General features: G+C 51.6%; 35 protein-coding genes and 1 tRNA gene (1 of these 36 only partly in view). 23 read left to right on the forward strand and 13 right to left on the reverse strand.

Translation table 11 applies throughout. The features are described from left to right. A protein-coding gene (locus tag U0008_RS13270) for a Bcr/CflA family multidrug efflux MFS transporter (RefSeq protein ID WP_038502349.1) crosses the window boundary here: on the reverse strand, positions 1-1,141 show its 5' portion. 71 nt of this gene lie to the left of the window's left edge; the window shows 1,141 of its 1,212 coding nt (coding positions 1-1,141); its start codon is at positions 1,139-1,141; its stop codon lies beyond the left edge, outside the window. A 109-nt stretch (positions 1,142-1,250) separates the two neighbouring features. Next, entirely contained in the window at positions 1,251-1,973 is a 723-nt protein-coding gene (rsuA, locus tag U0008_RS13275) for a 16S rRNA pseudouridine(516) synthase RsuA (protein WP_025798102.1), read from the reverse strand. Between the two features lie 313 nt (positions 1,974-2,286). On the opposite strand from rsuA, the gene U0008_RS13280 reads away from it, so the two are divergent. The 3 genes from U0008_RS13280 (at position 2,287) to rplY (ending at position 4,740) form a co-directional block, all read left to right on the forward strand. Beyond that, positions 2,287-2,526: a YecH family metal-binding protein gene (locus tag U0008_RS13280; RefSeq protein WP_043493974.1), complete on the forward strand. Its 240-nt coding sequence runs from the start codon at positions 2,287-2,289 to the stop codon at positions 2,524-2,526. 22 nt (positions 2,527-2,548) lie between these two features. Next, positions 2,549-4,309: a DNA repair helicase RadD gene (locus U0008_RS13285; RefSeq protein WP_043493977.1), complete on the forward strand. Its 1,761-nt coding sequence runs from the start codon at positions 2,549-2,551 to the stop codon at positions 4,307-4,309. Positions 4,310-4,455: 146 nt separating this feature from the next. After that, positions 4,456-4,740, forward strand: a complete 285-nt coding sequence (gene rplY / locus U0008_RS13290; RefSeq protein ID WP_004089547.1) for a 50S ribosomal protein L25 — start codon at positions 4,456-4,458, stop codon at positions 4,738-4,740. 96 nt (positions 4,741-4,836) lie between these two features. Here the strand turns inward: rplY and yejK are convergent, their stop codons facing one another. Further along, the gene (gene yejK / locus U0008_RS13295) at positions 4,837-5,844 is read right to left on the reverse strand and encodes a nucleoid-associated protein YejK (RefSeq protein WP_025798095.1); all 1,008 of its coding nucleotides are present in this window, start codon (positions 5,842-5,844) and stop codon (positions 4,837-4,839) included. Between the two features lie 205 nt (positions 5,845-6,049). Here yejK and U0008_RS13300 point away from each other — a divergent pair, with 205 nt between their 5' ends. The 3 genes from U0008_RS13300 to U0008_RS13310 all read left to right on the forward strand — a co-directional run bounded on the left by U0008_RS13300 (position 6,050) and on the right by U0008_RS13310 (position 8,243). Further along, positions 6,050-6,277: a YejL family protein gene (locus tag U0008_RS13300; protein ID WP_025798093.1), complete on the forward strand. Its 228-nt coding sequence runs from the start codon at positions 6,050-6,052 to the stop codon at positions 6,275-6,277. 29 nt (positions 6,278-6,306) lie between these two features. Then, complete coding sequence (gene yejM / locus U0008_RS13305) at positions 6,307-8,091, forward strand: LPS biosynthesis-modulating metalloenzyme YejM (protein WP_043493980.1); 1,785 nt, start codon at positions 6,307-6,309, stop codon at positions 8,089-8,091. A 75-nt stretch (positions 8,092-8,166) separates the two neighbouring features. Then, a tRNA-Pro gene (locus U0008_RS13310) sits at positions 8,167-8,243 on the forward strand. Between the two features lie 56 nt (positions 8,244-8,299). Here U0008_RS13310 and U0008_RS13315 read toward each other — a convergent pair. Beyond that, complete coding sequence (locus tag U0008_RS13315; RefSeq protein WP_043493982.1) at positions 8,300-8,740, reverse strand: NUDIX hydrolase; 441 nt, start codon at positions 8,738-8,740, stop codon at positions 8,300-8,302. A 447-nt stretch (positions 8,741-9,187) separates the two neighbouring features. Between U0008_RS13315 and U0008_RS13320 the strand changes: the two genes are divergently transcribed. Next, positions 9,188-10,336 carry a GGDEF domain-containing protein gene (locus tag U0008_RS13320; protein ID WP_051874153.1) on the forward strand — a complete coding sequence of 383 codons (1,149 nt, stop codon included), beginning with the start codon at positions 9,188-9,190 and terminating at the stop codon, positions 10,334-10,336. A 51-nt stretch (positions 10,337-10,387) separates the two neighbouring features. On the opposite strand, the gene rhlE is transcribed toward U0008_RS13320, so the two are convergent. From rhlE to U0008_RS13345, 5 genes are all read right to left on the reverse strand, one after another. Next, entirely contained in the window at positions 10,388-11,803 is a 1,416-nt protein-coding gene (gene rhlE, locus U0008_RS13325) for an ATP-dependent RNA helicase RhlE (RefSeq protein ID WP_043493987.1), read from the reverse strand. A gap of 344 nt (positions 11,804-12,147) precedes the next feature. After that, the gene (locus tag U0008_RS13330) at positions 12,148-13,317 is read right to left on the reverse strand and encodes a beta-barrel domain-containing protein (RefSeq protein ID WP_040044644.1); all 1,170 of its coding nucleotides are present in this window, start codon (positions 13,315-13,317) and stop codon (positions 12,148-12,150) included. Positions 13,318-13,328: 11 nt separating this feature from the next. Then, entirely contained in the window at positions 13,329-15,473 is a 2,145-nt protein-coding gene (locus U0008_RS13335) for a type I secretion system permease/ATPase (protein ID WP_043493999.1), read from the reverse strand. 30 nt (positions 15,474-15,503) lie between these two features. Continuing rightward, positions 15,504-16,868, reverse strand: a complete 1,365-nt coding sequence (locus U0008_RS13340; RefSeq protein WP_025798054.1) for a TolC family outer membrane protein — start codon at positions 16,866-16,868, stop codon at positions 15,504-15,506. 436 nt (positions 16,869-17,304) lie between these two features. Continuing rightward, the gene (locus tag U0008_RS13345) at positions 17,305-29,508 is read right to left on the reverse strand and encodes an Ig-like domain-containing protein (protein ID WP_043494003.1); all 12,204 of its coding nucleotides are present in this window, start codon (positions 29,506-29,508) and stop codon (positions 17,305-17,307) included. 495 nt (positions 29,509-30,003) lie between these two features. Between U0008_RS13345 and U0008_RS13350 the strand changes: the two genes are divergently transcribed. From U0008_RS13350 to rcsB, 7 genes are all read left to right on the forward strand, one after another. Continuing rightward, positions 30,004-30,735, forward strand: a complete 732-nt coding sequence (locus tag U0008_RS13350; RefSeq protein ID WP_043494006.1) for a CerR family C-terminal domain-containing protein — start codon at positions 30,004-30,006, stop codon at positions 30,733-30,735. Beyond that, on the forward strand, positions 30,728-31,726 hold the full coding sequence (hlyD, locus tag U0008_RS13355) for a secretion protein HlyD (protein ID WP_025798050.1): 999 nt from the start codon (positions 30,728-30,730) through the stop codon (positions 31,724-31,726). The genes U0008_RS13350 and hlyD overlap by 8 nt, the downstream gene beginning before the upstream one ends. Positions 31,727-31,734: 8 nt before the next feature. After that, complete coding sequence (locus U0008_RS13360) at positions 31,735-33,474, forward strand: ATP-binding cassette domain-containing protein (protein ID WP_111329771.1); 1,740 nt, start codon at positions 31,735-31,737, stop codon at positions 33,472-33,474. Next, on the forward strand, positions 33,471-34,616 hold the full coding sequence (locus U0008_RS13365; protein ID WP_043494011.1) for an ABC transporter permease: 1,146 nt from the start codon (positions 33,471-33,473) through the stop codon (positions 34,614-34,616). The genes U0008_RS13360 and U0008_RS13365 overlap by 4 nt, the downstream gene beginning before the upstream one ends. A gap of 9 nt (positions 34,617-34,625) precedes the next feature. Beyond that, a complete protein-coding gene (locus U0008_RS13370) occupies positions 34,626-35,750 on the forward strand; it encodes an ABC transporter permease (RefSeq protein ID WP_043494014.1) in 1,125 nt (374 codons plus the stop codon). A 385-nt stretch (positions 35,751-36,135) separates the two neighbouring features. Further along, a complete protein-coding gene (rcsD, locus tag U0008_RS13375) occupies positions 36,136-38,841 on the forward strand; it encodes a phosphotransferase RcsD (protein ID WP_043495721.1) in 2,706 nt (901 codons plus the stop codon). Beyond that, the gene (rcsB, locus tag U0008_RS13380) at positions 38,834-39,484 is read left to right on the forward strand and encodes a response regulator transcription factor RcsB (protein ID WP_025798039.1); all 651 of its coding nucleotides are present in this window, start codon (positions 38,834-38,836) and stop codon (positions 39,482-39,484) included. Before rcsD ends, rcsB begins: the two co-directional genes overlap by 8 nt. Positions 39,485-39,608: 124 nt before the next feature. On the opposite strand, the gene rcsC is transcribed toward rcsB, so the two are convergent. Both rcsC and gyrA read right to left on the reverse strand, forming a co-directional pair. After that, positions 39,609-42,473 (reverse strand): two-component system sensor histidine kinase RcsC, encoded by a 2,865-nt coding sequence (gene rcsC, locus U0008_RS13385; RefSeq protein ID WP_111329774.1) that lies wholly within the window; start codon positions 42,471-42,473, stop codon positions 39,609-39,611. A gap of 133 nt (positions 42,474-42,606) precedes the next feature. Beyond that, positions 42,607-45,267 carry a DNA topoisomerase (ATP-hydrolyzing) subunit A gene (gyrA, locus tag U0008_RS13390; protein ID WP_043494023.1) on the reverse strand — a complete coding sequence of 887 codons (2,661 nt, stop codon included), beginning with the start codon at positions 45,265-45,267 and terminating at the stop codon, positions 42,607-42,609. Positions 45,268-45,555: 288 nt separating this feature from the next. On the opposite strand from gyrA, the gene ubiG reads away from it, so the two are divergent. From ubiG to U0008_RS13435, 9 genes are all read left to right on the forward strand, one after another. After that, the gene (gene ubiG / locus U0008_RS13395; protein WP_043494025.1) at positions 45,556-46,263 is read left to right on the forward strand and encodes a bifunctional 2-polyprenyl-6-hydroxyphenol methylase/3-demethylubiquinol 3-O-methyltransferase UbiG; all 708 of its coding nucleotides are present in this window, start codon (positions 45,556-45,558) and stop codon (positions 46,261-46,263) included. A 584-nt stretch (positions 46,264-46,847) separates the two neighbouring features. Next, a complete protein-coding gene (nrdA, locus tag U0008_RS13400; protein WP_043494031.1) occupies positions 46,848-49,133 on the forward strand; it encodes a class 1a ribonucleoside-diphosphate reductase subunit alpha in 2,286 nt (761 codons plus the stop codon). A gap of 67 nt (positions 49,134-49,200) precedes the next feature. Next, positions 49,201-50,331 carry a class Ia ribonucleoside-diphosphate reductase subunit beta gene (gene nrdB / locus U0008_RS13405; protein ID WP_025798031.1) on the forward strand — a complete coding sequence of 377 codons (1,131 nt, stop codon included), beginning with the start codon at positions 49,201-49,203 and terminating at the stop codon, positions 50,329-50,331. Between the two features lie 58 nt (positions 50,332-50,389). Beyond that, a complete protein-coding gene (gene yfaE, locus U0008_RS13410) occupies positions 50,390-50,677 on the forward strand; it encodes a class I ribonucleotide reductase maintenance protein YfaE (protein WP_046449928.1) in 288 nt (95 codons plus the stop codon). Between the two features lie 356 nt (positions 50,678-51,033). After that, a complete protein-coding gene (locus tag U0008_RS13415; protein WP_043494034.1) occupies positions 51,034-52,614 on the forward strand; it encodes an ABC transporter substrate-binding protein in 1,581 nt (526 codons plus the stop codon). A gap of 36 nt (positions 52,615-52,650) precedes the next feature. Then, a complete protein-coding gene (locus U0008_RS13420; RefSeq protein ID WP_043494036.1) occupies positions 52,651-53,694 on the forward strand; it encodes an ABC transporter permease in 1,044 nt (347 codons plus the stop codon). Then, on the forward strand, positions 53,694-54,518 hold the full coding sequence (locus U0008_RS13425; RefSeq protein WP_043494039.1) for an ABC transporter permease: 825 nt from the start codon (positions 53,694-53,696) through the stop codon (positions 54,516-54,518). The genes U0008_RS13420 and U0008_RS13425 overlap by 1 nt, the downstream gene beginning before the upstream one ends. Next, entirely contained in the window at positions 54,511-55,362 is an 852-nt protein-coding gene (locus U0008_RS13430) for an ABC transporter ATP-binding protein (RefSeq protein ID WP_043494040.1), read from the forward strand. The genes U0008_RS13425 and U0008_RS13430 overlap by 8 nt, the downstream gene beginning before the upstream one ends. Next, complete coding sequence (locus U0008_RS13435; RefSeq protein WP_043494043.1) at positions 55,349-56,065, forward strand: ABC transporter ATP-binding protein; 717 nt, start codon at positions 55,349-55,351, stop codon at positions 56,063-56,065. Before U0008_RS13430 ends, U0008_RS13435 begins: the two co-directional genes overlap by 14 nt. An 86-nt stretch (positions 56,066-56,151) precedes the next feature. On the opposite strand, the gene U0008_RS13440 is transcribed toward U0008_RS13435, so the two are convergent. Both U0008_RS13440 and U0008_RS13445 read right to left on the reverse strand, forming a co-directional pair. Next, the gene (locus tag U0008_RS13440) at positions 56,152-56,862 is read right to left on the reverse strand and encodes a Bax inhibitor-1/YccA family protein (RefSeq protein WP_025798019.1); all 711 of its coding nucleotides are present in this window, start codon (positions 56,860-56,862) and stop codon (positions 56,152-56,154) included. Between the two features lie 149 nt (positions 56,863-57,011). Next, on the reverse strand, positions 57,012-57,590 hold the full coding sequence (locus tag U0008_RS13445; protein WP_043494046.1) for a flavodoxin family protein: 579 nt from the start codon (positions 57,588-57,590) through the stop codon (positions 57,012-57,014). Positions 57,591-57,671: the final 81 nt, after the last annotated feature.

The following is a 57,671-nucleotide window of genomic DNA, read 5'->3' on the forward strand; positions in this document are numbered from 1 at the left end:
AGATACACAGGAACATGGAGCTTACCATCGGCCATTCGCTTCGTGCAGAAGCAAGCGCCAGTAGCGTTCCCACTACGGCACCGAGGCTAAAGCGCAGCGTTCCTGCCAGCGAGGATGCGGTTCCTGCCATATGCGGGAAATCGTCCAAGATCACCGCCATCGCGTTAGATGTGATCATGGCGATACAGCCAACATAGGCGGCGACGCCAATCACCAGCGACCAAAAACCTAAGTCCAGCATGGCGGTAATGACCAACCAGATGCCCATCACGAACTGCACCAGCAGACCAAAACGCAGCATGTTGATCGCGCCAAAACGACGCACGTTGCGGCTATTAATCAGCGTCATAATGAACAAGAAAACGATATTTAGCGCAAAGTAATAGCCGAAATGCTGCGGCGATACGCCGTTCAGATCGATATACACAAATGGCCCCGCGCTGAGGAACGAGAACATCCCTGCAAAAGAGAAGCCACTGGCTAACATGTAACACAGCACGCGTTTATGACGAAACAACGAGGCAAAATTCCCCAGCGTCGTGCGTAAGCGGAACTTTTGCCGTTTCTCTTTGGGTAGCGTTTCTTTGATGAAAATCGCCACCAGCACGGTACCCAACAGCGCCGCACCCGCCATCGCCCAGAAAATCGCATGCCAGCTAAACCAAATCAGCAGCGCCCCGCCCATAATCGGTGCAAGCAACGGCGCAATGGTCATCACCAGCACCACAAACGACATCATGCGCGCAAAATCATCCTTGGTGAACATGTCACGCATCAGCGCATTAATCACCACGCTGGCGGCCGCAGCGGCTAAACCGTGGATTAAACGCATCACAATCAGCTGATCGACCGACTGCGCCATCGCACACGCAGCACCCGCCAAGGCGAAGAACAACGTGCCATACATAATGACCGGTTTACGCCCAATGCTATCGGCCATGGGGCCGTAAAGCATTTGTCCAAATGCAAAGCCCAGCGTGTAGGCGCTGAGCGTCATCTGTACATCACCACTCGGCACACCAAATTGTTCGGCAATCACCGGCATACTCGGCAAATACATGTCGATAGCCAACGGCATCAACATTGATAACAAACCGAGGATCAGGATCAACCCAAGATGGGAACTACGGGGTGTCTGCACGCAGCATCTTCCTTTTTAATCAAAAAGTTATACCCAAAATAGTTGGCATTGTGTCACGGCGGCCAACGCGTGCCGCCAACACAGAAACAACGTTAAGTATGACGGGTAATTAATCTTTCGCTAACAGTTCAGCAGGCAAACCTACGCTGGCGATCTCTTCCTCGGTCAGAGGACGATATTCACCCGGTTCTAAATCTTCATCCAACACGATGTCGCCGATACGCTCACGGTGCAGTTCCACCACGCGGTTACCCACTGCGGCAAACATACGTTTTACCTGATGATAGCGGCCTTCGCTGATCGTCAAACGCACCACGTTGGCATCTAGCTGCTCAAGCGTGGCAGGCTTGGTGAGATCTTTTTCGCCGTGCAGCTGCACGCCCTGAGCAAACTGCTCGGCGGTATCATCTGCCAGCGGATGTTCCAGCGTCACTAAATAGGTTTTATCGCACTGGTGTTTTGGCGATGTAATACGGTGTGACCACTGGCCATCGTCGGTCAGCAGCACCAGACCCGTGGTGTCCAGATCCAGGCGCCCTGCCGCGTGCAGTTTCTCCGCTAACGGTTCTTCGATGAAGTAAAGGATCGTTGAATGATCGGGATCGTCAGTGGAGCACACATAGCCCTCAGGCTTATGCAGCATGAAATAACGCGGGCCGTGGATCTGTTCCAGCACCTGACCATCAAAGGCCACTTCTTGTTCTGGGGTGAGCTTATGCGCACCACTTTTTACAACTTCGCCGTCTACAGTGACGCGTTTAGCACGCAGTTCTCGGGCGATCAGCGCACGGCTGATACCTAACTGCTGAGATAAAAACTTGTCCAGTCGCATGGAACCTGCTTTGTATTTCTATAAGAATCGGAGGGTTTCATTGTGCGCACGCAGCATGGCTGTCTGAATAAAAGGACGGCCTGAATATGCGGGCATCGTTTGGAAACCAAAGAAGAACCGCGGATTATAGCGACTCTTCACCCTCACGCCTATCTTAAGCGTAGTTTAATTCAACCTATTCGGCGCAAAGCCCAAGCGAGTTTGTTTGCTTGGCGATAAGTTAGCCAGCAGCCTGAATTGCTAAACGACGCTACCCAGCGTCATGCGGTATAATGACGCCCTTCATCGAACATTAATCACAGGAATTACTCAGATGTCATCTATTCACGGCCACGAAGTTTTAAACATGATGATTGAGTCTGGCGAACAATTTTCAACCGAAAGTCTGGTTGCCAGCATCGAACAACGTTTTGGCGCCGATGCCCGTTTCCATACGTGCTCGCAGCAGGATTTAACGGCCGCTCAGTTGGTGGAATTCTTAGCATCTCGCGGCAAATTTATTCCTAGCGACAGTGGTTTCAATACCCACAGCAGCAAAATCTGCCAGCACTGATTATATTGTTGATGACATATTAATGGCCTTTACTCTTCGTCCTTATCAGCGTGAGGCGGTGGAAGCCACCATCGCGCATTTTAGAAAACACCAAGAACCTGCGGTTATTGTCTTGCCTACCGGGGCGGGAAAGAGCTTGGTGATTGCTGAGTTGGCGAAAATTGCGCGTGGCCGCGTTCTAGTGTTAGCCCACGTGAAAGAGCTGGTGGCGCAAAACCACAGTAAATATTGTGCCTATGGTTTAGAGGCCGATATTTTTTCAGCCGGTTTACAGCAAAAAGAGAGCAGCGGAAAAGTGGTGTTTGGCAGCGTGCAGTCTGTGGCGCGCAATCTTCCGCTGTTTGACGGCGAATTTTCGCTGCTGATCGTGGATGAATGCCACCGCATCAGCGACAGCGATGACAGCCAGTATCAGCAAATCCTTCAGCATTTACGTAATAATAATCCGAAGCTGCGCTTATTAGGGCTAACGGCAACCCCCTATCGTCTGGGCAAAGGCTGGATTTATCAGTATCACTATCACGGCATCACGCGTGGCGATAGCAACAGCCTATTTCGTGACTGTATTTACGAATTGCCGCTGCGCTATATGATTAAAAACAAATTTTTGGTCCCGCCGGAACGATTAGACATGCCGGTAGTGCAATACGATTTCAGCCGATTAGAACCGAGCAGCAATGGGCTATTTCGCGAAGTCGATCTCAACCGCGAATTAAAAGATCAACAGCGCATAACGCCGCATATCGTTAGCCAAATCATGGAATTTGCCGCCACGCGTAAAGGCGTGATGATTTTCGCCTCCACCGTTGAGCACGCGCGCGAAATCCACGGCTTGCTGCCGCCGGAACAGGCCGCGCTCGTCAGTGCCGAAACGCCGGGCGACGGACGTGACGCCATCATTAATGCGTTTAAGCGCCAAGAGCTGTTATATCTGGTGAACGTTGCCGTGCTCACCACCGGATTTGATGCGCCCCATGTCGATCTCATCGCCATTTTGCGGCCCACCGAATCCATCAGCCTGTATCAACAAATTGTTGGTCGCGGCCTGCGATTATCGCCGGGCAAAACGGATTGTTTGATCCTCGATTACGCAGGAAATCCACACGATCTATTTACCCCGGAAGTCGGGACCACCAAACCGCACAGCGACAGCCAACCGGTACAGGTATTTTGTCCAGGCTGTGGTTTTGCCAACACGTTCTGGGGTAAGACCACGGAAAATGGCGATATTATCGAGCACTATGGCCGCCGCTGTCAGGGCTGGCTAGAAGACGATGAAGGTGGACGCGAGCAGTGTGACTATCGTTTTCGCTTTAAAACCTGCCCGCACTGCGGCGCGGAAAATGACATTGCGGCGCGGCGCTGCCATCAATGCAATCAGGTGTTAGTCGATCCCGACGACATGCTGAAAGAAGCGTTGAAACTCAAAGACGCCTTGGTGCTACGCTGTGGCGGTATGCAGCTTCAGCATGGGGAAGATGACAAAGGCGAGTGGCTGTCAATCACCTACTACGACGAAGACGGTGCTGACGTGAGCGAACGTTTCCGCCTTAACACGCCCGCTCAGCGTACCGCATTTATGCAGCTATTCCTACGCCCGCACCTGCGCGCGCCCGGCATTGAGCTGGTCTGGAAAAAGGCGACAGACATCGTGGCGCAGCAAGATAAACTGCGTTATCCCGATTTTGTTGTCGCCCGAATGAAAGGCCGGTTTTGGCAGATCAGACAAAAAGTTTTCGATTATCAAGGGCGCTATCGCAAAGCCGATTCTCTCAGCGGTTAGGCGTTGCAACAATGAGCGGGCAGATATATTTGCCGTAAGCCCCGTATTTCGTTAGAATGCCGCCCGCTTTTACTATTAAAAGCAGAATCTCCTGCCTGTTGCTGGGTCGCCTGTAACAGGTCTAAATTTTATATAGAGATACAATTATGTTCACTATTGAAGCAACTGCACGTAAAGAGCAGGGTAAGGGTGCGAGCCGCCGCCTGCGTACTTCTGGTAAGTTCCCTGCTATCGTTTATGGCGGAAACCAAGAGCCAGTAGCCGTAGAAATCGATCACGACACTACTTGGAACATGCAAGAGAAAGAAGGCTTTTACGAACAAGTAATCGCTCTGATGATCGACGGCAAAGAAACCAAAGTTAAGGTTCAAGCTGTTCAGCGTCACCCGTTCAAACGTAAACTGACTCACGTTGACTTCGTTCGCGCTTAATCGCCGACTGAATCACGTTTGTTTGAATAAAACGTTTTGAAATAGAAAACGCCGCAATTGCGGCGTTTTTTTTTGTCTGTAATTCAGCGTGAAAGATTAATTTCCACCGCCGCTACGGCGCTGTAGCTGGTCACGCAAATTCGGCGGCGTGCCTTTAATGGTCAGCGTATCCGTCGCCGGATCCCAGAAAATACGTTCGCCCAGCAGCATCGCATCGAAATTGATGGTCAAACCACCGCCGCTGCCCGCCATTTTAGTGAGCTGACGCAGCGTGCTACGATCGGCTGGGAAGCTTTCTTCCAAATCATAGCCCTGCTCTGCGGTAAACTGCTGGAAATCTTTTTCGCCTACGGCCGGAATTTCTTTCGCTAACGCTTCCAGTTCAATTTCTTCGCCGGCCTGCAACTGTCCATTACAGTAGCTATATACCTGCTGACGATAGGCCTGACGCTCGTTCTTATCGAGCTGACCTTCAGCGCAATAATCATCAACCGCTTGCAACAGGCCACGGTTTTGCGCTTTGGCGTCCAAACCTTCGCTGGCTGCCAAGAAGTCCATAAAGAAGTCAGAAACTTTTCGCCCGACTCGACCTTTCAGGAAGGTTAAGTAACGGTGAGATTCAGGATTCGTTTCCCATTCGGTCAAATCGACACGCGCCACGATATCGGCACGCATAATGTCCAGATAGTGGGTGCTGCTGATATCCAACTCTTCATTAACACGCATGCTGCTACAGCTGTTAAGCACCGCAATCAGCAAATATTCTACCGCCAGATAGCGATATTGGCAGAACAGCACCACGCCACCGTCGGCAAACGGATATTTTGCCAGCTCGTCACGCAGACGGCCGGTTGCCGCACGGCTGAACGCCAGAAAATCTTCGTTGCCACGGCGATAGTTACGTAATGCCTCTGCTAACTCGCTCTCTTCGGAGAAGGTGCCATAGGCTTTACTTTTTGCGCTATACACACGGTGCAGCTCGGCCATCATCTCTTCTACTGCGGCATTTTTTGCCAGCAAAGAGTCACGCAGCACCACGTCTAGCTGTTGTTCGTCGCGTTTAACCAACTGATGCAACGCAATCTGTTCGAGATCCAGACTCATTTTCTTCTCCCCTTTCGCCTCGGACACATTTGATGGCGTATTCAAACACTGTTGATACCCGCTCGCAAGCAGCCATCGCATATTGATGAATTCAATGGTGAGAGCTAAGGTATAATCAATAACGCAACAAACGTATAAAAGAGCGGAAAATCACGCGTCTATACGGTAAGATATGGCACTTTGTCAGTCTGAGAAGCTTAATTCTATGCCACAATCATCCCGTTACAGTGACGAACACGTTGAACAACTGCTCAGTGAGCTGGCCAACGTACTGGAATCGCACCACACGCCAAACGATCTTTCTTTGATGGTTTTGGGCAATATGGTCACGAATCTAATTAACACCAGCATCGCACCCGCTCAGCGCCGTGCTATTGCGCGCTCTTTTGCTGAAGCTCTACAGGCTTCGATTCGGGAAGATAAAGCCCATTAATTTTTGCTCGGACGTATAGACATACTTTTATGGTGACAAACCGTCAGCGATACCGTGAAAAAGTTTCCCAGATGATCAGCTGGGGGCATTGGTTCGCTCTGTTTAATATTCTGCTCGGTCTGCTTTTGGGCAGCCGTTATCTGTTTGTCGCCGATTGGCCATCCTCATTGTTTGGTCGTGTCTATGCGATGATCAGCTGGTTAGGGCACTTTAGCTTTATTGGCTTTGCTGCCTATCTGCTGATCATTTTCCCGCTCACGTTTGTGGTGATGTCGCAGCGATTGCTGCGCTTTCTTTCTGCCGCGCTGGCGACCGCAGGGCTAACGCTACTGTTGGTTGACGCAGAAGTGTTCACCCGTTTCCACCTTCATCTTAATCCGGTGGTGTGGGAGTTGGTGGTTAACCCCGATCAAGGTGAGCTGGCGCGCGATTGGCAGCTCATGTTTATCTGCGTGCCGGTCATTTTTCTCGTCGAAATGCTGTTTGGTACTTGGAGCTGGCAGAAACTACGTAGCCTCAATCGGCAGAAATTTGGCAAGCCGTTAGCCGGTTTGTTTATTACCGCGTTTTTTGCATCTCATCTCATCTACATCTGGGCCGATGCTAATTTCTATCGCCCAATAACCATGCAACGCTCCAATCTTCCGCTCTCATATCCAATGACAGCGCGTCGTTTCTTGGAAAAGCATGGTCTATTGGATGCCCAAGAGTTCCAGAACAAGTTAACGCAAACGGGCAGCCCTGAAGCGGTATCCGTTGAATATCCGCTCAATAAGCTGAGCTTTGCCGATAAAGGTGCAGGCTACAACCTGCTGGTGATTGCGGTCGATGGTCTACGTGCTGACGATCTCAAGCAAGATTTACCGCAGCTTGCTGCCTTCGGTAACGATAATCTCGAATTCACCCAGCATTACAGCTCAGGGAATAATCTGGATAACGGGCTCTTTGGTCTGTTCTATGGCATCTCACCATCTTATCTCGAAGGTATTCTGGCGGGACGTAAGCCATCGGCGTTAATCAGCGCGCTCAGCCAGCAAAACTATCAGTTTGGCCTATTCTCCTCTGATGGTTTCAGCGCCCCACTCTATCGTCAGGCGCTACTGACTGATTTCTCGCTGCCTGCGCCAATTCGTCAAAGCGACGCGGCCACTACAAAACAGTGGCAACAGTGGCTATCAACCCAAACCACGCAGTCACCTTGGTTCTCATATGTGAATCTTAACGGCACGCGCAGCGCTCTGGCAGATGCCTCCCAGCACAAGCCTGAAGATTACATGGTGAGATATCAACGGGCAGCCGAAGGCGTAGATGGGCAGATCGCCGCCATACTTAATACGCTAAAACAGCGTGGTGAACTGGACAAAACCGTTGTGGTGATCACCGCAAGCCACGGCATTGAATTCAACGATAGCGGCAAAGGTGATTGGGGCTTCGGTACCAACTACAGCCGTTATCAGCTTCAGGTGCCATTGATTATTCACTGGCCAGGAACGCCTGCGCAAACCATCAACAAACTCACCAGCCATGAAGATGTGATGGCAACGCTGATGCAGCGCTTACTCCACGTTGACACCCGAGCCGTAGATTATACGCAGGGTGAAGATCTGTTCGCGCCAACGCGCAAACATAACTGGCTGGCGTTAGGTGATAGCAACGAGTTGGTGATCGTTACGCCGAAAGAAACCGTCATTCTCGATAAGAATGGCCGCTATCGTACCTATGACGCTGACAATGAAGAGATGAAGGGCGAAAAACCACAGCTCGCACTGTTGCTGCAGGTGCTGACGGATGTGAAGCGGTTCATTGCCAACTAAAATGGGCTAAAGCGCACACAATCACAACGCCATGCTCTTGAAAACCGTTGGTTTTTGAGTAGTATAAAGGCAGTTCGGCACGTAGCGCAGCCTGGTAGCGCACCGTCATGGGGTGTCGGGGGTCGGAGGTTCAAATCCTCTCGTGCCGACCAAATAATCCCAAGAAAACCAACCTATTATGGTTGGTTTTTTTATGTCTGAAATTAAATTAACACACCATGTCTAATCCAATACTCCCATAGCGACTGGCTTGCATATCGTTCAGGGCCATTCTCACAAACTCCTGAGTATTCTCCGGCAGGTTTTGTACGTCACTCCACATCAGCCCTGCGCACTTGTCGGGTTCTTGATTAACCGGAACGCCGTCAAAGCGCTCGGTTTCAAACCACAGATCGATATAAGTTCTTTCATCTGATTTGCGATGCAGTGTATACACCAGATTTAGCGCCGATGAGGGAATGACAATACCAATTTCTTCTTCGGCCTCTCGTATCGCGGCAGTCAGCGCTGACTCTCCCTCTTCTACATGCCCTGCGGGTAAAGACCATTTGCCATCGTCAAATCCCGTATTTTTGCGCTGAAGCAGTAAAATACGTTGCTGCTGGCGAACAATAATATACACCGCCAGATAAGGTTGAAACTTAGACATCACCAACTCCCTCTGCGCTAAAAGCGTTATGGTAACAGCCTCTCACTGAGCTATATACCAATAGCCCACCACTTTTTGGCATGTTAAATCAAGATTGCTAGCTGTGTCATAACGCAAGCACGCCACTTATGCTACGCTCCGCCCCTCAAAAATAACTAAGAGAGCTCCCATGCGCAAAATAACCATCGTCATGATCATCATGGCTGCCGCGGTATACGCATACAACTATATGTAACGTTGCTTTATGTAACGTAGCTTTGATGTAATGTGGTTTTGATTTGCTAATACGCTGGCGCTGCTTCCCTTGGCATCGCCCTTTACTCTCCCTTCCGCCTCTCGCCTTTTCATAATAAATCCCAGCGCTTTGCTCCTGATAGCCCATAATAAATTTCAATTGTTCTCTTAAATCTATTAGAGTTGCCGTCCCAAATTATTAGGCACATATCAATGATCGAGCTTACTGAAAAGAATGCGCAATCCCGAACGCTAACGCTGCATAACAGGCTAAAAGTCGCTGAGATCCGCGCCGTAAAAATGAATGTGAGCTGGTTGTTAAGCGTGCAAATCGCGTTTGTCTTATTTGTTTTTTGTCGCGAGTATTTTTACGTCAGTCATAACATTCCAGCGGCTCCCGTTATATCCACGGTGCTCAAACACGCGCTCATCGTGATCATGGCGATACTATGCGGTTACATGATCGTTTTACGTTTTACTCGCGTTTTGGAAAAACAGTTTAAGCCTGCCATGCTGGTCATCACGTTAAGCATTGGGGTGATATGGTGCTTTATTCTATCGCTGTTGTTCTACAGTGAATTTGGTCATCTTATTTTTGCGATTTCAACGCTGCTGATGCTGTCGTCATTGATTGCGCTCTATCCTTCATCGCACCACCTTTTTTTCGCCACTACGCCGATATGGGCCATCATCGTTGCACACGCGATGTTTTTTAGCGGCACCTTAAGCTTGGTTTATCTCGCAGGATATCTGGTCTTTGCCGTCTTGTTCGAAACCGGACGCCGACTATTACGCCGCTGGTTTGTGCTGGCGGTGATGCGTGAGCATCAAAATGTTCGGTTGGCCAATAAGCTCACGTTGATGTCGCAGCAAGATCCGCTTACGGCATTGGCTAATCGCCGCTATTTCGATCATGCATTACAGCGAGCTATTGAAGCCGCGACAAAAACGGCTCAACCCTTGTCTATTATCTTGATTGATGTCGATTACTTTAAAAAATATAACGACCGCTATGGCCATCAAGCGGGTGATTCATGCTTGACCCAATTAGCAAAATGCTTCCAACAGACCGTGCGTAACGCGCAGGATTTAGTGGGCCGCTATGGCGGTGAGGAGTTTATTATTTTACTGCCGGATCAGGATAAACACGCCGCAGAAAAGGTCGCTGAACGTCTTAAAATTTCCGTTTTCGCTTTAGCGCTACCTCACGATCAATCAGACGTTTCACCGTATGTTTCACTCAGCCAAGGCATAGCGCAGTGGCGCAACGGTATGGATGCAAAAACGCTGATCGAAAATGCCGACCGCGCGCTGTATCTGGCTAAACAGCAAGGACGCAATACCGCTCGTCTCGCACCATAAACAAAAAAGCCAACCCGAAGGTTGGCTTTTAGCACGCATTAAACGCAAGAATTACGCCGTGGTGGCTGGTTTCTTGTTGCCACGATACGGACGACGCTGCTGTGACGAAGGCGCATCACCACGGGCTTCAGGTTTACGACCTTCTCCCGCCGCACGGCGCTGGCCGCCGTTGTTGCTGCGTGGTTTCTCGCCTGAACGAGCACCATCGCGCGACTGACCATTACCTTGGCTGCGTCCCTGAGACTGACCGCGACCTTGGCCTTGCCCACGTCCCTGACCACGACCTTGGCTTTGACGGCCATTTTGAATCGGATCGGCTTTAATGCTTGGATCCGGCTCATAGCCTTCAATCGCAATGCGTGGGATCTCACGTTTCAGCAAACGTTCGATATCTCGCAGCAGCTTATGCTCATCCACACAGACTAAAGACAACGCCTCGCCGGTAGATTCGGCACGGCCAGTACGGCCAATACGGTGCACGTAATCTTCTGGCACGTTTGGCAGCTCAAAGTTAACTACATGCGGTAGCTGATCGATATCTAAACCACGCGCGGCAATATCCGTTGCCACAAGAACGCGAATCGAACCGGCTTTAAAATCAGCTAACGCACGAGTACGTGCGCCCTGGCTCTTGTTACCGTGGATCGCCGCGGCGGTAATACCATCTTTATTCAGCTGTTCAGCCAAATGGTTAGCCCCGTACTTAGTACGAGTGAAAACCAGAACCTGCTGCCAGTTATGAGTGCCAATCAGCTGAGCCAGTAGCTCGCGCTTGCGGCGCTTATCCACGAAATGTACCGACTGTTCAACCTGTTCAGACGCCGTGTTGCGACGCGCCACTTCAACGGAAGCAGGATTGGTCAGTAACTTATTAGCCAACTCTTTGATTTCATCAGAGAACGTCGCAGAGAACAGCAGGTTTTGGCGCTTGGCTGGCAGCTTAGCCAATACACGACGGATATCGTGAATAAAGCCCATGTCCAGCATACGGTCAGCTTCGTCCAGTACCAGAATTTCAACGTTGGATAAATCAACCGCACGTTGATGTTCCAAGTCCAGCAAACGACCCGGCGTTGCCACCAGAACGTCAACGCCACCGCGCAGCTTCATCATCTGCGGGTTAATGCTCACGCCGCCGAAAACTACCAGCGAACGGATATTTAAATATTTGCTGTAATCACGCACGTTCTCGCCGATCTGGGCAGCCAGTTCGCGCGTTGGCGTTAAGATAAGCGCACGCACAGGACGACGGCCTTTTACCGGCTGCGCATCCTTAGAAAGCAGCTGTAACAGCGGCAGCGTAAAGCCTGCGGTTTTGCCGGTACCGGTTTGGGCACTGGCCATCAGGTCACGGCGTTGTAAAACCACCGGGATCGCTTGAGATTGAATAGGCGTAGGCTCGCGATAGCCCTGTTCTTCAACAGCGCGCAACAATTCGGCACTCAGGCCGAGAGTATCAAAAGACATATTAGGGTAAAACTCCAAATCCACCTTGACCCGAAAGGTCGGGTGCAGTTTCCGGGTGGATTTATCAGACGCGGTAGATAGGTAATCACCACGAGGGATAGGCACAAACTGCGAGTGCAACATAATTGTGGTGGATTCTAACAGAAAATGTGATCGGCGTCTGATATGTTTTTATTATTGTGGTTTTTGTACTCGTATGCAGCAACCCCCTCCCAGCCTCCCCCTTCACAGGGGGAGGAGCCGATCGAGAATCTTTCAGCAGGCACCAAACGGTTCCCTCCCCTGACAAGGGGAGGGTTAGGGTGGGGTCTATCAACATAGCAACACAAGGGATCTTGCCAACCTCACCGCTCCCTCAGCGCCTCTTTCACCTTATTCAACGGCTTGATCAAATAGTCCAGCACGGTTTTCTGGCCGGTTTTAATCTCTACGCTGGCCACCATGCCGGGCAGGATCGGGAATTTTCGCCCTGCTTTATTTCTGAGCTCCGCGCTCTTGGTGCGCACGTACACGCGGTAATAATATTGATCGCGGCGAACTTCATCTTGCAACGTATCCGGCGACACAATTTCAACCGTGCCATCCAAATTGCCATAAATCGAAGAGTCATAGGCGGTAATTTTCACCGTTGCCGGAAGACCTGGGCGAATATAGGCGATATCACGCGGATTGATACGCGTTTCAATCAACAGCTGATCTTCCAGCGGCACGATTTCCATCAGCTTGCCGCCGGGTTGCAGCACGCCGCCAACGGTCATCACCTGAATATCTTTCACAATGCCGCGCACCGGTGAAATCATGGTAACGCGGTCGAGCTGATCTTCTTTCCCCGCCATCACTTCAAGCTGAGCGTCCAAATCCGCGTTATTTTTTACCTGCTCTTCGCGCGCTCTCAGCGCGTATTGGTTGCGCGCATCGTCAATTTTGCCCTGCAATTCGCTGGCCTGTCGCTGCAAACGGATAACCTCAACCTGACTCGCCGCGCCTTTCGCCACCAACGGCTGCGTCATTTTTAGCTCGGCGATCACCAAGCGGTACGACTCTTGTAGATTCGCCACGGTTTCATTGAGGTTGCGTCGGCGCGAGTCATAAAGCTGTCGCTCACGTGCGACCAACGCCGGTTCAGCTAACGTACTGGCGCTAAACTTGAGCGGCTCTCCGGTCAGTTCTGAACGTAATCGCTCCGACGATGCCCGCAGCGCACGCGCTCTGGCCGCCGCTTCGCCATAGTTAGACTGAAAGCGTTTCGGATCGAGCCGCGCCAAAATCTGCCCTTTTTTGACAATATCGCCTTCATGCACCAGTAGCGCCGAAACAATACCGCCGTCTAAGCTCTCAATCAGCTGGGCGCGGATCGAGGTGGTGACTTTACCCGTGCCCACCGTCACTTCATCCAGCGTGGCAAAATAAGACCAAACAAAAAAGAACGTCATTCCCGCCAACGTTAACCACACCACCGAGGAGTAAAAGCGCGACTGGCGTGCCATGTCTTCCTGCATTGTGAGCTCTGCCATACCGACTCCCCTTAGGCCACAACCGACGTCACGTTGTTATTACGCTGCGTTTGGCCGAGAATCTCATCTCGCGAACCATCAGCAACCACTTTTCCGCCGTCCATCACAATAATTCGGTCAACCAATGAAAGCAGCGCTGGACGGTGCGTCACCAAGATCAAGGTTCGCCCCGCCATCCAGCTCTGTAGCTGCCTTATCACATAGCTTTCGAGCTGTTCATCCATCGAGGCGGTCGGTTCGTCCAGCAGAACGACCTGTGGATTACGCACAATCATGCGGCTCAGCATCACCATTTGCCGCTGCCCACCGGACAAACCACGCCCGCCTTCGTTGATCATACGATCGAGGCTGGCGGCATCTTTTTGTACCATGCTCAATGCACCGCTGATCCGCAGCGCTTGAATCAATTCCTGATCCGTCGCATGCGGATGTCCAAGCATTAGGTTTTGCCGCAGGGTGCCAAAAAATAGCCGTGAATCCTGCGAAAGTAGCCCAATTTGGCGTCGCACATCGACCGGATCGATATGCGCCATATCCACGCCATCGATAATCAGCTTACCTTTGCTGGCTTCGGCTTGGCCTGACAACAGTTTCAGCAAGGTCGATTTGCCTGCGCCCACTTTGCCAATCAGCGCCACGCGTTCGCCCGGCTTAATCTCAAGTTCAGGGATATATAGCGCCTGTTCACCTTTTTCGATGTCGTAACTATATTGCACATTATCAAGCTGATAATGACCCGCCAGCGCCGGACAGTGCGCCATTTTATGCTCGGGATCGCGGTCGAGCGGTTTCTTCAACAAATCGTTTAAACCGGTCATCGCGCTCTTGGCATGTTGCCAGCGCGAAAACACCATGGTGAGCTGCATTAGAGGCGCAATCGTACGCGAAGACAGCAGACTACAGGCCACCATGGTGCCGGTAGTAATGTCGCCCGCTAAGACCAGATAGGTTCCCAACACCAACATGCCCGCATAGGTCACCTGCTGCACGGTCGATGCCCAGCCGCTCAAGCGCGCGCCCCAGACACGCTGCTTCATCCCGATAGCGGCGCTCACGTGATGCGTTTGCTCCCATTGACGCTGAAAATAGGGTTCAGCCTGTAGCGCTTTGATATCCTCAACACCTTCAATCGATTCCACCAATACCGCATTACGAATCGCACTTTCGCGCATCCCTTCTTTAGCCAGTTTCGCCAGCGGCCACTGGATCAGAATGCCAGGGATAACAATCAGCGGAATCGCTATCAGTGGGATCGCCACCAGCGGCCCCCCCACCATCGCCATAATCACCAAAAACAGCAGCACAAACGGCATGTCCATCGCCGCGCCCACCGTGGTGGAGGTCAGCAGCTCGCGCACCTGATCGATTTCACGCAGTTGAGAAATAAAAGAGCCGGTCGATTTTGGCCGCGCATCGTTTTTAATCGCCAGCGCGCGGGCAAAGAACATCGACGACACTTTTAGGTCAATATGCTTGCCCATCAAATCGGAGATATGCGTACGCGAGAGGCGGATGAAATACTCTAAAAATGCGGCAAACAAAACGCCGACAAACAGCACCCACAGCGTGGGATATGACTGCGCAGGGATCACGCGGTCATACACCTGCATGGAAAACAAGATCCCCGCCAGCGCCAACACGTTGCCCAGCACCGAGGCCATGGAGATCTCTGAAAGCTTGCGGCCTGCATGCTTAAAGTGATGCCAAAACCAATGCTGTTTATACGGCTGCACAAAATCATCGATGCGTGAATCATGCCCGCGCGCGGCGATGCCGAGCAGCACCACGTCTGGCTGAATGCGGCCAAGCAGAACCTCAAGTTCTTCTTCTCGCACCATATCGCCGCAGTCGCTTAGCCAATAGCTAACGTGCTTTTCAGCATCGAGGTTTTCCAAGATCAACACCGAACCATCTTCGAGCTGCGCCATCACCGGCATCACTTCGTTGCGCCAGCTCACGCTGTTTTTCGGTCGAATGGTAATCTGTAAACCCAGCAATGCGCCTATCCGCTCTAAGCGGCGCTGCAACGGGAGATTTTCAAACCAGCGCATCTGCTGACGCAGCGCCGGAATATCGCAGGGAAGTCCAAAGCGCCCTGCGGCGCGCACCATCGCTAAAATCCATTTATCGGCGCCTGAATGTTGCTCTGCTGCCATCACATACCTCTTCTGGATTTAACGCGCTTGTTATAATGCCGGCAGGGTGTCACCCGTGACCTTTGGCCGAGAAATATTCAGCATATCTAATAAGTTATCGACGGCACCCGCATAGCGAACCGCCGCATCCCAAACGTCATAGCGAGCCACTATCGCCGCGCTATCGGCCTGTAAGACGTCTTGCTCAACGCTGAGCAGATCGTTCAGACTACGTTTGCTGAGCTTGTATTCATCCTGATACACGCTGCGCGTATTTTCCGCCGAGCTAAACTGTTCTTCGCCCGCCTCTTGGCGCTGCTGTGCGCCAATCAAATCGGCATAGGCTACCGAGGCTTTTTGGTTAATATCCAGCTTGCTGGCTTCTACTTCCGCCAGCGCCGCTTGGCGATCGCCCTCTGCCGCATCCACCTTGGCACTGGTTGCACCGCCCTGATAGATTGGCGCTTGCACCACTAACTGCACCCGATCGTCCCAGTAAGAACTGTCGCTGTTTTCATAACGGGTTCGCCCGGCCTGCACAGAAATTGTCGGCCAATGCTGAGCCTCCGCCTGTCGCACGCGCTGCTCAGCGGCTAATTGCTTGGCCTGAGCGCTACGCACCGCGCTGTTCTGTTCATAAGGAAGATCTTTGATGGTGACCTTTTGATCGAGCAGGTCTTTGGGGAGGTCGGGAAGGTTTTCTGATACCACGCCGGTCAGCACCGTCAGGTTGGCCTGAGCGGAGCGTTCCTGTGCGCGATATTGTTCGTAGGTGGCGTTCATGCCCGCGATGCGGGTTTCCGCTTGTAAAACGTCAGACTGAGAGCTGAGCCCAGCGTCTGCGCGCAGTTTTGACATCTCTTTCACCGATTCCAGCGAGGCCAAATTGCGCTTTGCCGCCGCCATCAGTTCTTGATAGCGTTTTACCTGTAAATACGCCTGAACCGTTTGCTGACCCACGTTATTAAGCACCGTATAGAGCTGATAATCGTAGGCCGCGCCCAGATTGTGTTGCTCATCAATGCTGCCGCTGGTTTTACCAAAGTCATACAGCAGCTGGTTCAGCGTTACCCCCGTAGACGCATTGCTGTTGAGCGAACCGGAGGAGTCCGTTTGATGCGAACGCCCCGCCGCGCTTTGTAACGACACCTGAGGATACCAAGCGCTTTTTGCCACGGTAAGATTCGCTTCCCCGACGTGGATCTGAGCCGACGCCTGAGCAATTTGCGGATGACGGCCAAATGCTCGCAGGATCGCTTCTTTAATCGTAAGTTCATCTTGTGTCTGTTCAGAAGGCGCGGATTGCCACTGATAGTTGGTTGTGGTGGTTTTCGCCCACACCGGTAACACAGCAAAACAGCCCAAACCACAACACATCCAGACCGTTACCGGCCATTTTTTTATGCGCTTATTCATCGTGCCCCACCTTTACATCGTGATGATGGCTTATCGGTTTTATGTGTTAGAGCTCATCCTGCTCTGTGTTTAATTTTGCATTTACGGCTGACCGCTGTACTGACCCCCTCCCAGCCTCCCCCTTGACAGGGGGAGGAGCACACCGTGCTTCCCTCCAGTTGCTCAGCCTCCAATTAATGAGAAAGAGCGCACCGTGATACCATGACACCTCCGACCGGTTCCCTCCCCTGACAAGGGGGATTAAGGTGGGGTTATTGCTAAAATCTCCCCTGAGCTAGAGAGGAGCACACCTTGCTTCCCTCCAGTTGCTCAGCCTCCAATTAATGAGAAAGAGCGCACCGTGATACCATGACACCTCAGACCGGTTCCCTCCCCTGACAAGGGGAGGGTTAGGGGGGGGTTATTGCTCCCCTTCGCAGAGGGAAAGTGAATACGCCTACATCAAGTTCACATGCAGACCTTGTTGAATCAGCACGTCTCCCAACGTACTGCTGCCGGTTGAGGAGTTGTGGTAAACGTCGTAGGTCACGCCGTTGACTTCACGTTGTCCGCTGACATCCCAGATATCGCCCTGTCCATGCACCAGATTGACCCGATCGCCGATGCTGCCTTTGATCAGTAAGTCATCCTGAGGTTTATCCGTGACGTTCAGCGCTTCCTTAAGATCCAAGGTGATGGCGTTGTTACCCGCTTTGCCGAGGTCGAAAATCTCGATGTGCTCGACTTTCAGCCCCAGCGAAGTGAGATCCAGATTGAGGTTGCTGCCGTCCAGCACCAGCGTATCGGTGCCCGCACCACCGTCGATGTGAGTAAAACCAGCGTCGGTTACGTGAACCTTATCGCTCCCCGTACTGCCGGTGACGGAGGCACCGCTGTTATGCGTGCCATCGGCCAAATCGATAGTGACGCCGCCGATGGTGAAGGTGCCAGAAGTGGATGCCGTTGCCGAATCATCAAGACTGCTGGTCGACAGGCTTTGCGACAGGTGATCCTGAGAACCAGAGTGGCTGGCCGCAACATCATCAATGCTCATCGCCATCATCATTGCCGGTGCTGGCGCAGAAGTTGGCGTCACATCGATAATATGACCATCCAGACCGACGTTAACGATCACACCGTTGCCCGCAGAGTCATGTGCGCTAAGGTTCACCACTTTATTGAGCAAGAGAAGTTGCAGCAGGTTTAACGTTAAGCCCAGCGACGCAGACCAGTTGCCGTTACTGTCAACCGTGGTATCAGCCGCAAGCGTATCGTTCAGCAGCGAAACGTGAAGCGCGGCGCCGTTCTGCAAGTTTTTAGACGTACCGGTTATCACCAACAGTTTGCCGCCAAGCAGCAGATCGCCTAGTGAAGGCAGCGTCACTACGTTGAGCCCCAATAGCGGTTGACTTAGTTTGATCCCAACATCAACGCCGGTGCTGTTGGTATTGCCTACTACGTCGGTGACTTTGACACCGATATGTAGCGAACCATCGGTCAACGATTTCAGCTGAGTTGACGTTAAGTTGAGCGACCATGTTCCATTCGCATTCACCGTGGCCTGATAATCTACGGTGCCGACTGTCACCACCACTTTGGCACCCGGCAACGCGCTCGTTACCGTACCGGTAAGCAGTTGTGAAACGCCGGACTCAGCGATATTCAGAATGCCATCACCAAATATGCCGCTCGATATCCCCACGGTTGGCAAGTGGGTGATCACATTGAGTGAACCACCAGCGCTCGTCGTGTTACCAATTGGGTTAGTCAGCGATACGTTGACGCCCAAATTGCCGTCGCCTAGCAGGGACAAATCGGTTTTAGGAACGCTGATACTCCATGAGCCGTCATTACCTACGGTAGTGAGGTAAGACTTGCCGCCCAACGTCACGGTCAGCTGCGAGCCTTGCGCGTTGGTACTGGTACCGCTGATCACCTGCGCACTGACTAAATCGCCGATATTCAGGCCACCGTCGCCAAAAATGCTGCCAATAGTCAGCGTTGGTAACGCGTGCGTCACGACCGACAATATGCCGCTGGCACTCGCAGGGTTACCTGCCGCATCTTTCGCCGTTATGCCGACCGTCAGATTTCCGTCGAGTAACGCTTTGAGATCAAGCGGAGAAACGGACAGACTCCATGCCCCGCCGCTGCCCACTGGCACCGTGTAGATTTTCGACCCCAGCGTTAGCGTGAGAGAACCGCCTGCCAGATTAGAGGTGGTACCGCTAATCAGTTGTGACGTTAGCAAATCACCTACGCTCAGCACCCCATCGCCAAACAGGCTACCCAGCGTAATCGTCGGTAAGTTGTGCGTCAGCGTAGTCAGTATCGTCGGTAGCGAGCTGGTATTGCCCACCGCGTCAGTAACGCTCACGTTGATATTCAGCGGCCCATCGGCTAATCCACTCAGCAATCCAGCCTTCAGCGTGGCGCTCCACGTTCCGTTTGGATTGATGGTCGCCGTTAGCGGCGTACCGTTAACCGTGATATTCACCGTACCGGAAGTCAGGTTGGTTACTTTGCCGCTGATGACTTGATCCACCAGCGATTCTGCTTTATTGAGGAATCCGTCACCGCTCAACAGCGGATCGAGCGTGATAGTTGGCAGATTGGTCAGCCCCACCTTCACGCCAGCCGTGGTCGAAGACGTATTGCCGCTTGGCGTGGTCACGGTGACCGTTGCCGTGAGGCTGCCATCCGGCAACTGAGCGAGATTGGCTGGCGTTAACACAATGCTAAATGTGCCATTGGCTAACGTCACACCCGTAAAGGTTTTGCCACCGATCAGCACGTTGACCGTTGACCCCAACGGCGCTCCGGTCGCCGTACCGGTAATCAGTTGGTTAGTCGTCGCGTCTACCGCGTTCAGCAAACCATCGCCGAACAGGGAAATGCCGCTCAGGATTGGTGGTGTCAGGTCAAGTTTCAGCCCAACGGTTTGGTCAACTGGGTTACCGGCAACGTCGTTGCCTTTCACCTCAACCGTCACGTTGCCGCCGACGACACCTTCAAGAATGCCGAGGATTTGCGGCGTGACCACAATGCTCCACTTGCCGTTAGCACCCACGACCGCCGTCGCCACCTGAGATCCACCAATCAATACCTGTAGCGTTTGCCCCACCATACCGCTGGTAGAACCGCCAATCGACAGGCCGCCCGCTAGCGCCTCGGTTAATGACAGCACGCCGTCGCCAAACAGCGGGTCTAGCACCAACGTTGGCAGGTTATGAGTAATTACGCTCAGGTTGGTGTTGCTGGTCACCACGTTGCCCGCCGGATCGGTGGCGATAATCACCACTTTCACCGAGCCATCTTGCAAACCAGCCAAGACATTTTGCGGAATGGTGGCGCTCCACGTGCCGTTGGCGTTCACCGTCGCATGGAAAGTGCCAATCCCCAGCTGTACGTCAACCGTGGTACCCGCGACCATATTGCCGAGTGTTCCAGTGACCACATTATTCGCGGTGCTTTCCAATTGGTTCAGGAAGCCATCACCTATCGCAACCACGTTTTGAATCAGCGGCAGATCGGTCAGCGCCAAGTCCACATGTACCGGCGTATGCACGATATTGCCGTTTGGATCGGTGAGCACCAGATCGAAATCCAAGGTTTTCCCGAGCGCAGATGAAAGCCAGAAGCTTGGGTCAATATTGATGCTCCATTTACCGTTGTTACCCACGTCGGCGGTAAACAGTTGGCCCAGAATAGTGGCCGAAACTTTTGCACCGGTGTAATTCCCACTCACGGTGCCAGTCAGCACTTGCGTCAGCAGTGACTCCGCCAGATTCAGCACACCGTTGCCACCAATCAGCGTATTGAGCGTATCGCCGAATCCCTGATTCAGTGCCACGTTTAAACCGACGTTAACAGGAACGCTAACGTTGCCCGCGCTGTCGGTGCTGGTGACGGTAATCACCTGCGGGCCGTCGGTCAGGCCTTGTAAATCTACTTTAGGAACGTTTAACGACCATTGGCCCAAGTTGTCCGTCTGAACAGTGACGCCCGCTAGCGTTCCTACTTTAATCGTGACGCTGCTGTTCGGTTCTGCCGATCCGTTTAACAGTATGCCCAGACCAATATTGACGGAGTTAAGCAAGCCGCCAACGCTGATCGGGTTAATGCTGACTAACGGGATAGTGGTATCGACGAGAATCGGATGGTCAACTTCAACGCTGTTACCCGCTTTATCTGCCAGCTTCGCCACAATCGTTGAGCCGTTTTGCCCCAGCGCAGCCATATCGGAGACAGGAATAATCACCGACCATTTAGCACCGCCTGCGCCATCGCTCACTACGGCGGCGCTGTAATTTTTGCTGTTGAGCGTGATCAGTACGTTCTGGCCAATTTCCGTCACGCTCGCGGTACCGCTGAGCGTTTGCGGCACCGCCGCCTCAGAGGCATTCAGTATGTCATTGCCCGCAAAGGCGTTAACGGTCAGCGTTGGCGCGGTAAGATCGACGTTGATACCTAAATTTGTCGTCAGCTGCGGTACTCCCAAGGTCACCGCCGCCGTAACGGTGTGGCTACCCTCAGTGAATGTGCCGCTTGGAACATTCACCTGCCACGACCCGTCTAAGCCAATGACAACTGGGATTGTGAAAGGCGGTGCCCCGCTTACCGTCACCTGGAGCGTGCTCAACGGGCTTAGCCCCGAAGAATGACCGCTAACAATCACCGTGCCTGAAATGAGATCGCTGGTTCCTAGCAGGTTGTCCACGCTGATAGGGTCAATCGTCAGCACCGGCACCGCTGACAGTGGGTCAACGATGTAGGTGGTTGGCAGAGATGCGGCAGGGTTACCCGCCGCATCGGTGGCAGTAACGACCAGTGAACCATTCGGGATATCCACCAAATCAGTGATTTTCAGCGTATAGCTCCATGAGCCGTCGCCGTTTACCGTAGTCGTAAATGGTTTTCCACCAATGTTGATGGTGATATTTTGCCCTACCGATAGCCCCGTAGAGCTGCCGGTAATGGTCTGCGAGGCATGCAGATCGGCGTAATCGATCACGCCGTCGGTGATAAAGTTGGAATTCACCGTAATCGTCGGCTGGGTCAGCGCAATTAGCGCCTGTCCGGTCGAGCTGTTGGTGTTTAATCCTTCGTCAGTTACCGTGACCTTGATATCTTGCAGGCCGCTGCCCAGATTGGCCGTTGTTAACTGACCAGGAGACAAACTCAGCGTCCATGAATTTCCGCTTGGATCTATGGTGGCAGTAAAATCATGATTGTTGATAGTGACGGTGACGACGGAGCCAGCAACCGACGAATTATTCAATGTCAGCGAGCCATGCAGCGTTTGTGTACTTGCACTTTCACTAATGCTCAGTGCGCCGTCGACAAACGGTGTATCCAGCGTCACGCTTGGCGGCGTCAGATAAGCAACAAAGGATGGCGCTGGTGTTATCGTAGCCGAGTTACCTGCGGCATCTTGCGCGGTAAGCGTAATTTCATGCTCGCCGTTGCCGATACCCAGCAATGCTTTCGGTGGCAACGTTACCGTCCAGTTGCCGCTGCCGTCTACAACGCCGGTATAGGTCACGCCGTCGATATCAATACTCAACTTAACGACCTGATTCGGGCCGACAGAGCCCGTCTTCCCTGTCAGCGTCAGCGTGTCATTCGCCTCGCTGATATTCAAGAATCCATCGCTAAACAGCGGGTTAATAGTTGGAACAGGTAAATTCAAGCTGGCGGTAAAGCTACCATTCACCGAGCCAACGTTGCCTGCATGATCGGTCACCTCAACGTGAATAATCCCTGGACCATTGGTTACGGTGGCTAAAGCGTTTGGAAGAACCGACAGTGTCCACTGCCCATCAGTCGTCACCACAGCGTTCAGCGTTTGCGTTCCGATGGTGACTTTAACAATCTGCCCTGCGCCGGTAATACCGGTGCTCCCCGTCAATATTTGCGACGCTCCGGCTTCGGCAATGCTCAGCAGGCCATTACCAAACGGCAGGTTAATGGTTGGCAACGGCAAGACGTGAGTCAGAACCTCGGCGGTTTGCGTTGGTGATGTCACCACGTTACCCGCCGCGTCTTTCACCGTCACCGACAGTGACCAGATACCATCTGGTAGACCCTGTAGCGTTGGGGCATCGAGCGGCAGCGTCCAACTACCGTTAGGATTCACGGTCGCCGTGACCGGCGTACCGTTGATGTTGACGATAACGCTCACGCCCACGTTGGTGGCTAATCCAGACAAACCATGCAGGGTGGTAGCCGTTTGTGCATCCACAAAGTTCAGAATGCCGTCGCCAAACGGCGTATCCAAGGTTGGGATCGGCAGCGTGATTTTTGCCGTAAAGTTTGCCGAGCTGCTGGTTTCGGTATTGCCTGCGCGATCCGTGAGCGTCACGCTCAGGGTATGGCTGCTATCGCTCAGCGCGCTGAGCACGTTAGACGGCAGCTGCACCGTCCAATTACCGTTCGCGTCTACAGCCCCTACATATTTGGTGCCATCCAGCGTGATGTACACCGTTTGTCCCGCACCCAGCAGGCCTGAATTACCGGTCAGCGTTTGCCCCAGTAAGGCTTCAGCATTGTTCAGCACGTTGTCACCAAACAGCGGCAGCGTTAGCGTCGCGGTAGGTTCTAGGTGCGCCAAGACATCCAACTGCCCCGTTGCGCTGCCGATGTTGCCGTAGGTATCGGTCGCGGTAACGGTAATGGTTGCTTTACCGTCGGCTAAAACATCCAGAAGGTGCCCAGCCACCGGAATCGACCAATCGCCATTGGCTCCCACGCTGCCAATGATCTGCACGCCGCCGATGTTGACCGTGATTTTGGTACCTTGCAGCAAGTGCGTCGAGGTGCCGGTTAGCACCCCACCCGTCGCCGACTCGACAATGCTCAGAATACCATCAACAAACGGCGTATCTAACGTGAGAGTCGGCAGCAGATGAGTGCCAACATTCAGAGACAGATCTTTACTCGTGGTATTGCCTGCGCTATCGGTCGCCGTTACCGTGATGGTGTTGGTGCCATCCGGCAGCGCCTGAAGATCACCGGCTGAAACCGTCAGTTTCCAGATGCCGTTACCGTCAGCGGTTACCTGTACCGTTTTGTTGTTGATGGTGACGCTGACCGTTTGGCCCGCGTCTGTTTTACCGCTTAATATTTGTGAAACCAACGCTTCAGCGTAGTTCAGCACGTTATCAGTAACGAAGAGATCGATGCTCAGCAATGGAGGCTGTGTATCTACCTGCACATTGTGGGTATCGCTGGCCGGGTTTTTCGCTACGTCGCTCACGTTGGCAACGATGTTTTGTGAGCCCTGATCCAGTTTTTGCACGTCAGCAGCAGGAACCGTGACGCTCCACAGCCCATTGGCATCGACGCTGCCGATATAGGTTTTGCCGCCCAGCGTAACGGTAACCGTTTGTCCATTGGACACATGGGTGGTGGTGCCGGTAATTTGCAGGTCGCTTTGCGCTTCTTTGGCGTTAATCACGTTATCACCGGCCACGGTGTTCACGTGAATCGTCGGCAAATCGGCGGGCTGCGCGATAACGGTCACATTGTGGGAATCCGTCGCTGGGTTTCCGCTGGTATCACTCACCGACACGTTAATGCCATCAATGCCGTCTGGCAGTTGCTTAACATCAGCGGTTGGAATGTTGTAGCTCCAGCTACCGTCTGCGTTCACGCTGGTAGTGTAGGTTTTGCCGTTCAACGTAATCGTGACGATTTGGTTTGCTTCAACGTTCGTTGAGGTACCAGAAATCGTCAGCGGAGCGTTAATCTCCGAGGCGTTGATATAGTCATCGCCAGAGACCGTGCCAATGTGAATAGTTGGTTGGTTCGCCGCCGAGGCATCCAATTTAACCACTTGGTTAATGGTGCCGGTATTGCCTGCAACATCGGTGAGTGACGCGTTGAACACAATATTGCCATCGCTAACACCGTTAAGCGCGCCCGCAGGTAACGTAAGGTTCCAAGTCCCGTCTGGATTCACGTTGGCGGTGTAAGTCGCGCCGTTAACCACCACTTTGACAACCACGGACTGGCCGCTGTCGCTAACTGGCGCAGTGCCTGAAATGACAATCGGGCTATGCGCTTCCGCAGCGTTAATCACGTTGTCGCCGGTGATTGGATTAATAGTCAACACCGGTAGCGTTTTGTCGATCTGAGCGCTGCCGCTGATGTTATTGCTGTTGCCGACCGCATCGGTTGCCGTCACGGTAATCGGCTGCGGGCCATCCTTCAGGTTGGTGAAATCACCGCTTGGAATATTCACCGTCCAGTTGCCCTGTGCATCAACCGTCGCGGTATAGTTTTTGCCGCCAAAGTTGACCGTCACCTGCTGGCCTGCGCCCGCCACACCGGTGGTTCCGCTCAGTTGCTGGTTACTGCCCGCTTCTGCGGCATTCAGATAACCATCGCCAAACGGCGCATTGAGGGTTGGATGCGGAGCCGTGTGGGTAATAATTTCAAAGTTCTGGCTAGAGGAAACCGGATTCCCTGCGTTATCTAATCCAGATACCGTCAGCGTCGCAGTACCATCAGGAATCGCCTGAGCGGCATCCGCTGGCACGGTAACGCTCCACGTGCCACCCGTTTTAATCGTCGTGGTATAGGTGACCCCATTGAGGGTCACTTCTATCTTCCCACCAACCGGAATATTGACGGAGGTTCCGTTAACCACCAGCCCTGAAGCGACTTCAGCTGAGTTAACCAGGTTGTCACCGGTAAGCGGTGATACGGTTAAAGCGCTGGCGGTCGTGTTGACGGTGAAATCATGGCTAGCCTGCGCGCTGTTGCCGCTCAGATCGCTCACTTTAACGTCAAGTGTGTAGCTACCGTTGTTCAAGCCGCTTAGTGCGCCTGCCGGAATGTTCACCGACCAAGTGCCATCGGCCTTCACCGTGCCGGTATAGCTGCTACCGCCGATGGTGACCGTGACGACCTGTCCAGCTTCTACGTATAGGGCTTTACCGGTGACCGTCTGCGGATTCTGGCGTTCACCAGCATCCAGTACGTCATTGCCCGCAAAGACGTTAACGCTAAGCAGCGGCGCAAATTTTGGATCAGAATCAACCGAAATAGTTTCTTGCAGGCTCGCTCCGTTACCGGCTTTATCTGCCACGCTCACGCTAATGGTGGTATCACCATTGCTCAGCGCTTTCAAATCGGTTGCAGGAATCGAGGTGGTCCAGTTGCCGCTCGCGTCTACCGTCGCGGTATACGTTTTGCCATTCAGAATAATAGTTACTTTTTGACCCGCTTCGGCACCTACAGCGGTACCCGAAAGCGTTTGTGCCTGCGTGGCTTCCTGAATATTCAGGCGGTTATCACCAGCGAAATTATTAATCGTAATCACCGGCGCAACGGTATCGACTGATGCGGTGAGAGATCCCCCGACTTGGTTACCAGCAATATCGCCAGCGGTCACTTTGATGACCTGATTACCATTTTGCAGCGCCTGCACATCTGCCTGTGGCACCACGACTGACCAATTGCCATTAGCATCTACGCTGCCGGTATAGTTATGCCCATTTAACGTCAGGGTGATAGTTTGCCCTGCGCCGGTGATCCCCGTTTTACCGGTGATGGTTTGCGCGCTCTGCGCTTCGGTGGCGTTAAGCACGCCGTCGCCAAACGGCACGTTGATGGTTGGGTTCGGCAAGGTATGCGTGAGCACATTGAGATCGTGCGTCGCACTCACTGAGTTGCCTTCTTTGTCTGTTACGGTCGCCGTCACGGTAGCTACGCCGTCTTTCAGCGCTTTTAAATCAACGCTGCTCACCGACGTTTGCCAGTTACCATTAGCGTCAACCGTCGCTTGATAGCTTTTGCCGTTCAGCTTGACGGTAACAGAGCTGCCAGCGCTCACGTTAGTGGTGGTGCCGTGAATGTTGAGAGTGCCGTTGCTCTCAGCAACGCTGAGATAGTCATCACCGGCGATAATGGCAATCGCAATACTGCCGTGAGCAGTATCGGTATCAACGTTGAAACTGAATTTGCCGTTAACGGTTTGCCCCGCTAAGTCGGTAACGCTAACATTACCGTTGGCAATGCCATCGGGGAGTTTTTCCAGATCGGCGGAAGGGATCGTCAGGCTCCACGAACCATTGGATAGCACATGTGTGGTGTAGGTTTGCCCGTTGAGCGTCACCGTAATCGTGCTGCCGGTTTCAGCGTTAGTGGTAGTGCCTTTGAGTATTTGAGCGGTTTGGGCCTCGCTGTTATCCAGCGTGCCATCACCGGCAAAGGTGGAAACCGTGACCGTCGGCAGAAGATTTTTCACCACGAAGTTATGGCTGCTGGTGGTGCTATTACCCGCGCTGTCGGTCAGCGTGGCGGTAATGGTGTGATTACCGTTAGTCAGCGGAGCGAGATCGGCAACTGGAACACTGACGCTCCAACGACCATCGGCCCCCACGGTGGCACTGTAATGCTTGCCGTTAATCTGGACATCAACCAATTTTCCTTGTTCGGAAGCAGAGGCTGTGCCTGACACGGTTTGTGCCGTTTTTTGTTCGCTGGCATTGAGCACATCGTCACCGGCGAAAACGGCAATCGACAGCTGTGGCGCAAGGGTATCAACGTTAAAGTTACCGTTTATCTTGCCGTTGTTGCCTGCCACATCGGTGGCAGACACTTGATACGATAGCGAGCCCTGTGGGAAGCCGTGCAAATCGCTAACAGGAACGGACACTTGCCAATGCCCTTGAGCATCAACCACGGCGTTATAAACTTTGCCGCCAAGGGTGATGGTGACGGTTTGTGCCCCGTGAATCCCGGAAGTCCCACTCAGGGTCTGAACCTTGCCAGACTCCTGCAAGTTCAAAATACCGTCGGTAAATGGTGTATCAATGGTTGGCGCTGGCAAATCATGCGTTAACACATTAAGCGTGTGTTGGTTAGAAACCACATTACCCTGTGAATCCGTCACCGACGCGGTGATCTTAATCGAGCCGTCAGCCAGCAGAGCAAGATCGGCTGGCGGTACGCTGACCGTCCAGTGTCCTGCTATACCCACCGTTGCGCCATAGGTTTTGCCGTTGAGCAGCACCGTAACATGTGCTCCAGCGCTCACGCCCACGGTGGTGCCGTTAATCGCCAGCGGCTGTAGCGCCTCGTTGGCGCTTAAATAATCGTCGCTAGAAACAATAGAAATGGCGATGGATGAGTTGTCGCCCGCGGCTTTAAAGCTGTGGGTGCTATTCGCAGTCTGGTTTGCCAAATCGCTCACGCTGACGGTGAAGCTATGGTTGCCTACCGTTAGGGAACTTAAATCACTGGAAGGAATAGAAACTTTCCAAGAACCATCAGATTGAACGGTAGCGAGATAAGTTTTGCCACTGTCGAGTTTGATTGTGACCACACGACCTGCTTCAACGTTGAGCGTACTTCCGCTGAGCACTTGGGCAGTTTTTGCCTCCGCACCGCTCAGGGTGTCGTCACCGGCAAATTGCGCAACGCTAATGGCTGGCGTGGTAGTTTTTACATCAAACTGTTCGGTCTTGGTGCTGGTGTTGCCGTATTTATCGGTAATGGAGACCAATAGATTATTCTGCCCCTGCGGCAGATGCTGTAGATCGCCGCTGGTGACACCAATGCTCCACGTGCCATCGGCCCCGACTACAGCGGTATAGCTTTTCCCGTTAAGCGTCAGCGTGACTTTTTGACCGGCGTTATCCGCGCTGGTTTTTCCGCTCAAACTCTGAGTTAGCGAACTCTCTAGCTTGCTCAGAATATTGTCACCCGCAAAGGCATTGAGGGTTAAATCAGGCAGCACTGTTTTAACGTTGATCCCCAGTTGCGTCGTGGTGCTGTGGCCTGCGCTGTCGGTCAAGGTAGCGCTGATATTTAGGCTACCCTGCGGTAGCGCTTGTAAATCCGCGGTGGGAATATTGATGCTCCAACTGCCGTCTTTGCCCACGAGTCCGGTATAGGTTTTGCCACCCAGGGTAACCGTTACCGTGCGCCCCGCATTCGAGGCCGTTGTGCTGCCGCTGAGCACCTGGCTGGCTAAACTTTCGTTGTGATTAAGAATGTTATCGCCCGCAAAGGCATTCACTTTTAAGGTTGGATTGGTTGTTCCTCCATTGCCATTACCATTGCCGCCGTTGCCATTTCCATTGCCATTGCCATTGCCATTTCCATTGCCATTTCCACCATTTCCATTTCCTGAGCTGCTGTCTCCATGCCCTCCGCCTCCCCCACCTGCGGCCAGTGCAATACCGCCGCCGATAGCTAATGCCCCGAGAACTCCGCCAATCACGCCAGCAGAGATGCCATCATGCCCAACTAACGTCGTGATCCCGTCACCCAGCGTCTCATAAGTCGGGATCACTGTTTGCGCGGTAGAAGAACCTGCCATGTCTGCAAATGGGAAAATGGCATGGTGTGTCGTTTTGCCATCATCGAAAACTAACTCGCTGTGCTCATCGTGCTCATCAATAAAGAAAAAGCGCTGATAGCGCACGGTAGATCCATCTTTCATGTGGACAATCAAATCATTGCCCTGCCGCTCATAGCTAGCCACTAAGGAAGTGTCACCGTGGATTTTCACCACGCTGGACTCCGTTAACGTTATGACTCGATTTCCTTGAGCATACTGAGCAATTTCTTTCCCATTGGAACGAGTAACAATATCAACGCTTCCTGAACCCGCAGATGCGCCAGAAGATAAATTTGACTGTGCCATAACCACTCCTTTCAATCACTTTGCCGTGTATAAAGCGCGCCTAAATGCAGCGCAAACTTAGCCGCAGCTCGGCTGAGAAGCCGTGCTGTGAAATCATTGACCTGGTTAAAAAATTAAAAACAGCGAATCGAAACGTGTAGACACTTTCTAAATTAAAAATTCTTACTTAGAAATATATAAACAACGATTGATATTAAGGCAATCCGATATTTACATAAATTTAACTATAACTCACAAATTAGGCACAATTAAGCGATATGCCATTGGATGAATTTTTTATGACAAAAATTATTATCATTTAATACATATAGTTAAAAGAAAACATTCGGAGGGGGAAAGGAAATACTTAATGTTAATGATTAGTAAATTTATTCATTCACAAAATCCATCATTAGCCACACTAATCATAATTTCTAATTATTTATTATCGGTCTTTACAGCGATATCTTTAGCGCCTAAAGTTAATCAATCATATGATTAACTTTATAGCGTGAAATGAAACCATCAACAAAGCCATCAGATACGCCGATGACTTCTCGCGGCGAGCAAGCGAAGCAAGCACTGATCGACTCCGCTATTGCCTTGTTTGGTGAGCGAGGGTTGGAAGGTGCCACAACACGCGATATTGCCTTAAACGCGGGGCAAAACATTGCCGCGATTACCTACTACTTTCAGTCCAAAGAGGGGCTTTATCTCGCCGTAGCTCGTTGGATCAGCGACTTTATCACTCAGGCTTTCGCCCCTCTACAGCAAGAGTGTTCACTATTTCTTTTACAGAAAGACCCCAAACCTAATGCGTATTTAGCTTTCATTCATCGAGGGCTTGCTATCTTTTGCCACCTGATGACACAGCCAGAAACGCTGCACCTCAGCCAAATTATGTCACGTGAGCAGTTGGCCCCCACCGCTGCCTATCCACTGATACATCAGCAATGCATCGCGCCACTGCATCGGCTCATGACGCAGTTAGTCGCAGGTTACAGTGGCCTCCCTGCAGATAGCGCAGTGACAACGCTGCATACCCATGCATTGTTAGGCGAAGTGCTGGCTTTTCGTATGGCGCGTGAAACGATCCGCATTCAGGCTGGCTGGGAGTCAATCGGCCCCGAGCAGGCAGACCTGATTAATCAAGTTTTACAACAACATATTGATTTACTTCTGAACGGATTGCGTATGACTTATTCGTCAACGGCGCAATCGACTACGGATGGGATGAGTGATGAATAACAAAAAGCTCGTTGGAGTCGTTGCAGTTTTAGTCATTATCGCGCTGGTGATTGGCGGCATTTATTACTACCGCAGCCAAGAGGATCGGGATTTAACGCTGTACGGTAACGTGGATATTCGTACCGTTAACCTTGGTTTTCGCGTTAGCGGTCGTTTAGCCTCACTGGCCGTGGATGAAGGCGACACCGTCACCCCCGGTGCGCTATTAGGGAAACTCGATGATGCCCCATTCATTAACTCGCTTAATGAAGCCAAAGCTAACGTGGCCGCCGCGCAGGCTCAGCTCGATTTGCTGCTGGCGGGATACCGTACGGAAGAAATCGCTCAAGCTCGTGCAGCGGTGGCACAACAACAGGCGGCGTTCAGCTACGCCGACAGCTACTTAAAGCGTCAGCAAGGCTTATGGGCCAGCAAAGCCACTTCTGCCAATGATTTAGAAGACGCGAAAACAGCACGCAATCAAGCATTAGCCAATCTGCAAGCTGCCAAAGATAAGCTGTCTCAGTACGAGACGGGGAATCGCCCGCAGGAAATCGAACAGGCGCAGGCTACTTTAGCGCAGGCACAAGCGGCAGCCGATCAGGCTGAGCTAAATCTAAAAGACACCCAGCTTTTTGCACCTTCCACCGGCACCGTTCTCACCCGCGCCGTTGAACCTGGCACCATGCTGGCCTCCGGCAGCACCGTATTCAGCGTGTCACTCACCCGTCCGGTGTGGATCCGTGCCTATGTCAGCGAAGAAAACCTTAGCCGGGCGATACCCGGAACCGAGATTGAAATTTACACCGATGGCCGCCCAGATAAGCCTTATCACGGCAAAATTGGTTTTGTTTCACCCACCGCCGAGTTCACGCCGAAAAGCGTCGAAACGCCAGAATTACGCACCTCGCTGGTCTATCGCCTACGCGTCATTGTGACCGACGCCGATGACAGCTTGCGCCAAGGCATGCCTGTGACCTTACGTTTTAACGATAACGGTGCCAAACGCTAAGGGATGTGATGATGAGTGCGCAACATGAAATCGTGCTCGACGGCGTAGAAAAGCGTTTTGCGGGCATGGATCAACCGGCGGTCGCGAGTCTCTCCACGCGCATCGCCAGTGGCGCAGTGATGGGGCTGGTTGGCCCCGACGGCGCAGGAAAAACCACGCTGATCCGCATGTTGGCTGGCTTGTTAAAGCCCAGCGCGGGCACGGTGAGCGTGGTGGGTTTAGATCCGCTGACGCAAGACAGCGAATTACACGCCATTTTGGGCTATATGCCGCAAAAATTTGGCCTGTATGAAGACCTTACCGTTATCGAAAACCTGACCCTATACGCAGATTTACGCGGCGTTATCGGCGAAGAGCGGCGCAAAACCTTTGAGCGCCTGCTTAAGTTTACCGATTTAACCCGCTTTACCGAACGCTTGGCGGGCAAGCTGTCAGGCGGCATGAAGCAAAAATTAGGGTTAGCCTGTACGCTGGTCGGCGAGCCTAAGGTTTTATTGCTGGATGAGCCGGGCGTTGGCGTCGACCCGATTTCTCGACGCGAGCTGTGGCGTATGGTGCATGAACTGGCCGATGAAGGGATGCTAATCCTTTGGAGCACCTCCTATCTCGATGAGGCCGAACAGTGCCGCGAAGTTTTGCTCATGAACGAAGGTAAACTGCTCTATAGCGGTGCCCCGCAGCAGTTAACCCAACGCATGGCTGGGCGCACCATTTTGCTGCGCGCCAAAAATATCTCACATCGAAAACTACTCCAGCGCGCTATCTGCTTACCTTCTGTTAGCGACGGCGTGATCCAAGGCAAGTATCTGCGCCTTATTCTCAAAGATAACGCCGATCACCACGCGTTGTTACTTGATTTAGACCAGCCGGACGCCGAATTGCTGGAGGCTGAACCTCGCTTTGAAGATGCCTTTATCGATCTGTTAGGCGGCGGGCCGGATCACGAATCTGAGCTGGCAAAAATAATGCCGCAGGTGAAAGTTGATCCCAACGAAACCGTGATTGAAGCGCAGCAGCTTACCAAAAAATTTGGTGATTTTGCCGCTACCGATCACGTTGATTTTCAAGTTAAACGCGGCGAAATTTTTGGTTTACTGGGGCCAAACGGCGCGGGTAAATCCACCACCTTTAAAATGATGTGTGCCCTTCTCAAACCCACCAGCGGTAAAGCGCTGGTGTTGGGTATGGATCTGAAAACAGACTCCGGGCGTGCTCGCCAGCATCTTGGCTATATGGCGCAGAAATTCTCGCTCTATGGCAACCTCACGGTGGCGCAAAACCTGAAGTTTTTCTCCGGCGTTTACGGTCTGAAAGGGAAACAGCAGAAGGAAAAAATTGAGGGCATGGTTAACGCGTTTAACTTCACCCCCATTTTGAATCAAACGCCGGACTCTTTACCGCTCGGTTTTAAACAGCGGCTGGCGCTGGCCTGCTCGCTGATGCATGAACCAGACATCCTGTTTTTGGATGAACCAACGTCGGGCGTCGATCCCCTCACCCGTCGAGAATTTTGGCTGCATATCAACGGCATGGTGGATAAAGGTGTCACCGTGATGGTCACCACGCACTTTATGGATGAAGCGGAATACTGCGATCGTATCGGGTTGGTCTATCGTGGGAAAATCATTGCTGCAGGTTCACCCGATCAGCTAAAACACAGCGTCGCTAACGATGACAATCCAAATCCGACCATGGAGCAGGCGTTTATTGAGCTGGTTCAGGGCTACGACAAGGAGCAAACGGCATGAGTGAAAGCGCCAACAGTATTCACTTTTCGTGGCGGCGATTGCGCGCCCTGTGCCGCAAAGAAACGGCTCAGATCCTGCGCGATCCCAGCAGCGCGCTGATTGCGGTGGTGATCCCTCTGTTATTGCTGTTTATTTTTGGCTACGGCATCAATCTGGATTCCAGCAAACTGCACGTGGGTATTTTGATGGAGCAGCAGTCAGAAGACGCTCGCGATCTCACCAATACGTTTCTTGGCTCGCCGTATATTGCCGCTACGGTCAGCGATAACCGACAGGCGCTGATCCAGCAAATGCAGGCGGGTAAAATTCGTGGGCTTATCGTCATCCCGGTTGATTTCTCTGAACAACTGGCTCGTCTGCAGGGAAAATCTCCGATTCAGGTGATTACCGACGGCAGTGAGCCAAATACGGCAAACTTCGTCCAAGGCTACGCGGAAGGCATTTGGCAAATATGGTTACAGCAGCGCGCCGTTGATAAAGGGGGCGAATTCAAGCCGCTTATCGATGTGCAGCTACGCTATTGGTTTAACCCTGCCGCCATTAGCCAGCACTTTATTATTCCCGGAGCGATAACCATTATTATGACGGTTATCGGCGCCATCCTGACATCGCTGGTCATCGCCCGCGAGTGGGAACGGGGCACGATGGAGGCGCTGCTTTCTACTCAAGTAACGCGCACGGAATTACTGCTGTCAAAACTGCTGCCGTATTACGTATTGGGCCTGCTGGCTATGACGCTGTGCATGGTGGTTGCCGTTTTTGTGATGGGGGTGCCTTACCGAGGGTCACTACTGATTTTATTCGTGATGACGACGCTGTTTCTCGCCAGCACCCTCGGGATGGGACTGCTTATCTCTACGATCACCCGTAATCAGTTTAATGCGGCAATGGTGGCTCTTAACGCGGGATTCCTGCCTGCCGTTATGCTTTCAGGGTTCATCTTTGAAATTGACAGTATGCCAGCCATTGTTCAGGCCGTGACCTATGTGATCCCCGCCCGCTACTTTGTGAGCACCCTACAAACGCTATTCTTAGCCGGTAATATCGGCAGCGTGCTGATGGTTAACCTGCTGTTTTTAATTATTTCCGCCGTGGTCTTTATTGGACTTACCGCGTGGAAAACCAAGCGCCGACTGGATTGAGGATTTTTCATGTTCTATAGGCTGTGGACATTAATCATTAAAGAACTTCAATCGCTGCTGCGCGATCCCCAAACTCGCGCCATCTTGATCATGCCGGTCATTTTGCAAGTGGTGCTGTTTCCTTTTGCCGCAACGCTAGATGTCACCAACGCCAGCATCGCGATCTATAGCGAAGATACCGGCCAGTCGTCGATAGAGCTCACCCAGCGCTTCGCCAAGGCCGAAGCCTTTACCAACGTAATACTGCTGCACAGCCCGCAAGAGATTGCACCGACGATTGATAACCAAAAAGCGCTGCTGTTAATCCGTTTTCCTGCCAATTTCTCACGCGATATTTTGTCCGGCCATCAGGCGCCGTTACAGATAGTTTTGGATGGACGCAGCTCCAACAGCGCGCAAATCGCGGCAAACTATGTTCAGCAGATTGTCCGTGACTATCAACAAGAGCTTATCAGCGGACAGCCTGTATCCACTCACGATTTGGCCCAGAGAAACTCCGAGCTGGTTATTCGCAACTGGTACAACCCCAATCTGGATTACAAATGGTTTGTGGTGCCGTCGCTGATTGCCATGATCACCACCATCGGCGTGTTAATTGTAACGTCGCTGTCGGTGGCACGCGAACGTGAACAGGGAACGCTAGAACAGCTGTTAGTTTCACCGCTGAATACCTGGCAGATATTCGTTGGCAAAGCCATTCCCGCCCTGATTGTCGCCACGTTTCAGGCTACTGTAGTATTGCTGATCGGAATTTTTGCCTACCAAATTCCGTTTGCCGGTTCCCTTTTGCTGTTTTACTTCACCATGCTGATCTACGGGCTTTCGTTGGTCGGTTTTGGCCTACTGATTTCATCGCTATGCTCAACGCAGCAGCAGGCATTTATTGGCGTATTTGTGTTTATGATGCCCGCAATCTTGCTGTCCGGTTACGTATCGCCGGTGGAAAATATGCCGGTTTGGCTGCAAAACCTGACGTGGATAAATCCAGTTCGGCACTTCACCGATATCACCAAAGAGCTCTATTTGAAGGATGTGAGCTTCGATATTATCTGGCACAGCCTATGGCCGCTTCTGGTGATTACCTTAACCACCGGCAGCGCCGCCTACGCAATGTTCAGGCGCAAGATTGCGTAGCGAGCTAAATCCACCGCGAGCGTAGCCAACGCATAAGCAGCTTCAAGGATGAAAAGTATCCCCAAAATAATTGGAGCGGCTTGAAGGCGGCAAGTGAGCAAATCCCAATGAGCTTACTTTAGTAAGTGATTTGGGTGCGCGAGCGTAGCCAACGTATAAGCAGCTTCAAGTATGGAAAGTATCCCCAAAATAATTGGAGCGGCTTGAAGGCGGCAAGTGAGCAAATCCCAATGAGCTTACTTTAGTAAGTGATTTGGGTGCGCGAGCGTAGCCAACGCATAAGCAGCTTCAAGTATGAAGGGGATAAGGACTCTTGCTATACTGCGGCATACCATCTTTGCCGCAGGCGCAATGTCATCATCTTAGATAGGGTTAGATCAGCATCATGTTAAGTTCGAAGGAATCATCTAATAGTGCCGATGCCTCTCTTTCTGGGATCACGCGCAGCTATATGCTGTTTATTTTTCTGCTGGTTATGGCTAATTTGCTCTACGGCTATAACTATGTGAATGCCTACATTAACAGCAAGCAAACTATGCTAGCGACGGTTGCCGATCAGCTGCAAAAGCGTATCGAGACCTACCGTTTTGTGACCTATCAGGTGTATGACAACCTTTCGGCCTCTAATTCTGTCCAACTGCCCTCTCCGGTCAACGAGGTTCGGTTACGTCCTGATATCTATCTATTGGAAAAGAGCCGCCATAAAACCGACGCACTGATTTTTGGTCAGCATGATGCTAGCACCAGCGATTTAGCGCTGCGCATGTCAAACTATCTCGATATTTTATGGGGCGCAGAAACTGAAACCTATTCCATGTATTACCTGAACGGGCAGGATAATAGCCTGATTTTGGTCTCGACAATGCCGATGAAAGATCTGTCTGCGCGTTATAAAGAGGGATATTTGGGTAACGTGGTCGAGTCCCGTAAAACTGAAATGCTGCAACAGTCTAATTCACTAGATGAACGCGAAGGCTTCTCAGGGTTGCGCAAGTTCCGTTTCCTGAATTCTTACTATTTCACCTTGCGTACCACTTTTAATAACCCTGGGCATTTAGCTACCGTCGTGGCTTTTGATCTGCCTGTCGGCGATATTTTGCCGCGCGATTTGCCCGTTCAACGTTTCTTGATCACTGAAAATCCTGAATCACCATCAGAATTGATGTCGCGTGAAGAACTGCCAGAGGCTTTCTCTACGCTGAGATGGCCGTGGTTAACGATCAGCGCCCCGCTGTATAACACGCCGCTGAAGATTGATTTCAATATCCCGATGACAACGCTCACCGTGGATATGCTGAGGAATAATTTCTGGCTGGTGCTGATTAATTTATTGGTGCTCGTTCTGTCATTTACCGGTTTTTATTTCGTGCGTCACCAATATATTCGTCCGGGAAAACGCATGGCTGCGCAGCTCAGCGCCCAGCAGGAAATGAATCAGGAAATTATTACCCATTTACCAATTGGCCTGCTGATTTATCGTTTCGACACCGATACCGTGGTTGCCAGCAATAAAATTGCCGATCATCTGTTGCCGCACCTTAGCCTGAGCAAAATTGCTAGCATGGCTCAAGAACATCAGGGTCGAATTCAGGCAACGGTCAACAATGAAATGTATGAAATTCAGATGGTGCGCAGCCAGCAGAATATTAAATCTGCCCTGTTCCTAATGCGCGATCTGGATAAAGAAATGATGGTCAGCAAAAAGCTAAAACAGGCGCAGAGTGAATATGAGAAAAATCTGACCGCACGCAAAATCATGACCACCAATTTAAGCCGCGAGCTTAATGCGCCGATGAGTAATATTCAGCAATTAGTCGCTGACATTCAAAATAATAAAGATGATCCTCGTCTGCTAGATTTATTGTTGGGCGAAACACGTCATGCACAGGCTTTGATCGATGAAATTACGCTGCTCACCGAAATTGAAAATCGGGACTGGCGTCCGGTGACCGAAACATTCAACCTTAACAAACGTATTGATGAGCTGCTAAAACGCAGCTTGCCTGAACTGCGCCGCAAAGGGCTAACGCTTATCAATCACACCGATATCGATCCAGATAAAGAGTTTATCGGTGATATTCGTTCGCTAGAACAAGTGCTTTCCATGCTGCTGCACTATTCCATTATTACCACGGTGTATGGAAAAATTACTCTCAAAGTGACGCAGAAACCTGAGTCTCCTGACCACATTTGTTTTGAGCTCAGCGATACCGGCACCGGCGTATCCAATAAAGAGATCAATGGATTGCGCTATCCAAATCTCGGTGAGCCGCAAAGCGATCGCTTCGCCAGAGGCTCGGGAATGACTTACTATCTGTGCGCCCAGCTGTGCAAACGTATGAGCGGCAGATTGGATATTCAAAGCAAAGACGATATCGGAACGCGTTATAGCTTTAGCTGCATCATGCATCCGGTGGAACATCCAGAAGAAGAGTCGGAGAAGCTGCTGGACGGGATCACCGCCTATCTGCAAATCACCTCCGATGAAATTCGCAGCCTGATTATGCATAAGCTTGCCGCTTTTGGTGCCGCGTCCATCATTGCCGACGGCCGCGATGCCAACGAAGAATATGATATTACGCTGACCGATGCTCCAGAGAATGCAGAAGATTACACCCTGCTGCTGGTCTCTGATATTGACGGTTTTGAAGAATACGCGCCGCATCGCATTAAGGCTAACTTCAACCTCACCGAGCCGCTCATTGACGCCATTTTGCTGCTGATTGAGCAACAGATTGCGGTCACAGAATCGCCAATCGATGCGGAATATGCTGAAAATGCAGATCCTTCATCTGATGGCTCTCCTTTTAAATCAAAGGATTACTTTTCTCTGTTTATGGAAACAGTACCGGAAGATGTACAGAAACTGTATACTGAAGCCGAACAGAGTGATTTATCCCCGCTTTCTCTGACTGCACACCGACTTAAAGGTGTTTTTGCCATGCTTAATATCCCCACCGGCAAAACTCTATGTGAACAGTTAGAACTCGCCATTAAAGAAAGCGATGTAACAAATATAAAGATTTTGATCAGTCAGATTGATACTTTTGTCAGCCGACTGCTTCTACTAGGTAGCCAACAACATGAATAACCTAAATGTAATTATTGCTGATGACCATCCAATTGTCCTATTCGGTATTAGGAAGTCACTTGAACAAATCGAATGGGTTAACGTTGTCGGGGAATTTGAAGACTCAACGGCATTAATCAATAGCTTATCTAAGCTGGATGCGAATGTACTGATCACCGATCTTTCCATGCCGGGCGACAAATACGGCGATGGCATCACCTTGATTAAATATATCAAGCGCCATTATCCGCACCTGTCCATTATTGTTCTGACCATGAACAATAACCCTGCTATTTTAAGTGCGGTTCTGGAATTGGATATTGAAGGGATTGTTCTTAAGCAAGGCGCGCCGGCTGATTTACCGAAAGCGCTGGCTGCATTGCAGAAAGGTAAGAAATTTACCCCAGAAAGCGTGTCCAAACTGCTGGAAAAAATTAGCGCCAGCGGCTACGGTGACAAACGCTTATCACCAAAAGAAAGCGAAGTCCTGCGCTTATTCGCCGAAGGTTTCTTAGTAACAGAAATTGCTAAAAAGCTGAATCGCAGCATTAAAACCATCAGTAGCCAGAAGAAATCGGCCATGCTGAAACTGGGCGTTGATAACGACATTGCGCTGCTGAACTATCTTTCTTCCGTCAATATTATGTCGGTAGATAAAGACTAAGTTATTGCTGTATTACCCCCTCCCAGCCTCCCCCTTGTCAGGGGGAGGAGCATTCTGCACTCAACATCAACATTGAGCGCCGTACGGCTCCCTCCCCTGATAAGGGGAGGGTTGGGGTGGGGTATTAAACCCCTTTGTCTCTTCCCTTCCTCACTACCTCAGCAAAATGATGCAGCGATTTTTGTAACTCTTCCAGTGTCACCGGCTTCGACAAACAGCTGTCCATTCCAACCTGAATACAGCGCTCCCGCTCTTCCGCCAGCGCGTTAGCCGTCACGCCAATAATTGGCGCGGTGCGGCCCTGCTGACGCAGACGCGCAGTGAGCTGGTAACCATCCATGTTTGGCATGTTAACGTCAGTAAGCACGATGTCGGCTTGCTGTTTCGCTAATGCGCCTAACGCATCCAAACCATCGCTCGCGGTTGACACCGACTGATAGCCTAATGAAATCAGCTGATCGGCCAGTAAACGACGGTTGATCGGATGATCGTCGACGATAAGAATATGCACATCGCTGTAATCTTTGACTTCAATAGGGCCATTATCTTCAGAAAGATCGGGGAGTAATGCCGTGTCTTCTGGCACAAAGATGCGGCGTAGAATACTCAACAATTCTAGCGGTGCCGCCGTGCTGAGCACCCATGAGCCATCCTCTTTGCGTTTCGCATGGCCTAAATACTCTGCGGATAGGCGGATGTGGGTCTTAACCGGAGTACTCAGAGTAACGTCATGATCTGAAATCAAAATCCCCTGCTCATCGCAATGTTCGCTGGCGCTGCATAGACGAACATCCGCACCGGCCATGGTCAGGAGTTTCAGCAGATAAGCTTCCAAGCGCGCATTGTGGATCTCAAGCCAAACGGTTTTTTGTGCTAGTGCGGCAATTTCAGGCGCTGATTCCACTGCCTGATACATCGGAATACGTACGGTAAATATGCTGCCCATTCCCGGCTCCGATTCCACGGCAATGTCGCCATCCATCAGACTGACCAGTTTTTCACAGATGGCCAGCCCCAGACCGGTTCCTTGGAAATGGCGTTGCACGCCGGTGCCTACTTGGAAGAATGGATCGAACAGCTTCATCACATCGCGGAATGGGATACCCAAGCCTGTATCACGTACGCGGAACTCAAGATAGAAATCCTGTACCCGCACCTGAAGGATAATGCAGCCGGTATCGGTAAATTTGATCGCGTTGCTCAGCAAGTTCGACAGCACCTGCTGAATACGCATGATATCGCCAGAAACGGAATCTGGCACTTCTGGCTCAATAAAGCAGTACATCGCCAAGCGCTTGCGAACCACCAGCGGCAAGTAGTTGCCGATGATATGCGGGATCACCTTACGCGGCTCAAAGGTTCCCGGCTCTATTTTGAGCTGTTCGGATTCGATCTTGGAGAAATCAAGAATATCGCTGATGATTTTAAGCAACAGCCCCGAGGAGTTACTCATCGCCGCCAGCAGACGCTGGGTTTCTTCCGGCAGAGACTTAGTTTGCAGCAGGTCGAGATTACCAATGATGCCATACAACGGGGTTCTCAGCTCATGGCTGACCGTCGCCAAGAACATTGATTTCGACTGGCTGGCCTGCTCGGCGGCATTGGCGAGCTCTTGCAATGACTCTTCAATTTTAACGCGCGCACTCACGTCGATCATGACGCAAATCGCCACATCCTCATTGCGATAGCGGGAATGAACAAAGCTAATTTGTAGATTCTGATTCTGGCTGGTGATGACGTCGACCACGCTGCTGGGTTGCTCGCAGATAATGCGCGTAATCCGGTGGCGGTCTTCAGAGGTAAACAGGCTGATATAATTATGCGCCAGTTCATTACTCAGAATATTGCTACCGTCTTTAATTCGCAGAATACAAATGCCCACCGGCGCGGAGGCGACAATTTTACGGTTAAATTGCTCATGTTCCTCAAGACGAAACGCATTATTTTCTGCCGGAGAAAACATTTTTCGCTCAAATAACCACGTCAATACACACAGAATAAGCGCGCTGATTAAGTTTAGGATCACCGCATTAATCAGGAGTAAATTAAAACGTTCGAGCAATACGCTGGTCGGCAGTGAATAGACAATGCTTAATCCCGACGGGCTCAGTTTCTTTTTCAGCAACAGGGTGTCATAGCCGCTGTTATAGCCAAAATAGTTATCGTCGTTCGGAATACCTGAAAGGGCGGGTTGCTCACCGCCGTTTTCAGTGTAGGTCATTAATACGTCATTATTTTCATTCAGCAATGTGACGCCTACCGGCAGCGTAGAAGGATTAGTAAAATCCTCTAAGCGAATGTTTTGCTCGGTGCCTAGCAGTGCTTCCAGCTTGTTGGCGATGTAAACCGGCGTAATAACATAAAGCGCCCCCACGTCATTTTGAGTACCAGGGATCACCCAGAACAGCGTGTGTTCTTTCTCTTTATTATTGCTGTTTTGGAACATCAAAATCCGCTGATGCAGATTGCGGAACACATTGCTTTGGTCAAGTGGCGTATTACGAATGCCAAAATCAGCCAGACACAAGCTTTCACCACCGATAAAGAAGATTCGGTTTAAGTCATATGCGGCAACGAAATTCTCTTTCCAATAATTAATGAAATTACTCAGCGACTCTAACGAGTTCTGGTAATTATCGCTCAGTAGCTGGCAGTCTGACTCAGGAAAAATCGGCGTCAGCGGTGGGAGCGTATTCTTTCCACTGAATACGCCGTTGATCATATCTAGCCCAGTCACAGACCAGCTCAGTCGATTTTCCGCAATATAGCGGATATCCCGCATGATGCTTGAGGAGTGCTTGATCACCCCCTGCGCCTGATCAAAATTCAGGTTAAAGTCTTGGCGGATGTCCGACTCTTTCTCATGAAATTCATTGAGAATATAAAACGTGGTCAGCAAAGCGCCCAAGATCCACAGCATCAGCGCCAGCGATCGGAATAGATAGCGTGAAATTCGCAGCGTTGTTCGGAAAGAGGCTAGATATTTCAAAGGATTACCATAGCAGAAAACGGACTGTTAAACGAAAGGCCTACATTCAAGTATCACACTAGTCACTAGAGATAAAAAAAGCCAGTACAAACATCTGCACTGGCTTTTTATCGAGTCAACGAAACGCTAGTAATTAGGCGTTTTCGTCGCCCTCTTCATCATCAGACTCTGACGCATCATCAACGCTTTCAGCATCGTCAACGACATCAGCAACATCGCCGTCAACCGCCGCATTCTCTTCGCCATCGAGAACTTCATCATCCTCTTCTGGTTCAGCAACGCGCTGCAAGCCAACAACGTGTTCGTCTTCGGCGGTGCGGATCAGCGTAACACCTTGGGTGTTACGACCAACAACGCTCACCTCAGCAACGCGGGTACGTACCAACGTGCCAGCATCGGTGATCATCATAATCTGATCGCATTCGTCGACCTGAACAGCACCAACCACGTTACCATTACGCTCGCTGACCTTGATAGAGATAACCCCCTGAGTCGCACGGGACTTGGTCGGGTACTCTGCAACGCCGGTACGCTTACCGTAGCCATTTTCGGTCACGGTCAGAATATCGCCTTCGCCACGAGGAATGATCAGTGATACAACGCGGTCTTCACCGTTGAGGTTGATACCACGTACGCCCGTTGCGGTACGGCCCATAGAACGCACTTGGCTTTCTGGGAAACGCACCACTTTACCGGCCGCAGAGAACAGCATCACTTCGTTGCTGCCGTCGGTCAGATCAACACCAATCAGCTCATCGCCTTCGTTCAGATTCACGGCAATAATACCCGCGCTGCGAGGACGGCTGAAATCGGTCAGCGCCGTTTTCTTCACGGTACCGCTCGCGGTTGCCATGAAGACGTGACGACCTTCTTCGTATTCACGCACCGGAAGAATGGCGGTAATACGTTCGTTGGCTTCCAGCGGCAGCAGGTTGATGATCGGACGACCACGCGCACCACGGCTCGCTTCAGGCAACTGGTAGACCTTCATCCAGTACAAACGACCACGGCTTGAGAAGCACAGAATAGTGTCATGCGTATTGGCCACCAGCAGGCGGTCAATGAAGTCTTCTTCTTTAATACGGGCGGCTGACTTACCTTTACCACCGCGACGCTGTGCTTCGTAGTCGGTCAGAGGCTGGTATTTCACATAGCCCTGATGCGACAAGGTCACCACTACGTCTTCCTGCGAAATCAAATCTTCGATGTTGATATCCGCAGTATTTTCAGTAATTTCGGTACGACGCGCATCGCCAAACTGGTCACGGACCGCGATCAGCTCTTCGCGAATCACTTCCATCAGGCGATCTGGACTTTCCAGAATGAAGATCAGCGCAGCGATCTGCTCTAACAGATCTTTGTATTCGTCGAGCAGTTTTTCATGCTCAAGACCGGTCAGTTTCTGCAAACGCAGATCCAGAATGGCCTGAGCCTGCTGTTCAGTCAGATAGTAATGACCGTCACGAATACCGAATTCTGGCTCCAACCATTCAGGGCGCGCAGCGTTATCACCGGCACGTTCCAGCATCGCTGCAACGGTGCCCAGCTCCCAACCGCGTGCAACCAGCAGCGCTTTCGCTTCTGCAGGGTTTGGCGCACGGCGGATAAGCTCAATGATTGGGTCGATATTCGACAACGCAATCGCCAAACCTTCCAAGATGTGCGCACGATCGCGAGCTTTGCGCAGTTCAAAGATGGTACGACGCGTGACAACTTCGCGACGGTGGCGAACGAATGCCTGTAGGCAATCTTTCAGCGTCAGCAGTTTAGGCTGTCCCTGATGCAGCGCCACCATGTTGATACCAAACGTCACCTGCATTTGCGTCAGTGAGTACAGGTGGTTCAGAACCACTTCGCCCACGGCGTCACGTTTGATTTCAATAACAATACGCATACCGTCTTTATCAGACTCATCGCGCAGGGCGCTGATGCCTTCCAGACGTTTTTCTTTAACCAACTCGGCAATTTTCTCGATCAGGCGAGCTTTGTTCACCTGATAAGGAATTTCATGCACGATGATGGTTTCGCGGCCGGTTTTTTCGTCCGCTTCAACTTCGGCTTTGGCACGGATATACACCTTGCCGCGCCCAGTGCGATACGCTTCCTCAATACCACGGCGACCGTTGATGATCGCGGCAGTTGGGAAATCCGGGCCAGGGATATGCTGCATCAGGCCTTCAACCGTAATGTTTTCGTCATCAATATAGGCCAAGCAGCCATTGATCACTTCATTCAGGTTGTGTGGAGGAATATTGGTTGCCATACCTACGGCGATACCGGAAGAACCGTTCACCAGCAGGTTTGGAACTTTGGTTGGCAACACCGCTGGGATTTGCTCGGTGCCGTCATAGTTAGGCACGAAATCAACGGTCTCTTTTTCCAGATCCGCTAACAGTTCGTGAGCAATTTTGGACATACGGATTTCGGTATAACGCATTGCTGCGGCGGAGTCGCCATCAACAGAACCGAAGTTACCCTGTCCATCAACCAACATGTAACGCAGCGAGAACGGCTGAGCCATACGAACGATAGTATCGTATACCGCGCTATCACCATGTGGATGGTATTTACCGATAACGTCCCCGACGATACGGGCCGATTTTTTATATGCTTTATTCCAGTCATTGCCCAATACATTCATCGCGAACAGAACGCGACGGTGAACTGGCTTCAGTCCATCACGAACATCCGGCAGCGCACGCCCGACGATAACGGACATGGCGTAATCCAGATACGAGTTTTTCAACTCTTCTTCGATGTTGACCGGCGTAATCTCTCTGGCAAGGTCGCTCATGGAGCTGCTATCCCTCTACTGACTTCTGATGATTCATCTGCTGCCGCTACCCTAACAGACACCCTTGGGTATATTCATCGAATAGATCAAAGCGCATACACGATGACAAAGACCGCGAATTATATCATAAAGCCGGATTTAGTGCGAAACCCTGTGCGCTTTTCAATGCACGGCGGAATTAACCTCATTGAGCCAAGAATCTGTATAATCCACAGCAGTACTTTTCTCAAAAAATTATTTTCGGGTGAATGATTCACGCCACCAGAAATATCTTAGAAGGAGTGTTCGGTGTCTGAACAAAACGTAGACCATCAGGAAATTGCTAAATTTGAAGCCGTGGCATCGCGCTGGTGGGATCTCGAAGGGGAATTTAAACCCCTGCACCGTATTAACCCTCTGCGCCTGAACTATATCCAGCAACGCGCCGACGGTGTATTTGGTAAGAAAATCCTCGATGTTGGCTGCGGCGGCGGCATTCTGGCCGAAAGCATGGCGCGCGAGGGCGCCGATGTCACCGGCTTAGACATGGGCGCGGAGCCCTTACAGGTCGCGCGTTTGCATTCACTGGAAACCGGCATCAAAGTCACCTACGTTCAAGAAACCGTTGAGCAGCACGCCGACGAGCATGCGAGTCTCTACGATATTGTCACCTGCATGGAAATGCTGGAACACGTTCCCGATCCGCGCTCCGTGGTGTTGGCATGCGCCAAGCTGGTAAAACCCGGCGGACACGTTTTCTTCTCGACGATTAATCGCAATAACAAAGCCTGGCTAATGGCGGTTATTGGTGCTGAATACGTATTGAAAATGGTGCCAAAGGGAACTCACGATGTGAAAAAATTCATTCGCCCTGCTGAGTTAATCGGTTGGATCGATGAAACCCCGCTGCGCGAACGCAATATGATTGGCCTGCATTACAACCCGTTAACGGATAAGTTCAAGCTGGCACCGAACGTGGATGTGAATTATATGGTGCATACGGTGTGTGAGGAGTAACTCTTACTACCTTCATCAACAACCCCACCCCAACCCTCCCCTTCGCAGGGGAGGGAGCCGTTTGGAGTTTGCTGAAAGATCCTCGATCGGCCCCACCCCCTGTCAAGGGGGAGGCTGGGAGGGGGTTATAACGCCAAACTCTTAGCATCCTCTCTCGTTAGAGATAAGACGCTTGCCTAAAATGCATCTGCCTATGATATTAACCGTGATCAATATCGCCTTTTTAAGTAACGAATAAGAAACCAGCAGTCGATCAATTTATTTTATTTTTAAGTGGAATCTTATCCCCCTCACCTCTCAACCGCTGCCGCCAGTAATGACGGTACGTGAGCGCCTGACTTAACAATTCACCCCCAAGTTATCCACAATTATGCGCCGTTTTGTTCACTTGCAAAAGGAAGCTAAGAACACTATCTTGTTATCACTCCTTGATTAATACACCATATCTTGTGTTCACAACACGAAATCGACACTACACGTCAAGTTAATGCAACAATGATTTTGCATTGATTTAACGCGCATGGCTTTTATAGACACGATGACGGCTTGAACATGAGATCGCACACGGACAGGTAAATAGCCCTATGAATCAAAGTCTGCTGGTCACTAAGCGTGACGGAAGCAAAGAACGTATCAATCTTGATAAAATCCACCGCGTACTCGATTGGGCTGCTGAAGGCTTGAGTAATGTCTCAGTTTCTCAGGTGGAATTACGTTCTCACATCCAGTTTTATGATGGGATCCGCACCGCGGATATTCACGAAACCATCATTAAGGCCGCCGCAGACCTGATCTCCCGTGACGCTCCAGACTATCAATATCTGGCTGCGCGTCTGGCTATTTTCCATCTGCGTAAAAAAGCTTACGGCCAGTTTGAACCGCCTAAACTGTACGACCACGTAGTTAAACTGGTCGAAATGGGTAAATATGACAAACATCTGCTGGAAGATTACACCACCGAAGAGTTTGCTCAGATGGACGAGTTTATCGACCATTGGCGCGACATGAATTTCTCTTACGCCGCAGTTAAGCAGCTAGAAGGGAAATATCTGGTTCAGAACCGCGTATCCGGTGAAATCTACGAGAGCGCCCAGTTCTTGTATATTCTGGTCGCCGCGTGCCTGTTCTCTAACTATCCGCGTGAAACCCGCCTGAGCTATGTAAAACGCTTCTATGACGCGGTATCAACGTTCAAAATTTCACTGCCTACGCCGATCATGGCGGGCGTGCGCACCCCTACCCGCCAGTTCAGCTCTTGCGTGCTGATCGAGTGCGGCGACAGCTTGGACTCGATCAATGCCACGTCCAGCGCCATCGTGAAATATGTCTCCCAGCGTGCCGGTATCGGCATCAACGCCGGCCGTATCCGTGCGTTAGGTAGCCCAATTCGCGGCGGTGAAGCTTTCCACACCGGCTGTATTCCGTTCTACAAACACTTCCAGACCGCGGTTAAATCCTGCTCTCAGGGCGGCGTGCGCGGTGGCGCGGCAACGTTGTTCTACCCGTTGTGGCATTTGGAAGTTGAAAGCCTGCTGGTACTGAAAAACAACCGTGGCGTTGAAGGTAACCGTGTTCGCCACATGGATTACGGCGTGCAGTTGAACCGCCTGATGTATCAGCGCTTGATTAAAGGCGGCGACATTACGCTGTTCAGCCCGTCAGACGTTCCGGGGCTGTACGATGCTTTCTTTGCCGATCAGGATGAATTCGAACGTCTGTATATGCAGTACGAAGCCGACGACAGCATTCGTAAGCAAAAAGTTAAAGCGGTGGAACTGTTCTCGCTGATGATGCAAGAGCGCGCCTCAACGGGTCGTATCTACATCCAGCACGTTGACCATTGCAACACCCATAGCCCATTTGATCCGGCAATTGCACCGGTGCGTCAGTCAAACCTGTGTCTGGAAATCGCCCTGCCAACCAAACCGTTGAGCGACGTGAACGACGAAAACGGCGAAATTGCGCTGTGTACGCTGTCAGCGTTTAACCTCGGCGTTATCGAGTCGCTGGACGATTTAGAAGAGCTGGCGGTGTTAGCCGTTCGTGCCCTTGATGCCCTGTTAGACTATCAAGACTATCCGATTCTGGCGGCTAAGCGCGGTGCGATGGGACGTCGCACTCTGGGAATCGGCGTGATCAACTACGCCTATTACCTGGCGAAGAACGGCGTACGTTACTCCGACGGCAGCGCGAACAATTTGACGCACAAAACCTTCGAAGCCATTCAGTATTACCTGCTGAAAGCGTCTAACGAGCTGGCAAAAGAGCAAGGCGCGTGCCCGTGGTTCAATGAAACCACCTACGCACAGGGCGTCCTGCCAATCGACACCTATAAAAAAGATTTGGATACGATTTGCAACGAGCCGCTGCACTACGATTGGGAAACGCTGCGTCGCGAGATTAAAGAACACGGCCTGCGTAACTCCACGCTGTCTGCGCTGATGCCGTCTGAAACCTCTTCGCAGATTTCTAACGCGACCAACGGCATTGAGCCACCGCGTGGCCACATCAGCATTAAAGCGTCGAAAGACGGTATCCTGCGCCAAGTGGTGCCAGAGTATGAGCGCCTGAAAAACGCTTATGAACTCCTGTGGGAAATGCCAAATAACGATGGCTATTTGCAGCTCGTCGGTCTGATGCAGAAATTTATCGATCAGTCGATTTCCGCCAATACCAACTACGATCCGTCTCGCTTCCCATCTGGGAAGGTTCCGATGAAGCAGCTGTTAAAAGACTTGCTGACGGCGTACAAATTTGGGGCTAAGACCCTGTATTATCAAAACACCCGTGATGGCGCAGAAGATGTGCAAGACGATTTGCAGGCCGTTGCCGAAGAAGACGGTTGCGAAAGCGGTGCTTGCAAGATTTAACCAAGACCAGCACGAAACCGCCGATATCCATCGGCGGTTTTATCCTAAACGGTAGGATTATAGTTTTATGGCATATACCACATTCTCTCAAAACAAAAACGATCAGTTACTCGAACCCATGTTCTTCGGTCAGCCGGTTAACGTGGCGCGTTACGACCAGCAAAAGCATGAAATTTTTGAAAAACTGATCGAAAAACAGCTCTCTTTCTTCTGGCGTCCCGAAGAAGTTGACGTGTCTCGCGACCGTATCGACTATCAAGCGCTGCCAGAACATGAAAAACACATTTTTATCAGCAACCTGAAATATCAAACCCTGCTGGATTCCATTCAGGGACGCAGCCCGAACGTCGCGCTGTTGCCGCTGATCTCTATCCCTGAGCTCGAAACTTGGGTCGAAACGTGGTCGTTCTCCGAAACTATTCACTCACGTTCTTACACGCATATTATCCGTAATATCGTTAACGATCCGGCGGTGGTGTTTGACGATATCGTCACCAACGAAGAAATCCTCAAGCGTGCGAAAGACATTTCCGGCTACTACGATGATTTAATTGAGATGACCGGTTACTGGCACCTGCTGGGTGAAGGCACTCACACCGTTAACGGCAAAACCGTCAACGTGAATCTGCGTACCCTGAAGAAGCAACTTTATCTGTGCCTGATGAGCGTCAACGCGCTAGAAGCGATTCGCTTCTACGTCAGCTTCGCCTGCTCTTTCGCTTTTGCCGAGCGCGAACTGATGGAAGGTAACGCTAAAATCATCAAACTGATTGCCCGCGATGAAGCCCTACATCTGACCGGCACCCAGCACATTCTGAATCTGATGCGTTCAGGTCAGGACGATCCTGAAATGGCCGAAATCGCCGTAGAGTGCGAACAACAGTGCTATGACCTGTTTGTTCTCGCTGCGCAGCAGGAAAAAGAGTGGGCAGAATATCTGTTCCGCGATGGCTCCATGATTGGCTTGAACAAAGATATCCTGTGCCAGTACGTGGAATACATCACCAATATCCGCATGCAGGCCGTTGGCTTGGGGCTGCCGTTCCAAACGCGCTCTAACCCAATTCCGTGGATCAATGCTTGGTTAGTGTCTGATAACGTTCAAGTGGCACCGCAGGAAGTGGAAGTGAGCTCTTATCTGGTTGGTCAGATTGACTCGGAAGTCAACGCTGATGACCTGAGCGACTTCGAGCTGTAATCCCTTGAGCTTTTCACCCTACCAAGACTCGACGCTGGCGGCAGACGACGCCGCTAGCATCGAGGCTGAAAATGCCAGCGCTGAGCCACTTACGCCCACCATCACACTCGCCCTTTCTGGCGCTAAGCTTGCGTTCACACATGGCAAAGCCTCGCTGCTTGAAGCCCTTGAGCATCATAATGTGCAGGTGGAATATCAATGCCGCTCAGGCTATTGCGGTTCCTGCCGTTGCAAAATGACCAAGGGCCGCGTGGTGTATCGCCAACAGCCGCTGGCCTTCATCAACGAAGGTGAAATTTTACCTTGTTGCTGCCATCCAGACGGAGACATCGAGGTGGAGCTTTAATCGCCTCCACCGCGATTTTTTACCTGCAATCCCTTCCCCTATCACACTGATAATTCACACAAGAATCTGTTCTTGCTCCCACATTTCTGCATGTTTATTTCAAACCGCGCATAATCAATTGTATGATGTAGCCAGCTTTTTATGTGATAAGGACTCGGTTTGGCTCAGACGTGTGCTGGCAGCCGATTTATAAATAATCAGCGACTGATCATAGATTATTTGGTTCTAGCAAACTCCTTTTGGGACTTTGCATGCTTAGCTGCGCTTTTTTAGTGTGGTGTCAGCTATTTATATTGCCAAGTAGTACGAATCGAGCCTTATCACGGAGCTGTTCAACGATGCAAAACACAATAACAATGAAAGCCAAACTATTACCTGTGCTGATTTTCGCCTCGCTTTCCGCCGGAACGTTAAGCGCCAACGCATGGGCGGCGACGCCACCGAAAACGCTGGTCGTGGTGCAAACTCTGGATGATATTGCCAGCCTTGATCCCGCAGAAAGCAACGAACTTTCCAGCATTCAAACGGTGCCGAGTCTTTACCAACGCCTGATCCAAGCCAATCGCGATAATCCAGCCAAGATTGATGCCGTACTTGCCGAGAGCTGGCAAGGCGACGCAGCCAATAAAACGCTCACCGTTAAGCTGCGCCCCAATGCCAAGTTCTCTTCCGGTAATCCGGTGCGCCCTGAAGACGTTATCTTTTCCTATACCCGCGCCGTAACCCTCAATAAATCGCCAGCCTTCATTTTGAACGTATTAGGCTGGGAAGCGGATAACGTCGCCAGTCATCTTAAGAAAATTGACGACCATACGCTACAGCTCACGTGGACCGCCAACGTAAGCCCTGACGTGGCGCTGAACATTCTCTCGACGCCGATTGCCTCCATCGTTGATGAAAAAACCGTCACGCCTAATAGCAAAAAAGGCGACTTTGGTAATGAGTGGCTCAAAATGCACTCAGCGGGCAGTGGGCCGTTCAAAATGCGCGTTTATCAACCGCATCAGGCCATCGTTTTGGATGCCAATCCGCTATCAAACGACGCGCCTAAAATCGCCAATATCATTATTAAAAACGTGCCCGATCCGGCGTCTCGCCGTTTGCTGATCCAGCAGGGTGACGCCGATATTGCCCGTGGGCTGGGCGCAGACCAAACCTCGGCGTTGCAGAATCAAGCCGGTATTAACGTGATGAGCATTCCTTCGGCCGAGCAAAACTATTTAGCGTTCAACACCGGCAATACCGCGAATCCGTTACTGGCAAATCCTGCACTGTGGGAAGCGGCGCGCTATCTGGTCGATTACAAAGGCATCACGCAGGACTTACTCAAGGGCCAATATTTTGTGCATCAGAGTTTCCTGCCGGTCGGCTTTAACGGCGCGCTGGAGAATAATCCGTTTAGCTTCGATCCTGCTAAAGCGAAAGCCATTCTCGAGAAAGCCGGGATCAAAAATGCCGCCTTTACGCTGGATGTTGAAAACAAAGCGCCGTTTATCACCGTGGCTCAATCCATTCAAGCCAGCTTCGCGCAAGGCGGCGTGAAAGTGGATCTGCTGCCTGCGGCAGGCAGTCAGGTTTATGCACGCGTGCGTGCGCGTCAGCATCAGGCCGCGATCCGCATGTGGCTGCCGGACTATTTCGATGCGCATTCCAACGCCAGCGCTTTTGCCTACAACGATAACAAAGGCAGCACCGTCGCGTGGCTAAACGGCTGGAAAATCCCTGAGCTAAGCCAGCAAACGCTTGCCGCCGTAGCCGAAGCCGACAGCGCTAAACGTTTGGATATGTATACCAAAATGCAGCAAGAGCTACAGCGTAGCTCGCCGTATGTGTTTATCGATCAGGCCAAAACTCAGGTTGTGCTACGCGACAACGTGAAAGGCTATCAGCAAGGGCTGAACGCCGATATGGTTTATTACGATCGCGTCACCAAGTAATTCGTCCGCTTTTTATCCACAGTAAGCGGAGAAACTATGGCTGCTGACTTCACGCCGGAGAATAATTTCCGGCGTCATTTACAGACCCTGTTGCAGGGTCTGCTTACGCTCGCATTAACGCTTTTCGGGCTGCTGCTGATTACGTTTTTGCTTTCCGCGCTCTCTCCCGTCGATCGCGTATTACAAATCGTTGGCGATCATGCCAGCGTCTCCACCTACAATCAGGTTCGTCATCAGTTAGGGCTAGATCAGCCGCTGCCGGTGCAGTTCTGGCACTATCTGATTCAGCTTGGGCATGGCGATCTGGGCACCGCCAGCGCAACCGGCCAACCTGTGCTACAAGATTTACTCACGGTATTTCCTGCCACGCTGGAGCTAGCGACGCTGGCGCTCATTATCGGCGCCACCCTCGGCGTTCTGCTGGGCGTGCTGTGCGCACGTTATACGGGAACGGCGTGGGATCTGACCATCCGCACGCTCACCCTGCTTGGTAATTCGGTGCCTATCTTCTGGCTTGGTCTACTAATGCTGTTGCTGTTCTATGCACGTTTACAGTGGAGCGCAGGACCGGGAAGGCTGGACGATATTTATCAATACAGCGTTGAAGCCAAAACCGGCTTTGTGCTTATCGATACCTTACTCTCCGGCGACAGCGGCGCGTTTCTCAACGCCATTAATCACCTGACGCTACCGGTTTTGCTATTGGCCTACTTTTCGATGGCCAGTATCACTCGGCTAACCCGTTCGGCGTGTCTAGGCGAAATGAAAAAAGAATACGTCACACTTGCACGCGCCAAAGGGGCAAACGAAACCACTATTCTGATACGCCACGTGCTGCCCAATATTCGCGGTACGTTATTCACTGTGATTGCGCTGGCCTATACCGGCATGCTGGAAGGCGCAGTTCTGACTGAAACCGTATTTTCCTGGCCGGGCATTGGGCGTTATCTCACAACCGCCCTCTTTGCCGGTGACACCACGGCGGTGATGGGTGGCACATTGGTCATTGGCGTGTGTTTTGTGTTGATTAATAACCTGACGGATCTATTGGTACGTCTCACCGATCCGAGGGTGCACTAATGAATTTATTACGCAAAATTCTCCGCTCACCAGCGGCCAGCTGTGGATTGGTGATTATCCTGCTGCTGATACTCTGCGCCCTTTTTGCACCGTGGTTAGCGGGGCAAGATCCCAATTGGCAAAACGCAGCGGCGCGTTTGCTACCGCCCGAACAGGGACATTGGCTCGGCACCGATGCCTATGGGCGAGATATGTTGGCTCGGCTGCTGTATGGCACCCGCCCGATGTTAGGTATGGTGCTGTTAGTGACCGCAATTACCCTCCCTCTCGGCCTGCTGATCGGTATTTTATCCGGCTATTACGGCGGTTGGACTGAGCGCGTGCTGATGCGATTTACCGATGTTGTTATGTCGATGCCGCGCTTAATTCTAGCCTTTGCCTTTGTCGCGATGCTTGGCCCAGGGCTTATCAATGGCGCGCTGGCGCTGGCGCTCACCACGTGGCCCGCCTATGCCCGTCAGGCTCGAACTGAAATTCAAAAACTGAGGAACAGCGATTATCTCAGCGCCGCAGAAATGCTGGGCATTCGCGGTTTCAGGCTGATGTGGGGACATATTTTGCCACTCTGCCTACCTTCCGCCATCGTGCGCTTAGCGCTGGATTTAGCGGGTATCATCCTTGCGGCCGCAGGCTTGGGCTTCTTAGGATTAGGCGCTCGCCCGCCGATGGCTGAATGGGGCGCGATGATCGCCGACGGCATGCAGGTGATCTTCGATCAGTGGTGGATTGCCGCCATTCCCGGCGCGGCCATTCTGCTCAGCAGCTTAGCGTTCAATCTGCTGGGCGATGGCCTGCGTGATATTTTGGAGTCCGATCATGACTGATATTTCACAGAACCATTCGCTGATTGAAGCCGTGGATTTATCGGTTCATTTTGGTCAGGCGTGCGTCGTCAACCAGCTAAATTTTTCCTTGGGCCATGAACGGTTAGCTTTAGTGGGCGAATCCGGCTCCGGCAAATCAATGACCGCTCGCGCGCTAATGGGGCTAATTCGTCAGCCGGGCAAAGTCAGCGCCACCACGCTACGTTTTGAACAGCAAAATTTACTGGCTTTGAAACCTAAACAATGGTCTGCACTGCGCGGTAACAGCATCGCCATGGTGCTGCAAGATCCTCGCTACGCGCTCAATCCGGTGCATACCATTTACCGCCAAATTGAAGAGGCGCTTACGCTGCACCAGCGTCTGTCGCGCCGTCAGCGCGATGAGTTGGTGTTGCACACCACTGAGTCGGTCGGGCTGCCAGTTCATAGCCTAAAACGCTATCCGGGTGAGCTATCTGGCGGGCTGGGGCAGCGCGCCATGATCGCCATAGCGCTGATCAACAATCCCAAGGTGCTGATTGCTGATGAGCCCACCTCTGCGCTGGATGCTCGGCTGCGCCATCAAATTCTTTCTCTTTTGGTGGAACAGTGCGAACAACGCCAGATGGGGCTATTGCTAATTAGCCACGATCTGCCGTTGGTGGCCGAACACTGCGACCGCGTGATGGTGATGTATCAAGGGCAGTGCGTTGATGAACTGCGGGCGGCTGAGCTACCGCAAGCCACACATCCTTACACCCGAACGCTCTGGACCTGCCGGCCGAATGCCCAAACCTACGGTTCCCTGCTGCCGGTTCTGGATCGCTCACGCACTTTTGAAGGAGCACCTCGTGCCGCTGATTAATATTCAAGATTTACACGTCAGTTTTTCTGACGGACGACAGCGTAAACACGTGGTGAAGTCGGCGCATTTTCAGGTCAATGAGGGAGAAACCTTTAGCCTGATCGGCGCATCCGGCTGTGGGAAATCGACTATTTTGCGCGTCATCGCCGGTTTGCAGCGTGAATGGCAGGGACAGATTGATTTATTAGGCTCGCCTCTGCGCCCACAAAAACGGCTCAACGGCGAAATCCGCCGCAATGTGCAGATGGTATTTCAAGATCCCTATGCCTCGCTGCATCCTCAGCATCGCCTATATCGTTCTTTGGCAGAACCGCTGCAGATTCATCGCGAACCTAACGTAGAACAGCGGGTGGCTGAAGCACTGCAACAGGTAGGGCTCCCCGCCGATGCGGCGCAGCGCTTTCCTCACCAAATTTCGGGAGGGCAACGCCAACGCGTCGCCATTGCCCGCGCCCTGCTGTTGCGGCCTAAAATCTTACTGCTCGATGAGCCCACTTCTGCGCTCGATATGTCGGTTCAGGCTGAAATCCTTAACCTGCTTAACCTGCTAAAGCGGCTGCATTCCATGACCTACCTACTCGTCAGCCACGACGCCGACGTGATTGCCCATATGTCGCAACGCGCGGCGCTGATGGAGGATGGAAAAATTATGCGGGAGTTTAACCGTGCGGCGTTAGCACGCGGCGAGCATCGTTTCGACTAACGCTGATTGATATGAAAAAGCCCCCTGAGCGGATAAAGGCTCAGGGGGCTTTATGTAACTGAATAATCAGTCGAGCAAATCAGCGATTAGCGGCGGTTGCCGAAAATACGCAGCAGCATCAAGAACAGGTTAATGAAGTCCAGATACAGCGTTAACGCGCCCAAAATCGAGTATTTACGGAAGTTATCTTTATCTTCAGGGTTCAGTTGCTCACCCATAGCTTTCAGCTTCTGAGTGTCATACGCCGTCAAACCAACAAAGATAATCACGCCCGCATAGGTAATCACCCACGTCAGCGCTGGGCTTTTCAGCCAGATATTTACCAACGACGCCAGAATGATACCGATCAGCCCCATAAACATCATTGAGCCAATGCCGCTTAGATCACGCTTGGTGGTGTAACCGTAAAGGCTCATGGCCCCGAACATACCAGCCGTTACCACGAACGTGCTCGCGATAGACGAATAGGTATAAACGATAAAAATACTGGCCAGCGTTAATCCGGTGAGTGCCGAATAGAGCATAAACAGCGATGTTGCGGCGGCGGCGCTCAGTTTCTGCACCATACCCGACAGCACAAACACCAAGCCCAACTGCACAATGATTAAACCGAAAAAGGTAATTTTGCTGGAGAAAATAAAATTCAGCACGGCTGGCGTATGTGCGGCATACCACGCCACGATAGACGTCAGTAATAACCCACAGGTCATCCAGCCATACACTTGCGCCATATACGCCTGTAGGCCCGAATTTGCGCGCTCTACGATCGAGCCATTATCACGAGGATATCGATCCATGAAGATCACCTTAAGCTAGGAATAACAATATTATCTGAATGGATAAAACAACCAGACAGTTCTCCTAATAAGCCTACCACAGAACCGTGTTTTTGCTGCGGGCTGAGTGTGCCGATATATTTCAGATTTAAGTAATATTTACTTATGCGTCAAACACTCGACCAGCGCTTGGTAACATGTGCTACACGCTCACCGAACTTGCGCGCGGTCTCTAAATCGCCCGGCAGCGGCGCTTCATCCGGCGAGGCATCGGAAGGCGACACCGTCATCAAGCCAGAAAAGCCAGCAATATAGTTCACATCATTGCGGTTTGCCGCTTTAGTGTTGGACGGCAACATTCCCATCCCTACCCACACACCACCATGCTGCTGCGAGAGATGGAACATATAATCGAGCGTGCCGAGTTTGTCGCCGTTCATGCTGGCCGAGTTAGTGAACCCAGCAAAAACTTTATCTTTCCACTCTTGACTAAACCAAGGCTTGGAAGAGGCATCAGCAAATTTTTTAAACTGCCAAGATGGCCCGCCCATGTAGGTCGGGCTACCAAAAATAATCGCGTCGGCCTGCGCTAACAGATGCCATCCCCCTTCCGGCAAGTTGCCTTCACTGTCGATGGCCAACACCTCAACGCTCACACCGTCGATCTGCTGGGCGCCCGCGGCTACCGCCTCAGCGGCTTTGGCGGTATGCCCGTATCCACTATGAAAAACCACGGCTAATGCTGTCATCAAATAACTCCTCACACGTTGGTTAATTCGTTATACGCCTGAGAATATTTATACGTCGGGAATAGGATGGCGTCTAGGGCG

The sequence above is a fragment of the Hafnia alvei genome (assembly GCF_034424155.1).
Taxonomy (GTDB): domain Bacteria; phylum Pseudomonadota; class Gammaproteobacteria; order Enterobacterales; family Enterobacteriaceae; genus Hafnia; species Hafnia alvei.

Excerpts from the sequence above, each read along its gene's own strand:
- U0008_RS13425 (WP_043494039.1), top strand. The coding sequence starts at position 53,694 with ATGAATTTATTACGCAAAATTCTCCGCTCACCAGCGGCCAGCTGTGGA.
- U0008_RS13340 (WP_025798054.1), bottom strand. The coding sequence starts at position 16,868 with ATGAATAAGCGCATAAAAAAATGGCCGGTAACGGTCTGGATGTGTTGT.
- nrdA (WP_043494031.1), top strand. The coding sequence starts at position 46,848 with ATGAATCAAAGTCTGCTGGTCACTAAGCGTGACGGAAGCAAAGAACGT.
- U0008_RS13360 (WP_111329771.1), top strand. The coding sequence starts at position 31,735 with ATGATGAGTGCGCAACATGAAATCGTGCTCGACGGCGTAGAAAAGCGT.
- rplY (WP_004089547.1), top strand. The coding sequence starts at position 4,456 with ATGTTCACTATTGAAGCAACTGCACGTAAAGAGCAGGGTAAGGGTGCG.
- U0008_RS13330 (WP_040044644.1), bottom strand. The coding sequence starts at position 13,317 with ATGGCAGAGCTCACAATGCAGGAAGACATGGCACGCCAGTCGCGCTTT.
- rhlE (WP_043493987.1), bottom strand. The coding sequence starts at position 11,803 with ATGTCTTTTGATACTCTCGGCCTGAGTGCCGAATTGTTGCGCGCTGTT.
- yejM (WP_043493980.1), top strand. The coding sequence starts at position 6,307 with ATGGTGACAAACCGTCAGCGATACCGTGAAAAAGTTTCCCAGATGATC.
- nrdB (WP_025798031.1), top strand. The coding sequence starts at position 49,201 with ATGGCATATACCACATTCTCTCAAAACAAAAACGATCAGTTACTCGAA.
- U0008_RS13445 (WP_043494046.1), bottom strand. The coding sequence starts at position 57,590 with ATGACAGCATTAGCCGTGGTTTTTCATAGTGGATACGGGCATACCGCC.
- yejK (WP_025798095.1), bottom strand. The coding sequence starts at position 5,844 with ATGAGTCTGGATCTCGAACAGATTGCGTTGCATCAGTTGGTTAAACGC.
- U0008_RS13345 (WP_043494003.1), bottom strand. The coding sequence starts at position 29,508 with ATGGCACAGTCAAATTTATCTTCTGGCGCATCTGCGGGTTCAGGAAGC.
- U0008_RS13430 (WP_043494040.1), top strand. The coding sequence starts at position 54,511 with ATGACTGATATTTCACAGAACCATTCGCTGATTGAAGCCGTGGATTTA.
- U0008_RS13365 (WP_043494011.1), top strand. The coding sequence starts at position 33,471 with ATGAGTGAAAGCGCCAACAGTATTCACTTTTCGTGGCGGCGATTGCGC.
- U0008_RS13335 (WP_043493999.1), bottom strand. The coding sequence starts at position 15,473 with ATGGCAGCAGAGCAACATTCAGGCGCCGATAAATGGATTTTAGCGATG.
- U0008_RS13350 (WP_043494006.1), top strand. The coding sequence starts at position 30,004 with ATGAAACCATCAACAAAGCCATCAGATACGCCGATGACTTCTCGCGGC.
- U0008_RS13370 (WP_043494014.1), top strand. The coding sequence starts at position 34,626 with ATGTTCTATAGGCTGTGGACATTAATCATTAAAGAACTTCAATCGCTG.
- U0008_RS13320 (WP_051874153.1), top strand. The coding sequence starts at position 9,188 with ATGATCGAGCTTACTGAAAAGAATGCGCAATCCCGAACGCTAACGCTG.
- U0008_RS13440 (WP_025798019.1), bottom strand. The coding sequence starts at position 56,862 with ATGGATCGATATCCTCGTGATAATGGCTCGATCGTAGAGCGCGCAAAT.
- U0008_RS13285 (WP_043493977.1), top strand. The coding sequence starts at position 2,549 with ATGGCCTTTACTCTTCGTCCTTATCAGCGTGAGGCGGTGGAAGCCACC.
- hlyD (WP_025798050.1), top strand. The coding sequence starts at position 30,728 with ATGAATAACAAAAAGCTCGTTGGAGTCGTTGCAGTTTTAGTCATTATC.
- gyrA (WP_043494023.1), bottom strand. The coding sequence starts at position 45,267 with ATGAGCGACCTTGCCAGAGAGATTACGCCGGTCAACATCGAAGAAGAG.
- rcsB (WP_025798039.1), top strand. The coding sequence starts at position 38,834 with ATGAATAACCTAAATGTAATTATTGCTGATGACCATCCAATTGTCCTA.
- rcsD (WP_043495721.1), top strand. The coding sequence starts at position 36,136 with ATGTTAAGTTCGAAGGAATCATCTAATAGTGCCGATGCCTCTCTTTCT.
- U0008_RS13315 (WP_043493982.1), bottom strand. The coding sequence starts at position 8,740 with ATGTCTAAGTTTCAACCTTATCTGGCGGTGTATATTATTGTTCGCCAG.
- U0008_RS13420 (WP_043494036.1), top strand. The coding sequence starts at position 52,651 with ATGGCTGCTGACTTCACGCCGGAGAATAATTTCCGGCGTCATTTACAG.
- U0008_RS13415 (WP_043494034.1), top strand. The coding sequence starts at position 51,034 with ATGAAAGCCAAACTATTACCTGTGCTGATTTTCGCCTCGCTTTCCGCC.
- U0008_RS13300 (WP_025798093.1), top strand. The coding sequence starts at position 6,050 with ATGCCACAATCATCCCGTTACAGTGACGAACACGTTGAACAACTGCTC.
- rsuA (WP_025798102.1), bottom strand. The coding sequence starts at position 1,973 with ATGCGACTGGACAAGTTTTTATCTCAGCAGTTAGGTATCAGCCGTGCG.
- U0008_RS13280 (WP_043493974.1), top strand. The coding sequence starts at position 2,287 with ATGTCATCTATTCACGGCCACGAAGTTTTAAACATGATGATTGAGTCT.